Origin of the sequence: Leclercia sp. (assembly GCF_036780805.1) — a bacterium.
Classification (GTDB): Bacteria; Pseudomonadota; Gammaproteobacteria; order Enterobacterales; family Enterobacteriaceae; genus Enterobacter.
Window position 1 is genome coordinate 285,588 of sequence record NZ_DAIQCE010000002.1, and the last position, 57,671, is coordinate 343,258.

Here is a 57,671-nt window from a genome sequence, read left to right on the forward strand (position 1 = left end):
GGATTACGCTGGCACTTCTACATTCGCTCCACGCTACACTGGCATAACGGTGACAAAGTTGAGGCGGCCCAGCTCCAGAGCCAGCTGGCGCTGCTGCTCACCCTACCCGCGCTGCGCAAACTGTTTAACAGCGTGAAGCAGATTGAGGTGACCCACCCGCAGTGCCTGACCTTCGTGTTACATCAACCGGATTACTGGCTGGCGCACCGCCTGGCAAGCTACTGCAGCCGTCTTGCCCACCCCGAACAGCCTCTGACAGGGAGCGGGCCTTTCCGGCTGGCGATCTACGATGCGGATCTGGTCCGGCTGGAAAGCCACGAGCAGTACCATCTGGGGCATCCGCTGCTGAAAGCGATCGAATACTGGATCACCCCTCAGCTTTTTGACCAGGATTTAGGCACCAGCTGCCGCCATCCGGTGCAGATCGCCATTGGCGAACCGGAGGAGCTTGCCAGTCTGCGGCTGGTCAGTAACAGCATCAGCCTCGGGTTTTGCTATCTCACGCTGAAGCAGAGCGGCACGTTAAGCGAAGCGCAGGCCCGCAGGCTGATCGATATCATTCATCACACCTCGCTGCTGCATACGCTGCCGCTGGACGAAAACCTTATCACCCCGACCCAGGAGTTGCTCCCGGGCTGGACAATCCCGCAATGGCCGCAGGCGCATACCACCGCCCTGCCGGAGACGCTGACCCTGATCTATCACCTGCCGGTGGAGTTACACACCATGGCGGAGCAGCTTAAACGCTACCTGGCGCAGGAGGGCTGTCAGCTGACGGTGATTTTCCATGATGCCAAAACCTGGGATGGCTGCACCGCCCTGGCGGAGGCCGATATCATGATGGGCGACAGGCTGATTGGCGAAGCGCCGGAATACACCCTTGAGCAGTGGTTGCGCTGCGATACGCTGTGGCCACACCTGCTCAGTGCCCCGCAGTTCGCGCACCTGATGGCAACCCTGGATGCGGTTCAGGTTCAGCCCGACGCTGCGGCGCGCCACCTGGCGTTGAAAGAGGTCTTCGCGCAATTAATGGAGCGTGCCGTTCTGACGCCGCTGTTCAACTACCAGTATCAAATCAGTGCCCCGCCGGGCGTGAACGGCATCCGCCTGAACCCGCGCGGCTGGTTTGATTTTACCGAGGCCTGGCTGCCCGCGCCAAAAGCGTGAAGAAGCTGGTCGCCGTCACGGGCAGACGTTACCATAGGTTTTTAACCGTATAAGTTGGGAAGATTAATGAAACGTGCCGTTGTCGTGTTCAGTGGAGGCCAGGACTCCACCACCTGTCTGGTTCAGGCTCTGCAGCAATATGATGAAGTCCACTGTGTGACTTTTGACTATGGCCAGCGCCATAGCGAAGAGATTGAGGTCGCGCAGAAACTGGCGGTGAAACTCGGCGCACGGGCGCACAAGGTGCTGGATGTCACTCTGCTGAACGAACTGGCGGTGAGCAGCCTCACCCGCGACAGCATTCCGGTGCCGGACTACGAACCGGATGCCGAAGGGATCCCGAATACCTTCGTGCCGGGACGTAATATCCTCTTCCTGACCCTGACCGCCATCTACGCCTACCAGGTTAAAGCCGAGGCGATCATTACCGGGGTGTGCGAAACGGATTTCTCCGGCTACCCGGACTGCCGCGACGAATTTGTAAAAGCCCTCAACCATGCCGTAAATCTGGGGATGGCCAAAGATATCCGCTTCGAAACGCCGCTGATGTGGCTCGATAAAGCCGAAACCTGGGCGCTGGCCGACTACTGGGGCAAGCTGGATCTGGTGCGTAACGAAACGCTGACCTGCTACAACGGCATTCAGGGCGATGGTTGCGGCCAGTGCGCCGCCTGCAATCTGCGCGCTAACGGCCTGAACCACTATCTGGCGGATAAAACCGGCGTGATGGCGGCCATGAAAAAGAAAACCGGCCTTAACTAATACGGGCTACCGTGCCGGGGGAAGGTTCCGCTTCGCCCGGCATCAAAATGCGGGGTTATTTGATTAACAGCTCCAGCTTCTCACGCAGTTCTCCTTCCAGCGGCAACGCTTTCTGGGTTTTTAAATCGATGCAGACAAAGGTAATTAACGCATCTGCCACCACCTGCCCTTCCGGCTCCAGGGTCACTACCTGACTTAACACGCCGCTTTTACCGTTCAGCTGTTGCAGCTGGCTGGTAACCGTAAGAAGATCGCTGAGTACCGCGGGACGGCGATAGTTAATGTTGATGTTCGCCACCACAAAAGCAATACGCCGTTCGGTCATCCACTTAAAGCTGTCGCTGTTTTCCAGCCCATCCCAGCGCGCCTCTTCGAGAAACTCCAGATAACGTGCGTTATTAACGTGTTGGTAAACATCAAGGTGGTAGCCGCGTACTTTGATTTGAGTCTGCATAGCGCAATAGCCTTCAGATTGTTATTTATAAGATTCAGAGGTCATAACTGGTATGACCTCTTTATCCTGGCAAATTTTTGCCACTGTGCAAGTTATTACAGCGTCAGGAATGCAAGATTCCGCTCCACCAGCGCCCCGCCCATGCCGGGCACCTGTTTCAGGTCATCAAGCGTTTTAAACGGGCCGTACTCTTCACGGTAACTGACGATGGCCTGGGCTTTCTTCAGCCCTACGCCGTTCATCACACGCGCCAGCTCCTCCGCCGGGGCGGAGTTGATGCTGATCCGCCCCTTCTCCGCTTCCGTCGTTTTCGACTGCTGGGGTGAGGTGGTGAGGGGCGGGGCATCGGACTTGCCTTGCGCAACCTGCGTTTTGGCGGCCGGTGTCGCCGCCAGCGCGCAGTGGCTCATCCCGGCAGAGACAAGGGCAAGCGTAATAAAAAGGGTTTTGATTCCATGTTTCATGCTGTGTTCTCCTTGTTTGTTGACAGCTCACTCACCATAAACGGGCTGCTTTTTCGGGACAAACAGCAGATTGCAGAAATGGAAAAGGCCGCGAAAGCGGCCTTTGGGTGTTGCAGTACGTTGCTCAAATTTGCGAGCAGCAACGTAATTACTGCTGGGTGATGATATCGCCCAGCTTGATTTTGGCTTCTTTACGCAGGTTGCTCATCAGTGCTTCGAAGGCAATTTGCGCGTTGTTCTGGGTGATACCCTGAACCATCGCTTTCTTCTGCGCTTCCGGCATGGTGCCCGCTTTCACTTCGTCCAGCGCCAGAACCACCACGTTGCCCTGCATATCGTTGGCGATACCAAAGCTCGGCTTGTCTTTCGCCGGCAGGCTCAGACCGAATGCCGCCTGGCTGATCGGATCCTGACCGGTACGGCTCAGCGTCTTCGCCTCGCCAAAGCTCAGGCCAGCCGCTTTCAGCGCCTCGTCACCTTTGCCAGCTTTCAGCTCGGCCAGCAGCTTCTCAGCGTCCAGCTTCGCCTGCTGCACGGCTTTGTTATGTTTCACCAGGGCAGTGATTTGATCTTTTACTTCGTCCAGCGGCTTAATCGCTTCCGGCTTGTGCTCGCTCACGCGCAGAACAAAGGCGCGATCGCCGTCGACGGTGATGATGTCAGAGTTGCTGCCCGGAGTGCCGTTTTCGCCAACCAGACCGCCACTGAAGATGGCATCCGCAACCGGCTTGAAGTTCAGCTCTTCCGGCAGGTTGTCATGACCAAACCAGCCGGTAGTGACGGCTTTCGCACCCGCAGCCTGCTCAGCGCCCGCCAGCGATTCGTTATCATTGCTGGCCGCATCGCTCACCTTCTGCTGCAACGCATAGAAGCCATCCAGCGCTTTCTCCTGCTTCACTTTCGCGGCGATGTCATCACGAACGTCAGCCAGCGGTTTGGTGGTCGCAGGGGTGATATCATCCAGACGCACCACCAGGAAGCCGACGGAGGATTTGATCACACCAGAAAGTTGGCCTTTCTCTTTCAGACCCGCATTTTTCAGCTCGTCCGGCGTGGTGCCCTCTTCCAGCCAGCCCATATCACCGCCGTTTTTGGCAGAGATGATATCGGTGGATTTCTCTTTCGCGACCGTTGCGAAGTCAGCGCCTTTGTTCAGTTCGTCCAGCGCCGCTTTAGCGTCGGCTTCAGTTTTGGTCTGAATGACGCTGAAACGGTTACGCTGTGGCTGAGTGAACTGATCCTGATGCTGATCGTAGTAAGACTGAATCTCCGTATCGGAGGCGTTTTCCTGCATCGCAGCCGCATCCAGCTTGATGTAGCTCACGCGGAACTGCTCCGGGGCGGTGAAGTTGTTTTTGTTCTGCTCGTAGTAGCTTTTCACCTCTTCGTCGCTCGCCTGCTGCTTAGCAGCCAGGGCGTTAACATCGAAGGTGGCTTCACGCACGACGCGCTGCTGAGAAACCAGCGTTGCCAGTTCATCCGCTTCGCCTTTGAGCATGAAGTCGGTGCCCACTACGGCGTTGATCAACTGCTGAGTGGTCAGCTGGTTACGTAGCGCCTGAGCGTATTGATCCGGCGTCATTCCCATCTGATTCACAATAGCGTTATAGCGGGTGTTATCGAATTTGCCGTTATTCTGGAAAGCCGGGGTGGAGAAAATGGCTTTCTTAACCTGATCGTCGCTGATGCTCAGACCGATTTCACGGGCATACTGATCCAGCAGCGCTTCGTCGATAAGACGGTTCAGCGTCTGCTGACGCAGGTTTTTCATGTACCCTTCATTCGCCGCCAGTTCAGAGAACTGATCGCCCAGCTGTTGCTGCATGCGGTTACGTTCACCGGCGAATGCATTCTCAAACTGCCCACGGCTGATTTCCTGGTCGTTCACTTTTGCGGCGTAGTTTGCACTACCGCCAATCAGGTATCCGCTCACGCCGGTCAAAATGAACGACACGATAATGATACCGAAAATAATCTTGAGCACGAGACTGTTAGCAGCCGTGCGTAAGCTGTCCATCATGGTGTAACCACACTCCGCTGTAGGTGACTGGTGACCTGACGCTGGCGGAAATCCTGACCGCAGCGCGTAAAGACGTATTGTGACAAGAAACCGGGGCGATTGTCAGCCCACAACTCGCATAAACTCACATAAATCAGGCCTGGACAAACAAAAAAGGCACATCAAATGATGCGCCCTTGTACTTTTCAACTTCCCTGACGTAAGAAAGCGATCAGTTTACTGCGTCTTTCAGCGCTTTGCCGGCGCGGAAGCCCGGAACTTTAGCAGCAGCGATGGTGATCTCTTTACCGGTCTGAGGGTTGCGGCCAGTACGGGCAGCACGCTCTTTAACAGCAAAAGTACCAAAACCTACCAGCGCCACGTCGTCCCCAGCCTGCAGAGATTCGGTTACAGAAGCAATCAAAGCATCTAACGCACGTCCAGCCGCAGCTTTGGAGATATCAGCACCCGCAGCAATTTTGTCAATCAGTTGAGATTTATTCACTCTTCTCTTCCTCTCTTTATAATTTATATCGCGCCTGAGTCCTTCAAAACGCGACCGCGCAGCAGTTATATCAGGCCTGCCATGACCTTACAACACCCGTTGTTGATGGCTGGCCCAATCAGCAATCTAAATTAGCTATACAAAAAAAGGCTGGCAAGCCCGAAATCGCTCACCAGCCTTGTTTTTATTGACGCTCTTTGCGCGAGGTCACTATTTTGCGGTCACAACCTGCATTCCGTAAGGCTCGTTCTGCAGTGCAAGGGTCAGAACTTCCTCAATACGTTTCACCGGATGGATATCCAGATCGGCGATAACGTTATCCGGAATCTCTTCCAGATCGCGCTTGTTCTCATACGGGATGAGGACCGTTTTAATGCCGCCACGGTGGGCTGCCAGCAGTTTTTCTTTCAAACCACCAATTGGCAGAACCTGGCCGCGCAGAGTGATTTCACCGGTCATCGCCACATCGGCGCGCACTGGGTTGCCGGTCAGGCAGGACACCAGGGCGCTACACATTGCGATACCCGCGCTCGGGCCATCTTTCGGCGTTGCCCCTTCCGGCACGTGAACGTGAATATCGCGTTTTTCGTAAAAGTCCGGATTGATACCCAGTTTTTCCGCACGCGCGCGCACCACGGTCAGCGCAGCCTGAATGGACTCCTGCATCACTTCACCCAGCGAACCGGTGTAGGTCAGCTTACCTTTACCCGGTACGCAGGCGGTTTCGATGGTCAGCAGATCGCCGCCCACTTCCGTCCATGCAAGACCGGTCACCTGGCCTACGCGGTTTTCGCTGTCCGCACGGCCGTAGTCGTAGCGCTGAACACCGAGGTATTCGTGCAGGTTGTCGCCATTAATTTCAATGTGCTTCAACGTCTTGTCGAGCAGCAGCTGTTTTACCGCCTTACGACACAGCTTGGAGATTTCACGCTCCAGGCTACGCACGCCCGCCTCACGGGTGTAGTAACGAATAATGCCGATAATTGCGCTGTCATCAACGGTCAATTCGCTTTCTTTCAGTGCGTTACGTTCAATCTGCTTCGACAGCAGGTGACGGCGGGCAATGTTCAGTTTTTCGTCTTCGGTGTAGCCAGAAAGACGGATCACTTCCATACGATCCAGCAGCGGTGCCGGGATATTCATGGAGTTGGAGGTCGCCACGAACATCACATCGCTGAGGTCGTAGTCCACTTCCAGGTAGTGATCGCTGAACGCCACGTTCTGCTCAGGATCCAGCACTTCAAGCAGGGCTGAAGCCGGATCGCCGCGCATATCGGACGACATTTTGTCGATCTCATCCAGCAGGAACAGCGGGTTTTTAACCCCCACTTTCGCCATTTTCTGGATCAGTTTGCCCGGCATGGAACCGATATAGGTCCGACGGTGACCGCGGATTTCCGCTTCGTCACGCACGCCACCCAGCGCCATACGGATGTACTTACGTCCGGTGGCTTTGGCAATGGACTGGCCCAGAGAGGTTTTACCTACCCCCGGCGGCCCGACCAGGCACAGAATCGGCCCTTTGAGCTTATTAACACGGCTTTGAACCGCAAGATACTCAAGGATGCGGTCCTTGACGCGCTCCAGACCGTAGTGGTCGGTATCGAGGATCTCCTGGGCCTGACGCAGGTCTTTTTTGACCTTGTTGCGGGCGTTCCACGGAACCTGCACCATCCATTCAATGTAGCCGCGGACAACGGTCGCTTCTGCAGACATCGGAGACATCATTTTCAGCTTCTGCAGTTCAGCTTCAGCTTTCTCTTTTGCCTCTTTCGGCATTTTCGCCGCGTCGATCTTACGCTTCAGCGCTTCGTTTTCGTCCGGTGCGTCATCCATCTCACCGAGTTCTTTCTGAATGGCCTTCATCTGCTCGTTCAGATAGTACTCGCGCTGAGATTTCTCCATCTGCTTTTTCACGCGGTTGCGAATACGCTTCTCAACCTGCAGCAGATCGATTTCAGACTCCATCATCGCCATCAGGTATTCCAGACGCTCATTCACGTCGGACATTTCCAGCACGGACTGTTTGTCAGCCAGCTTCAGCGGCATATGCGCAGCGATGGTGTCAGCCAGACGTGCAGGATCGTCGATGCTGTTCAGCGACGTCAGCACTTCTGGCGGGATTTTTTTGTTCAGCTTGATATAGCCTTCAAACTGACTGATCGCGGTACGAACCAGTACCTCCTGCTCACGCTCATCAAGCTGAGGGGAGTCCAGATATTCGGCTTTTGCTGCGAAGTGTTCGCCATCATCAGATAGCGTGGTAATACGCGCACGCTGCAGCCCCTCGACCAGCACCTTCACGGTGCCATCAGGCAGCTTCAGCATTTGTAAAATAGAGGCCACGGTCCCGACGGTGAAAAGATCGTTTACACCCGGCTCATCCGTTGATGCTTCTTTCTGCGCAACCAGCATGATTTTTTTATCATGATCCATGGCGGCTTCAAGGCAACGGATAGATTTTTCCCGCCCTACAAATAAGGGTATGACCATGTGCGGATAAACCACCACATCGCGCAACGGCAATACGGGGATTTCAATGCGTTCAGAACGCTCAGGATTCATAGAGCTCTCTCTTAGTTTAGTGTCCGCCAGGTAAGCAGGTTGCAGGACTGTGCTTCATGCAACCATTAACATGTAATCCAGTATATGGGGATGATTCCCACACATTCAACGCCATGTTTACGGAAAAATAAAAGGGGGGATTAAATCCCCCCTTTTTGATTAACTGCTTGTATGGCCTGGTGAATTATTCGCCAGATGCCTGCTGGGCTTCCGGCGTGCCGTAAATCAGCAGCGGTTTACTTTGCCCGGCAATAACGGACTCGTCGATAACCACTTTTTCGACCTCTTCCATTGAAGGAAGATCGTACATCGTATCGAGCAGCGCAGCTTCTACAATCGAACGCAGGCCACGCGCACCGGTTTTACGTGCCATCGCTTTCTTGGCAATCGCGTCCAGCGCTTCGTCACGGAATTCCAGCTCAACGCCTTCCAGATTGAACAACGCCTGGTACTGCTTGGTCAGGGCGTTTTTCGGCTCTTTCAGGATCTGAATCAGCGCATCTTCACTCAGTTCTGTCAGAGTAGCGACAACCGGCAGACGACCGATGAACTCAGGGATCAGACCAAATTTGATCAGATCTTCTGGCTCAACCTGGGTCAGCAGTTCGCCCTCTTTCGCTTTTTCAGATTTCGCCTTCACCGTAGCGCCAAAGCCAATACCCGAGCCGGTTTCAACACGGTTAGCAATGACTTTATCCAGGCCGGCAAACGCACCGCCACAGATAAACAGGATTTTGGACGTATCAACCTGCAGGAACTCCTGCTGCGGATGCTTACGGCCTCCCTGCGGCGGAACAGCGGCAACCGTGCCTTCGATCAGTTTCAGCAACGCCTGCTGCACACCTTCACCGGACACGTCACGGGTAATCGACGGGTTATCGGATTTACGCGAGATTTTATCGATCTCATCGATATACACGATACCGCGCTGGGCTTTCTGTACGTCGTAATCGCACTTCTGCAGCAGTTTCTGGATGATGTTTTCCACATCCTCACCCACATAACCGGCTTCGGTCAGGGTGGTGGCATCCGCCATGGTAAACGGAACATCCAGCAGACGCGCCAGCGTTTCTGCCAGCAGGGTTTTACCGGAACCGGTTGGGCCGATCAGCAAAATGTTACTTTTGCCCAGCTCAACGCCGTTACTGTTATCCCCATTACGCAGACGTTTGTAGTGGTTGTATACCGCCACTGCCAGCACCTTTTTCGCCTGTTCCTGGCCGATGACATAGTCATCAAGATGATGACGGATCTCATGCGGCGTAGGTAACGCGCTGCGCTCACGGTGTGGTGCGACTTCTTTAATCTCTTCGCGGATGATGTCGTTACATAAGTCGACACATTCGTCGCAGATATACACGGATGGCCCGGCAATCAGTTTGCGCACTTCATGCTGGCTTTTGCCGCAAAAAGAGCAGTACAACAGTTTGCCCGATCCATCTTTGCGTTTATCTGTCATGAGTCAAAACCTCTTTTTAAGTTCTTTGTGCCGCACATGACGACGCAAATGCCATTCTCAGACGCAGGCTGCTGGTAAGCAAAGTGCCGCCCTACCATAGTATAGCGGCACACCCGCGCCGTGGGCATCAATTACGGTGGGTCAAAATGGAGTCGACTAAGCCGTACTCAACTGCCTCTGGTGCGGACAGGAAGCGATCGCGCTCGGTATCACGCTCGATCTGCTCTAGTGATTGACCCGTATGGTGAGCCATAAGTTCATTCATGCGTCCTTTGACCTTCAGGATTTCACGGGCATGAATTTCAATATCTGTCGCCTGGCCCTGGTAACCACCCAGCGGCTGGTGAATCATTACGCGCGAGTTTGGCAGGCAGAAACGCTTGCCTTTCGCCCCTGCGGTCAGCAGGAATGCGCCCATCGATGCCGCCTGGCCCATACAAATGGTGCTCACATCAGGCTTGATGAACTGCATGGTATCGTAAATGGACATCCCGGCAGTGATCACGCCACCAGGGGAGTTGATGTACAGGTAAATGTCTTTTTCCGGGTTTTCCGCTTCCAGAAACAGCATCTGCGCGACGATCAGGTTCGCCATGTGGTCTTCCACCTGGCCAGTCATGAAGATAACGCGTTCTTTAAGCAGACGGGAGTAGATATCAAAAGAACGTTCACCTCGAGAGGTCTGTTCAATAACCATTGGCACCAGCGCCATATGGGGTGCAAAGTTATCTCGTTCGCCACTGTATGACATTTCCGTCTCCTGGATAAAAAATGAAAATACCTGCTGTACTGATTGTAACCTTGCGGACGGATTATCAGCCAGTCTCTTTAATACTGCTTCCCCACTAATGGGGGCGGCTCAGCCCTATTTCAAGCATAACAATCTTTTGTTTTAACGCTAACACTGAAAAAGCGTTTTATCACGCTTTGGGATTTATAACTGTGATAAAAAAAACCCGCCGCCGGGAGGCAACGGGTTTTTTGCTCAAACTTTAAACGAAGCAGGCAGAATTAAGCCTGTTGGTTCATCAGTTCGTTGAAAGAAGTGGCTTTTTCGGACACTTTCGCTTTGGCCAGAACGGCTTCAACAGCCTGCTCTTCCAGAGCTACGTTGCGCATGTTTTCCATCAGCTCTTTGTTGCTGCCGTAGAAAGCAACCACTTCTGACGGATCTTCATAGGCAGAAGCCATCTCTTCGATCAGACCTTTAACGCGCTCTTCGTCAGCTTTCAGCTCGTGGGTACGAATCACTTCGCCCAGCAGCAGACCAACAACAACGCGGCGTTTAGCCTGCTCTTCGAACAGCTCACGAGGCAGTTCCAGAGCTTGTTTCTCGTTGCCACCGAAACGCTGTGCAGCCTGGCGACGCAGAACGTCGATTTCGCTGTCGATCAGGGCCGCAGGGATTTCGATTTCGTTAGCTTTAACCAGACCGTCGATCGCCTGAGACTTAACGCGGTTACGCACGGCGCCTTTCAGCTCGCGTTCCATGTTTTTACGCACTTCTGCACGCAGGCCTTCAACAGAACCATCTTCAACGCCGAAACGTTTGATGAAATCTGCAGTCAGTTCTGGCAGTTCGCGGTCTTCAACTTTCTTCAGGGTAATGGCGAATTTCGCCGCTTTACCTTTCAGGTTTTCAGCGTGGTATTCTTCCGGGAAGGTCACGTCGATGGTGAACTCTTCGCCTGCGCTGTGGCCTTTGATACCCTCTTCAAAGCCTGGGATCATACGACCCTGGCCCATCGCCAGTACGAAGTCAGACGCTTTGCCGCCTTCGAACTCTTCGCCGTCTACAGAGCCGGAGAAGTCGATGGTGACACGGTCTTCTGCATCCGCAGCGCCGTCTTTATCTTTCCAGGTTGCCTGCTGCTTACGCAGGGTATCCAGCATGCCGTCAACGTCGGCTTCAGTCACTTCAACGATTGGTTTTTCAACTTCGATCGCGTCCAGACCTTTCAGCTCAACTTCCGGGTACACTTCGAACTCTACTGCGTAGGTGAAGTCTTCGCCCAGTTTGTATTCGCCCGGAACATAGGTCGGGGAACCGGCTGGATTGATTTTTTCTTTGATGATCGCGTCAACGAAGTTGCGGCTCATCAGGTCACCCAGCACGTCCTGGCGAACAGAAGCGCCATAACGCTGAGCAACGACATTCATCGGTACTTTGCCCTTGCGGAAGCCGTCAATACGGACTTTCTTTGCTACGTTGACCAGCTCGCTTTTTACAGCGTTTTCGATGCTGTCAGCAGCGATTGTAATCGTTACACGGCGGCCAAGGCCTTGAGTGGTTTCAACTGAAACTTGCATCTTGTTACCTCAAAAAAATCACAGTGCTCGGTCAACTCTGAATTTGCCTCGCAATACCGGGATGCTCTCTTAGCAGATTCACATTCCCTGTCGCCAGAATCATCCCGAAGACATTCATATTAAGACGCGGCATTATAGCGGCATCACTTTAGTGAGTCGAGAACGGTTGGCGCATGTTGCTGCGGCTTTTTTCACACTTTCAGGCTATTTTCGGCCTTAAAATCGCGCCACCGGCTCAAAACCCGGACAAAACAAAACGGCCCGCAGGCCGTTTTGACGTAATCTTTATGCAACATACTGGAAAAGCTCCCGCTGTTGCAAACAGGATTTATTATGCGATTGTCCCGGCTCCCCGGCACGGTGGCGATGCGAAAATCGTATCCTGCAAGCCCTTCCACTCTTTGATCGTATAAGTGTGCAACGCCAGCGCATGGACCGTGGTCGAGAGCTCTTCCGTCAGGGTTCCGTAAATCATACGGTGCCGATTCAGAAAACGCTCACCAGCGAAACGATCGCTGACCAGCACCACTTTAAAGTGGCTCTCAGAGCCTGCCGGTACGTTATGACGATAGCTTTCGTCGACGACTTCAAGGAACACAGGTTCGAACGCCGCCCTTAACTTATCTTCAATCTGTTCACGTATCATCATGAAATTACTCCTCCGACAACGCTGAGATGTCACCCATCCCTTTAAATGTTAGCCGCTTTTACCGCTTGCATAACAAGAAGACAACAAAAATTTAGCTTTCATCTGATTTTCTCATTCAACCATATGAAGTCCTATAAGGGGAGAGCCGTTTTATCGCCCGGATAACGGAAAAGCGTTTCAGATGGTCAGTTTTCAGACAAGGCGATGAATTTACATGCGTTGACCACTTCCCCTCGCCGTTGGCGATGTTATGATGGCGGCAATTTTTTTCTATATATGCTTACGATTCGTTGAGAGCCTGAACATGTTAAAAAAACTCATTTTCCCTTTAGTCGCCCTGTTTATGCTGGCCGGCTGCGCTACCCCACCGACGACCATTGATGTGTCTCCTAAGATCTCGCTGCCGCAGCAGGATCCAAGCCTGATGGGCGTTACCGTCAGCATTAACGGCGCGGATCAGCGCACAGACCAGGCGCTGGCGAAAGTCACCCGTGATAACCAGCTGGTCACGCTGACGGCGTCCCGCGATCTGCGCTTCCTGCTGCAGGAAGTGCTCGAGAAGCAAATGACCGCACGCGGCTACATGGTCGGCCCAAGCGGCGCGGTTGATCTGCAGATTATCGTCAACAACCTGTACGCAGACGTCTCTCAGGGCAACGTGCGCTACAACATCGCGACCAAAGCCGATATCGCCATCATCGCCACCGCGAAGAACGGCAACAAGATGAACAAGAACTACCGTGCAAGCTACTCGGTTGAAGGCGCATTCCAGGCCACCAACACCAATATCGCTAATGCCGTGAACAGCGTGCTGACCGACACCATCGCCGATATGGCGCAGGACACCAGCATTCACGAGTTCATCAAGCAGAACGCACGTTAATTCTGCCTGCTGACCCGACCCCCGGTCGGGTCAGCTAACCTGCCCATGTCCAGTCAATACTTACGTATTTTCCAGCAGCCTAAATCAGCTATCCTGCTGATCCTCGGTTTCGCCTCCGGTTTACCCCTTGCTTTAACATCGGGCACGTTACAGGCGTGGATGACCGTCGAAAATATCGATCTTAAAACCATCGGCTTCTTCTCTTTGGTCGGCCAGGCCTATGTCTTCAAGTTCTTATGGTCGCCGATGATGGACCGCTATACCCCGCCGTTCCTCGGCAGGCGTCGTGGCTGGTTGCTGATGACCCAGGCGATGCTGCTGCTGGCGATTGCCGCGATGGGTTTCCTGGAACCCGCATCGCAGCTGCGCTGGATGGCCGCGCTGGCGGTGGTGATTGCCTTCTGCTCCGCGTCGCAGGATATCGTTTTTGATGCCTGGAAAACGGACGTGCTCTCGGCCGAAGAGCGCGGCACCGGGGCCGCTATCAGCGTGCTGGGCTACCGCCTGGGGATGCTGGTCTCCGGCGGGCTGGCGCTATGGCTGGCAGACCGCTATCTCGGTTGGCAGGGCATGTACTGGCTGATGGCCGCCCTGATGATCCCGTGCATGATCGCAACCTTCCTCGCCCCTGAGCCGAGTGATGTTATTCCTGTACCCCGCTCCCTCGAGCAGGCGGTTGCCGAACCGCTGCGCGACTTCTTTGGCCGCAACAATGCCTGGCTCATTCTGCTGCTGATTGTGTTGTATAAGCTTGGTGATGCCTTTGCCATGAGCCTGACCACGACCTTTTTGATCCGTGGAGTGGGCTTCGATGCCGGCGAAGTGGGAGTGGTGAATAAGACGCTGGGGCTGATTGCCACCATTATCGGCGCGCTGTATGGCGGCGTGCTGATGCAGCGTTTGAGCCTGTTCCGCGCACTGCTGATCTTCGGCATTCTGCAGGGGGTGTCGAATGCGGGTTACTGGCTACTCTCCATCACCGACAAGCATATGCTCAGCATGGCGACGGCGGTGTTCTTTGAAAATCTGTGCGGCGGGATGGGAACGGCTGCGTTTGTCGCCCTGCTGATGACGCTGTGCAACAAATCTTTTTCCGCGACCCAGTTCGCCCTGCTCTCCGCGCTCTCCGCCGTCGGCCGGGTTTACGTCGGTCCTATCGCGGGCTGGTTTGTGGAAGCGCACGGTTGGGCTGAGTTTTATCTCTTCTCCGTCTTTGCGGCTATTCCGGGCCTGCTGTTGTTATTACTCTGTCGTCGCTCGCTGGAATATACCCAGCAGACGGAACACTTTATGGTTCGGACGCGTTTCCCGTTAGCCTATCGCTTCGCGTTAAGAATATTGCTGGTGGGATGTCTGGCCCTGGCGCTGTGGCTTATCCTGGCGATCGTCAATGCCACGACCACCCTTGCATTGCCGTATAGCCTGCTCCTGCTGGACATCGGCGCGCTGCTGGCGCTGACCGGGATCCTCACGGGCGCGCTCCTCGACTACCTGGCGATGCGTGAGAGCCACAGGGTGTAAAACCGGCGCAAAACGTTATTTCCCGTTGTAATCACCCAGGTAAATTATAACGGCAAATAAATTTGGTCAGGGAAAAATAATATTTGTTGTTTCGTGCTTCTTAGAATTCTGGAAATTATTGGAACATGGGAGAGTGTGTATTTTCCGTTAACCGATTCAGCAAACGAAACATTAATTTTACGTTTTTTAGTTGTCTCTTTATTGATAATTATTTGTTAATGATTTGTGTGTTTTTAGCAATGGTTATACCAATTGCCCTTTTTACCCTACCTACCGAGTCTGTTTCGTTATAACGCCCGTCTGGCGGTGCTTACGTCTGAAAAGCGGTTATAATTTGCAACATCTGTGACTTCCCTGGCAGAACCTGGTAACACGTTCCTGACACAGGTCTAATGATGTTTACAGTAATGTAACGTTCCCGTAAAATGCCCCCACACTTTAAACGCCACCAGGTCCCCGTGGAATTGAGGTCGTTAAATGACACTTAGGAAATACAATAAAAGTTTGGGATGGTTGTCGTTATTTGCAGGCACTGTATTACTCAGTGGCTGTGATTCTGCGCTGCTAGACCCCAAAGGACAGATTGGACTGGAGCAACGTTCGCTCATTCTGACGGCTTTCGGCCTGATGATGATCGTCGTGATTCCCGCCATCTTGATGGCTGTTGGTTTCGCCTGGAAGTACCGTGCGAGCAATAAAGATGCGAAGTATAGCCCTAACTGGTCACACTCCAATAAAGTGGAAGCTGTGGTCTGGACGGTGCCGATTCTGATCATCCTGTTCCTTGCCGTGCTGACATGGAAAACCACTCACGCGCTTGAACCTGCAAAACCGCTGGTTCACGATGAGAAACCGATTACGATCGAAGTCGTCTCCATGGACTGGAAATGGTTCTTCATCTACCCGGAACAGGGCATTGCTACCGTGAACGAAATCGCCTTCCCGGCGAACGTCCCGGTGCAGTTCAAAGTAACGTCTAACTCCGTGATGAACTCCTTCTTTATCCCGCGTCTGGGTAGCCAGATTTACGCGATGGCCGGTATGCAGACCAACCTGCACCTGATCGCGAATGAAGCAGGCACCTATGATGGTATCTCCGCCAGCTACAGTGGCCCGGGCTTCTCTGGTATGAAGTTCAAAGCCATTGCCACGCCTGACCGTGCCGCTTTCGACCAGTGGGTTGCTAAAGCGAAACAGTCTACGAACACCATGTCTGACATGGCCGCGTTCGACAAAGTGGCAACACCTAGCGAATACAACAAGGTGGAGTACTTCTCTGACGTGAAACCTGATTTGTTTAAAGACGTTATCAACAAATTTATGGGCCACGGCAAGAGCATGGACATGACCCAACCGGAAGGTGAGCACGCATCACACGAAGGCATGGAAGGCATGGACATGAGCCACGCGGAAACCTCTCACTAAGGGGCCGAGGAAGAAAATGTTCGGAAAATTAACACTGGATGCAGTGCCGTACCATGAGCCAATTATCATGGTCACGATTGCTGCCATTATCATCGGTGGCGCAGCCTTAGTTGGCTTGATCACTTACTTCGGTAAGTGGAGCTATCTGTGGAATGAGTGGCTGACTTCGGTTGACCACAAAAAACTCGGTATCATGTACTGCATCGTCGGTATCGTCATGTTAATTCGTGGCTTTGCCGATGCAATCATGATGCGTAGCCAGCAGGCGCTTGCCTCCGCTGGCGAAGCAGGCTTCCTGCCACCGCACCACTACGACCAGGTCTTTACCGCCCACGGCGTTATCATGATCTTCTTCGTGGCGATGCCGCTGGTTATCGGTCTGATGAACGTGGTTGTGCCGCTGCAAATCGGCGCGCGCGACGTTGCGTTCCCGTTCCTGAACAACCTGAGCTTCTGGTTCACGGTTGTTGGTGTGATTCTGGTTAACCTTTCTCTGGGCGTCGGTGAGTTCGCGCAGACTGGTTGGCTGGCCTATCCGCCGCTTTCGGGAATTGAATACAGTCCTGGCGTAGGTGTTGATTACTGGATTTGGGCGCTACAGCTCTCCGGTGTCGGTACTACCCTGACCGGTATTAACTTCTTCGTGACCATTATCAAGATGCGTGCCCCTGGCATGACCATGTTCAAGATGCCGGTATTTACCTGGGCATCTCTGTGCGCCAACATCCTGATTATCGCGTCATTCCCAATCCTGACTGTCACCGTCGCGCTGCTGACCCTGGATCGCTATCTGGGCACCCATTTCTTCACCAATGATATGGGCGGCAACATGATGATGTACATCAACCTGATTTGGGCATGGGGTCACCCTGAAGTGTACATCCTGGTTCTGCCGGTCTTCGGTGTGTTCTCCGAAATCGCAGCGACCTTCTCGCGTAAGCGTCTGTTTGGTTACACCTCGCTGGTGTGGGCAACCGTGTGTATTACCGTTCTGTCGTTTATCGTTTGGCTGCACCACTTCTTCACCATGGGTGCGGGCGCGAACGTTAACGCCTTCTTCGGTATCACCACCATGATTATCGCAATCCCAACCGGGGTTAAGATCTTCAACTGGCTGTTCACCATGTACCAAGGTCGCATCGTGTTCCACTCAGCAATGCTGTGGACCATCGGCTTCATCGTCACCTTCTCCGTGGGTGGGATGACCGGCGTACTGCTGGCCGTGCCGGGTGCTGACTTCGTTCTGCACAACAGCCTGTTCCTGATTGCGCACTTCCACAACGTTATCATCGGCGGTGTGGTCTTCGGTTGCTTCGCAGGTGTGACTTACTGGTGGCCAAAAGCCTTCGGTTACACCCTGAACGAAAAATGGGGCAAACGCGCGTTCTGGTTCTGGATCATCGGCTTCTTCGTCGCATTTATGCCGCTGTACGTGCTGGGCTTCATGGGTATGACCCGTCGTCTGAGCCAGCAGATCGATCCGCAGTTCCACCCAATGCTGATGGTTGCAGCGGGCGGCGCGGTGCTGATTGCCTGCGGTATTGCGTCTCAGCTGATTCAGTTCTACGTCTCTATTCGCGACCGCGATCAGAACCGTGACCTGACCGGTGACCCATGGGGTGGCCGTACGCTGGAGTGGGCAACCTCTTCTCCACCGCCGTTCTATAACTTTGCCGTTGTGCCGCACATTCATGAGCGTGATGCATTCTGGGAAATGAAAGAAAAAGGCGAAGCGTATAAGCAGCCTGCACAGTACGAAGAGATCCACATGCCGAAAAACAGCGGTGCGGGCATTGTGATTGCCGCCTTCGCGACGGTATTTGGTTTCGCTATGATCTGGCACATCTGGTGGCTTGCGATCGTCGGCTTTGCTGGCATCGTTATCAGCTGGATTGTGAAGAGCTTTGATGAGGACGTGGACTACTACGTACCAGTCCGTGAAGTTGAAAAACTGGAAAACCAGCATTTCGACGAGATTGCTAAAGCGGGGCTGAAAAATGGCAACTGATACTTTAACCCACGCGACTGCCCATGCGCATGATCACGGGCACCACGATACAGGGCCGATGAAAGTCTTCGGCTTCTGGATCTACCTGATGAGCGACTGCATCCTGTTCTGCTGTCTGTTCGCGACCTATGCCGTTCTGGTGAACGGCACAGCGGGCGGCCCGACCGGCAAGGAAATTTTCGAGCTGCCGTTCGTTCTGGTTGAAACCGCACTGCTGCTGTTCAGCTCCATCACCTACGGCATGGCGGCTATCGCCATGTACAAGAACAACAAGAGCCAGGTTGTCTCCTGGCTGGCGTTGACCTGGCTGTTTGGTGCTGGATTTATCGGGATGGAAATCTATGAATTCCACCACCTGATCATGGAAGGTTTCGGTCCGGATCGCAGTGGCTTCCTGTCAGCGTTCTTCGCGCTGGTAGGTACTCACGGTCTGCACGTAACGTCCGGTCTGATCTGGATGGCGGTACTGATGTTCCAGGTATCCCGTCGCGGCCTGACCAGCACTAACCGCACCCGTATTATGTGCCTGAGCCTGTTCTGGCACTTCCTGGATGTGGTCTGGATCTGTGTGTTCTCTGTTGTGTATCTGATGGGGGCGATGTAATGAGTCATTCAAACGATCATGGCGCTTCCCACGGTAGCGTAAAAACCTACATGACAGGTTTCATCCTGTCGATCATCCTGACGGTGATCCCGTTCTGGATGGTGATGAGCGGTACTGCTTCTCACGCGGCAATCCTGGGCACTGTCCTGGTTACCGCGGTAGTGCAGATTCTGGTGCATCTGGTTTGCTTCCTGCACATGAACACCAAATCTGATGAAGGCTGGAACATGACGGCATTCATCTTTACCGTGATTATCATCGCAATCCTGGTAGTCGGCTCCATCTGGATTATGTGGAACCTCAACTACAACATGATGGTTCACTAAGAGCGGCGAGTATGTTTAAGCAATACCTGCAAGTCACAAAACCTGGCATCATCTTTGGCAACCTGATCTCGGTGATCGGAGGGTTCCTGCTGGCCTCTAAAGGCAGCATCGATTACACCCTCTTTATCTACACGCTGGTTGGGGTGTCACTGGTTGTCGCGTCCGGTTGTGTATTTAACAACTACATCGACATGGATATCGACAGGAAGATGGAAAGGACTAAAAATCGGGTGCTGGTAAAAGGCCTGATGTCCCCTGCCGTCTCGCTGGTGTACGCCACCTTGCTGGGTATTGCTGGCTTTATGCTGCTGTGGTTCGGCGCCAACCCTCTGGCCTGCTGGCTGGGGGTGATGGGTTTCGTGGTGTATGTAGGCGTCTACAGCCTGTATATGAAACGTCACTCCGTCTACGGTACGCTGATTGGTTCTCTCTCCGGCGCTGCGCCGCCGGTGATTGGCTACTGCGCGGTCACCAACGAGTTCGACAGCGGTGCGCTGATCCTGCTGGCTATCTTTAGCCTGTGGCAGATGCCGCACTCCTACGCCATTGCGATTTTCCGCTTTAAGGATTATCAGGCAGCGAACATTCCGGTACTGCCGGTAGTGAAAGGCATCTCCGTTGCCAAGAACCATATCACGCTCTACATCATTGCCTTTGCGGTTGCTACGCTGATGCTCTCTCTGGGCGGTTACGCTGGGTACAAATATCTGGTGGTTGCTGCAGCGGTGAGCGTCTGGTGGCTCGGCATGGCACTGCGGGGTTATAAAGTGGAAGACGACAAAGTCTGGGCACGTAAGCTGTTTGTGTTCTCGATTGTTGCTATCACTTCCCTGTCGGTAATGATGTCCGTCGACTTTATGGTGCCTGATTCACATAATCTGCTGACCTACGTCTGGTAAGTTCGCCAGACGGCGTTACTCAACAGCCCGCTACCGTTATGGTCGCGGGCTGTTTTTTTTGACATATCCAAAACTAATTATTAATACCTTACAGATCACTCTCAAATATTAATCAAGCTAAAAAAAGAGCATATAAATCCATTTGCTACTTTTTGCCTGTCTCATTGTTATTCCCCGGTGGTACTCTCTCGCCGTGAGTATTGTGCTCACGCTCTTCTCATTTAATAAGGAAATAAAAGTGAAAGAATTATCAATGAATGAAATCCAGTACATCTCCGGCGGTTTTAATCTGATGGGCGCCGCAACTGGCTTCACCAGTTTTGTCTATAACTCTGCGGTTGGCTTTGGCACCTTCGTAGCCACCTCTGGCACCGCCTTCGCTGACTTCGTAGTAGACAGCGCACTTGCGTTTGGTTCATTCGTGGTCGGCGCTTCCAACTGGCAAACCTTTGTGACTACCGGTTCAAATAACTGGAATGGTTTTGTCGAAACGGCGGGAAATAGCTGGTCATCTTTCGTAAACAATGCTGCCGGTGACTGGAATAACTTCCTGGTAAAAGCCAACGCGTAAAATAGGCTCCGTTGCAGGAACAGGTTATTAAACCTGTTCCTGGTTTATCATTAATTATCGAAAGACGTAAAAACCGATAAGCATCATTATCCCCTCCCCTTTCGCCACGCCTTTTTCTGCTTAATAGCACAGATCATTCATGTAATTTATATTTGTTCACCATCGCTCTGTTTACCCGAACGCCCGCTCGCACTACACTGAACGCGCTTTTTAGACAGAGGTGGTAATGAACGATTATAAAATGACGCCAGGCGAGTTACGCGCCACCTGGGGTTTGGGGACGGTTTTCTCACTGCGTATGCTCGGCATGTTTATGGTCCTGCCCGTTCTGACCACTTACGGCATGGCACTGCAGGGGGCAAGCGAGGCATTAATTGGTCTTGCCATCGGTATTTATGGCCTGGCGCAGGCGGTCTTTCAGATCCCTTTTGGCCTGCTCTCTGACCGCGTCGGCCGCAAGCCGCTGATCGTCGGCGGACTGCTGGTATTTGTCGCCGGTAGCGTGATTGCCGCCCTCTCCCACTCCATCTGGGGCATTATTCTCGGTCGTGCGCTGCAGGGCTCCGGTGCCATTGCCGCCGCCGTGATGGCGCTATTGTCCGATCTGACCCGCGAACAGAACCGCACCAAAGCGATGGCCTTTATTGGCGTCAGTTTCGGCGTGACCTTTGCTATCGCCATGGTTCTCGGGCCAATCATCACCCATGCGCTGGGGCTGCATGCCCTGTTCTGGATGATCGCCGTGTTGGCGACCCTCGGCATTGCGCTGACCATCTGGGTCGTGCCTGACAGCAAAAACCATGTCCTGAACCGCGAATCGGGGATGGTCAAAGGCTGCTTCAGCAAGGTGCTGGTCGAGCCGCGTCTGCTGAAACTCAACTTCGGCATCATGTGCCTGCATATCCTGTTGATGTCCACCTTCGTCGCCCTGCCCGGCCAGCTGGCGGCAGCGGGTTTTCCGGCGGCTGAGCACTGGAAAATCTACCTGGTCACCATGCTCATCTCGTTTGTCTCCGTGGTGCCGTTTATTATCTATGCCGAAGTGAAGCGCCGAATGAAGCGCGTCTTCCTGGCCTGCGTCGCCCTGCTGCTGATCGCCGAAATCGTCCTCTGGGGTTCCGGCCCGCACTTCTGGGAGCTGGTCGCGGGCGTGCAGCTCTTTTTCCTCGCCTTTAACCTGATGGAAGCCCTGCTGCCGTCGTTAATCAGTAAAGAGTCGCCGGCAGGCTATAAAGGAACGGCGATGGGGATCTACTCCACCAGCCAGTTTATCGGCGTGGCTATCGGCGGATCTCTTGGCGGCTGGGTCGATGGCATGTTCGATTCACAAACCGTATTCCTGGCGGGTGCGCTGCTGGCAACGGTCTGGCTGCTGGTGGCCAGCACCATGAAAGAACCGCGTTATGTCAGTAGTCTGAGAGTGGAAATTCCGCAGGATGTTGAGATTAGCGAGGCCTTAAAACAGCGCCTTGAAGCGAAAGAAGGTGTCAGCGAGGTATTACTGGTGCCGGAAGAACGCAGTCTGTATGTCAAAATCGACAGTAAAGTGACTAACCGCTTTGAAGTTGAGCAGGCGCTGAAAGCCTGAAAAAAAGCCCGGCATCTCGCCGGGCTTTTTCTTAATCGCGGAAGTTCTTGAACTGGAACGGCTGGCCGAGATCGCCGCCACGCACCAGCGCCATCACACCCTGTAGATCGTCGCGGGATTTTCCGGTGACACGAATCTCTTCGCCCTGAATCTGAGCCTGTACTTTAAGCTTGCTGTCTTTGATGAGCTTAACGATTTTTTTCTGCATCGCGCTCTCAATACCCTGCTTCAGTTTGGCTTCAACAAACCAGGTTTTGCCGCTGTGCACGAAGGTTTCCGGCACGTCGAGGGAGGTCCCTTCGATGCCGCGCTTCAGCAGCTTGGCGCGCAGAATGTCCAGTAGCTGGGTGACCTGAAAATCGGACTCGCTCAGCACCTTAATGGTCTTATTTGCGTCGTTCAGCTCAAAACTGGCCTCAACGCCACGAAAATCGAAACGCGACTCAACTTCACGGCTGGCGTTGTCCACGCCGTTACGTACTTCCTGGATATCAACTTCGGAAACAATATCGAAAGATGGCATCTTTTCTTCTCCCTTCACTTTTGTTGCGTTGCATAATACCCGCTACGGGGCATAACTCAACAGAAGCTTAGTTGTCGACGCTATACTACATGTTGTAACACCTGGCTTGTTGCAGGTGAGGAGGAACGATGAAAATTACCGTGCTCGGATGTGGGGCACTGGGACAACTTTGGCTCGCCGCACTTCGCAAACAGGGGCATGAAGTTCAGGGCTGGATGCGCGTGCCACAACCCTATTGCAGTGTAAACCTGATTGAAGAAGACGGGAGCATCTTTAACGAATCTCTTATCGCCAACGATCCTGATTTTCTGGCGCAAAGCGATCTGCTGCTGGTTACCCTGAAAGCCTGGCAGGTCTCCGACGCCGTGCGGGCGCTGGCAACCACCCTTCCCCGTACCTCACCGATTATGTTGCTTCACAACGGTATGGGCACTATAGAAGAGCTCAAAAGTGTCCCCCAGCCGCTGCTGATGGCCATTACCACCCATGCGGCTCGCCGCGACGGCAACGTGATTGTTCATGTCGCCAGCGGGATGACGCATATCGGCCCGGCCAGAGCGCAGGAGGGAGACTACAGTTATCTGGCGGATTGCTTTCAGCAGGTGCTGCCGGATGTCGCCTGGCACGATAACATTCGCCCGCAGATGTGGCGCAAGCTGGCGGTAAACTGCGTGATTAATCCGCTGACCGCTCTGCTGGATTGCCCGAACGGTGAGCTTCAAAAGCATCCGCAGACGGTCGCAACGCTGTGTGCCGAGGTCGCTGCCGTGGTGGAGCGCGAAGGCATTCACACCTCGGTGGACGATATTCGCTATTACGTTGAAGAGGTCATTGAGAGCACCGCCCAGAATATCTCTTCGATGTTGCAGGATATCCGCGGACTACGTCATACCGAAATTGACTACATTACCGGTTACCTGCTAAAACGCGCCCGCGCGCACGGTATCAGCGTGCCGGAAAATGTCCGTCTCTATGAACAGGTTAAACGTAAGGAGAGTGAGTATGAGCGCGTCGGCACTGGTATGCCTCGCCCCTGGTAGCGAAGAGACCGAAGCGGTCACCACTATCGATCTGCTGGTTCGCGCCGGGATTAACGTCACGACGGCAAGCGTCGCCAGCGATGGCAATCTGATCATCACCTGCTCGCGTGGGGTGAAAATTGTCGCCGATGCGCCGCTGGTGGAGGTCGCCGACGGTGATTACGACGTCATCGTTTTGCCAGGCGGTATTAAGGGGGCGGAGTGCTTTCGCGACAGCCCGCTGCTGGTCGAGACGGTGAGGCAGTTTCACCACTCCGGGCGCATCGTCGCCGCCATTTGCGCAGCCGCAGCCACGGTGCTGGTGCCGCACAATATCTTCCCGATTGGCAATATGACCGGTTTCCCGACGCTAAAAGATAAGATCCCCGAAGAGCAGTGGGTGGATAAGCGCATGGTCTGGGATCCGCGTGTCAATCTGTTAACCAGCCAGGGGCCGGGCACGTCGATTGATTTTGCGCTGAAGATTATCGAGCTGCTGGTCGGGCGGGCAAAAGCCTATGAAGTGGCCTCATCATTGGTGATGGCGGCAGGGATTTATAACTATTACGAAGCGTAAGGCGTAAAAAAGCCGGGTGGCGGCTACGCCTTACCCGGCCTACAAATAGCACGAACCTGTAGGCCCGGCAAGCGCAGCGCCGCCGGGCATTTTAACTACGGGCGATACACCTTCACATTGGTAAAGCCCTGCTCGCGCAGATAGAGCGCCTGCAGACGGCTCATCACCCCGCGCTCGCACCACAGCAGATAGGTTTTGTTCTTATCCAGATCGCCAAATTTGGTGCTCAGCTTGTAGAACGGCAGCGAGGCCACTTCCACACCTTCCGGCTCAAACGGCTTCGCATCCTGCTCATCCACTGAGCGGATATCCAGCAGCACGTCATCAGGACCAAAACCGTTCACGGTTTCCACTTCAACTACGTCCTGCTCGGTCTGCTGGGCGATCTCGCGGATATCGATGTTAGAGGCTTCAGCCACCACTTTCTCAAGGATGCTGAAATCGAAGTTCTCTTCTTCCGCTTCGATCTTCGCCTTCACCGCTTTTACGGTTGGGCTCTTGGAAATCACGCCGCAGTACTCCGGCATGGTGCGGGCGAAGTCTTCGGTACCGATTTCGCGCGCCAGATCGATAATGTGCTCTTTATCATGGGAGATCAGCGGACGCAGGATCAGCGTATCAGAGACGTTGTCGATAAGACGCAGGTTGGTCAGGGTCTGGCTGGAGACCTGGCCCAGCGCTTCGCCGGTGACCAGCGCCTGCACGCCGTAACGCTCAGCCACTTTCGAGGCCGCACGCACCATCATGCGCTTCAATACCACGCCCATCTGGCCGTCATCGACTTTCTCAAGGATCTCGCCAACTACTGGCTCAAAGTTGATCGCCACAAAACGCACGCGGTGGGAGCTGCCGAAGCGGTTCCACAGATAATGCGCCACCTGACGCACGCCAATTTCGTGTGCCGCACCGCCGAGGTTGAAGAAGCAGTAGTGCACACGGCAGCCGCGACGCATCAGCATATAGCTGGAAACGCCGGAGTCGAAACCGCCGGAGATCAGCGACAGCACATCTTCCTGGGTGCCAATCGGGAAACCGCCGATACCTTCATAGCGGCCTTTCACCAGCAGCAGACGGTCGTTTTCGATTTCGAGATTTACAGTCACTTCCGGGTTGGTCAGGCGCACGCGCGCAGACTCAACGTGCTGATTCAGCCCGCCGCCGACGTAGCGTTCAACTTCAATGGAGCTAAACTCATGCTTACCGCGACGCTTGGCGCGCACGCAGAAGGTTTTGCCTTCGATTTGATCGCGATACTGCGCCAGCGCTTTTTCGAAGATATCGTGCAGAGAAGTGAACGGAACATCTTCCACTTCCAGAATATGGTGGATCCCCGGAATACGGGTTAAGGCATCACGAATGTCCAGGCGCTTGTTTTCATCTTTGGCGCGGACTTCAACGTGATCCCAGTGACGCACGACGGCCAGCGTCTCGTCGTAGTGCTTCAGAACGTTACGAATGTTCCCGGTTAAAATTTTAATAAAGCGCAAACGCACAGATTGGCTTTTGATGGTGATTTCCGGGAACAATTTAATGATAAACTTCATGGCGGCAATGTTTCTTTGGCAAGCGATAAGGCTTGTAATGGAAAAGTACAGCAGCCCACATTTCCAGGGCTGCATCCAGGCGCGGAAGTATACCACCATCGCGTGGCTCCTGTGCACATTGCGCGTTATTTGATAATTACCCTGAGTCCGATACCATATCAGGGATAAAAAACTGAGAGTCAGACATTCACTATGCCGAAGAAAAACGATGCACCCGCCAGTTTCGAAACTGCGCTGAGTGAACTGGAGCAAATCGTTACCCGTCTGGAAAGCGGCGACCTGCCGTTAGAAGAGGCGCTTAATGAATTCGAACGCGGCGTGCAGCTGGCGCGCCAGGGCCAGGTTAAGCTGCAACAGGCGGAACAACGCGTGCAGATCCTGCTCTCCGATAACGAAAACGCTGCCACGACCCCCTTCACACCGGATGCCGAGTAGATGGACTTTTCGAACCAGCTTCAGGCATGCGTCGGGCGTGCTGACGACGCGTTGCGCCGTTTTATCGCGCCGCAGCCTTTTCAGAACACTCCACTGGTTGAGGCCATGCATTATGGCGCACTGTTAGGCGGCAAACGCCTGCGTCCTTTTCTGGTGTATGCCACCGGCGGGATGTTCGGGATCAGTGCCGATACGCTGGATGCGCCAGCGGCTGCGGTCGAGTGTATTCACGCCTACTCGCTGATCCATGACGATCTGCCGGCGATGGACGACGATGACCTGCGTCGCGGCCAGCCGACCTGCCACATTAAGTTTGGCGAAGCGAACGCCATTCTCGCAGGCGATGCCCTGCAAACCCTGGCGTTCTCGATTCTGAGCGATGCCCCGATGGTGGAAGTGGCGGATCGCGACCGTCTGGCAATGGTTTCCGAACTGGCAATGGCCAGCGGCGTTGCCGGTATGTGCGGCGGTCAGGCGTTGGATCTTGAAGCGGAAGGTCGTCAGGTTAATCTGGAACAGCTGGAGCGTATTCATCGCCACAAGACCGGGGCACTGATTCGTGCCGCCGTCCGTCTGGGCGCGCTGAGCGCGGGTGAGCAGGGTCGCAACGCCCTGCCCGTTCTGGATCGCTACGCAGAAAGTATCGGTTTAGCCTTCCAGGTTCAGGATGACATTCTGGATGTCGTGGGCGATACTGCAACATTGGGAAAACGTCAGGGTGCCGATCAGCAGCTTGGCAAAAGTACCTATCCCGCCCTTCTGGGTCTTGAGCAAGCCCAACAAAAAGCCCGGGACCTGATTGCGGATGCCCGCCAGTCGCTTGAACAACTGGCCGCGCAGTCACTGGATACCTCGGCACTGGAAGCGCTAGCGGACTATATAATCCAGCGTGATAAATAACGAAAACACCACGATGAGTCTCTGATGAGTTTTGATATTGCCAAATACCCGACACTGGCGTTGGTTGACTCCACCCAGGAGTTACGTCTGTTGCCGAAAGAGAGTCTGCCGAAGCTGTGCGACGAGCTGCGTCGCTACCTGCTCGACAGCGTAAGCCGCTCCAGCGGCCATTTCGCCTCCGGGCTTGGCACGGTGGAGCTCACCGTGGCGCTGCATTATGTCTATAACACGCCGTTCGATCAGCTGATCTGGGACGTGGGGCATCAGGCTTATCCGCACAAAATTCTCACCGGCCGTCGCGATAAAATTGACACTATTCGTCAGAAAGGCGGCCTGCATCCGTTCCCGTGGCGCGGTGAGAGCGAGTATGACGTGCTGAGCGTCGGCCACTCCTCCACCTCCATTTCTGCCGGGATCGGTATTGCCGTTGCCGCCGAAAAAGAGAACAAGCGGCGCCGCACCGTCTGCGTCATTGGCGATGGAGCGATCACCGCCGGGATGGCCTTTGAGGCGATGAACCACGCGGGCGATATCAAACCCGACATGCTGGTGGTGCTCAATGATAACGAAATGTCGATCTCCGAAAACGTCGGGGCGCTGAACAACCACCTGGCGAACCTGCTTTCGGGCAAGCTCTACTCCAGCCTGCGTGAAGGCGGCAAAAAAGTTTTCTCCGGCGTACCGCCGATTAAAGAGCTGCTGCGCCGCACCGAAGAGCACATCAAAGGCATGGTGGTCCCCGGCACGCTGTTTGAAGAGCTGGGCTTTAACTACATCGGCCCGGTAGACGGGCACGACGTGCTGGGGCTGGTCTCCACGCTGAAAAACATGCGCGACCTGAAAGGCCCGCAGTTCCTGCACATCATGACCAAAAAAGGCCGGGGCTACGAACCGGCGGAAAAAGATCCCATCACCTTCCACGCGGTACCTAAATTCGACCCGACCAGCGGCTGCCTGCCAAAAAGCAGCGGCGGGATGCCGAGCTATTCGAAAATCTTCGGCGACTGGCTGTGCGAAACCGCCGCCAAAGACAGCAAGCTGATGGCCGTAACCCCGGCGATGCGCGAAGGCTCCGGGATGGTGGAGTTTTCCCGCAAATACCCGACGCAATATTTTGATGTCGCTATCGCCGAACAGCATGCGGTGACCTTTGCCGCGGGCCTGGCGATTGGTGGCTACAAGCCGGTGGTGGCGATCTACTCCACCTTCCTGCAGCGCGCCTACGATCAGGTGATCCACGACGTCGCCATTCAGAAACTGCCGGTGCTGTTCGCCATCGATCGGGCGGGCATTGTCGGCGCCGACGGCCAGACGCACCAGGGGGCGTTCGATCTCTCCTTTTTGCGCTGTGTCCCGGACATGGTGGTAATGACCCCGAGCGACGAAAACGAGTGTCGTCAGATGCTGTTCACCGGCTACCACTATCAGGACGGCCCAACCGCCGTACGTTATCCGCGCGGTAACGCCGTAGGCGTCACCCTCGAGCCGCTGGCAAAACTGCCGATTGGTAAAGGCGTCGTCAAACGTCGCGGTGAGAAGCTGGCGATCCTCAACTTCGGTACGCTGATGCCGGAAGCGGCAAAAGTGGCGGAATCCCTCAACGCGACGCTGGTGGATATGCGCTTTGTGAAGCCGCTCGATGAGGCTCTGATTCTGGAGATGGCCTCACGGCACGAGGCGCTGATCACCCTGGAAGAGAATGCCATTATGGGTGGCGCAGGCAGCGGTGTGAACGAGGTGCTGATGGCGAAGCGTAAAGTCGTGCCGGTACTGAACCTCGGCCTGCCGGATCACTTTATCCCGCAGGGTACCCAGGACGAAGCGCGCGCCGACATTGGCCTGGATGCCGCCGGTATCGAAGCCCGCATCACCGCCTGGCTGGCATAATCCCTCCCCTTTCCGCTCCTGCTATGCTTAACGTTACGTTTTAAGTAATCAGCAGGAGTGGAACCATGCAATACAATACATTAGGAAAAACGGATCTTAAGGTTTCCCGTCTTTGTCTGGGCTGCATGACCTTTGGCGAGCCGGATCGCGGTAAGCACGCCTGGACGCTGCCGGAAGAGAGCAGCCGTCCGATCATCAAACACGCCCTCGAAGGCGGCATTAACTTCTTTGATACCGCCAACAGCTACTCCGACGGCAGCAGCGAAGAGATTGTAGGCCGCGCGCTGCGCGACTTCGCCCGCCGTGACGAGGTGGTGGTCGCTACCAAGGTGTACCATCAGGTGGGCGATCTGGCGGAAGGCCTCTCCCGGGCGCAGATCCTGCGCTCCATTGATGACAGCCTGCGACGCCTGAACATGGATCACGTCGATCTGCTGCAGATCCACCGCTGGGATTACAACACCCCGATTGAAGAGACGCTGGAAGCGTTAAACGACGTCGTCAGAGCGGGCAAAGCGCGCTATATCGGCGCCTCGTCAATGCATGCCGCCCAGTTTGCCGAAGCGCTGGCGCTGCAGGAACAGCACGGCTGGACGCCGTTTGTCACCATGCAGGATCACTACAATCTTATCTACCGCGAAGAAGAGCGCGAGATGTTGCCCCTGTGCTATCAGCACGGCGTGGCGGTGATCCCCTGGAGTCCGCTGGCGCGCGGCCGCTTAACCCGTCCGTGGGGAGAGACCACTGCCCGCTCGGTATCGGATGAGTTTGGCAAAACGCTGTATGAAGAAACCGAAGCCAATAACGCGCAGATTGCCGAGCGTTTAACGAGGATTGCCGAGGAGCTTGGCGCGACGCGCGCCCAGGTGGCGCTGGCATGGGTGCTGAGCAAACGGGGCGTTGCCGCACCGATTATCGGCACCTCGCGCGAAGAGCAGCTCGACGAGCTGATTAACGCCGTGGATATCACCCTGACCCCGGAACAGATTGCCGAGCTGGAAACGCCGTACAAGCAGCATCCGGTGGTGGGATTTAAGTAATAAAAAAGCCCGGTGGCGCTGCGCTTACCGGGCTTACGATCGCACCTGTAGGCCGGGTAAGGCGAAGCCGCCACCCGGCAACACATCAAGCGAAGTGATCATACCCTTTCCAGTCGAGCGTCACTGGCGCGCCGTTCTGCACAAACTGCATCCCTTCGCTTTCAGGCATGATCTGGCCGATACAGGTAAATCCGGCCCCCAGATTGGCTAACGCCACATCCAGCGTGCCGCGATTCAGCTCGGGTACGGTAAAGCACAGTTCATAATCTTCACCGCCGGAGAGCGCCCAGCGCAGCGCCTGCTCTGGCTCCACGTGCCTGCGCATCGCGGCTGAGAGCGGGAACAGATCCAGGTCGATCCGCGCACCCACGCCGCTGGCTTTCAGGATATGGCCGAGATCGGAGATCAGGCCATCCGAGAGATCGATGGCTGAACTGGCGCGGTCGCGCAGCGCCTGGCCGTGCAGAATGCGCGGCGTCGGGCGCAAATGGCGTTGCACAAAATACGCCGCATCTTCAGCGTTCTCCACGGCGAAACGCTTCTGCAATAGGGCCAGCCCTGCCGCGCTGTCACCCGGCGTACCGGTGACGTAAATCCAGTCGCCCGGTTTCGCGCCAGAACGCTTCAGCGCGCGCCCCATCGGCACATAGCCGTGGATCGCCAGGGTCATCGATAGCGGACCGGCGGTGGTATCGCCGCCGATCAGCTGCATATCGTAATAGTTAAGCTGTTCAAACAGCGCGTCGCTGAAGGCCTCAAGCCAGCTTTCATCGACCTTTGGCAGGGTCAGGGCCAGCGTTAACCACGCCGGATCGGCCCCCATCGCCGCCAGATCGCTCACGTTCACCGCCAGCGCTTTATACGCCAGATCGGCAGGATCGATATCCGGCAGAAAATGATGACCAGACACTAGGGTGTCGGTGCTGATCGCCAGCGTCTGTTTTTCGGGGATATTGAGAAGTGCACAGTCGTCGCCGATGCCGGTTTCCACATCGAGACGCGAGCTTCTGACTCGGTCAAAATAACGGGCAATCAGGGAAAATTCGCCACATGCCATACGTTATGCCTCAGCAAATAAAATAAAAAAACCGGAGCCCGCACCGCCCAAAGGCGATACGAAACTCCGGCTTGCGGATCACTTTTTACGGGGACGGATCGCAGGTGCAGCTTTATCCAGCACGCCATTCACAAATTTGTGGCTGTCTTCAGCACCGAAGGTTTTCGCCAGTTCGATCGCTTCGTTGATGGCCACTTTGTAAGGCACATCATCACGCTTCGACAGCTCAAACAGTGCGATACGCAGCACCGCTTTTTCAACCTGGCCCAGCTCTTCGAGCAGACGGGACAGGTACGGCTTCATCAGGCCGTCGAGATACGCGCTATTAGTCGCCACTCCCGACAGCAGTTCACGGAAGTACACGACGTCAACGTCTTTGACGTCTTGTTCCGCCAGGAACTGGTATTCAACATCAGCGATGTCGTTCTGGGACAACTGCCAGGAGTAAAGTGCCTGAACGGCACATTCACGGGCGCGGCGACGAGCAGCAGGTTTCACGGAATTCCCCTTACAAAAAAATCAGGCCTTGATGGCTTTCAATACATTGATCATTTCAAGCGCGGTCAGTGCAGCTTCTGCACCTTTGTTACCGGCTTTGGTGCCAGCACGTTCGATGGCTTGTTCAATACTTTCAGTGGTGAGTACGCCGAACGCGACAGGAATTTCTGCATCCTGTGCCACGTGCGCCAGACCGTTGCTTGCACCACCCGCAACATATTCAAAATGCGCGGTGCCGCCACGAATCACAGTACCCAGCGCGATAACCGCATCGTATTTGCCGGTTTTCGCCAGTGCGCCCGCTGCCAGAGGCAGTTCGTAAGCACCCGGAACCCAGACAACGGTAATGTTTTCGTCTTTCACCTGGCCGATACGTTTCAGGGCGTCAATCGCACCATCCAGCAGGCTGTCGTTGATGAAGTTGTTGAAACGCGCAATGGTGATGGCGACGCGAGCGTCCGGGGTAGCAACGGCTGCTTCAATAATGTTCATACTCTTCCTTAACGGGTTCATTTGGTGGCCCCGCAGGGGGGCGGATTTTATCATAATATTTTGCGCACTGCTTCCCTATTTAGGCAAGCCTTACGCGGTGGTCAGATGGAGACAGAGATCCGGTCCAACCGGGCGTATCTCGCTAAAGTTAAATGCGGGCGCATCCGCCAGCTTTTCCAGCCCTGGCAGTACGCACAGGCCGCGCGCGTCGCTGCCTAACAGTTTAGGCGCCAGATAGACAATCAGCTCATCCACCAGCCCGGCCTGCAATAGCGCACCGGCTAGAGTTGGGCCGGCTTCGACCCAGATGCTATTGATCTGATGTTGTTTACCCAGCAGCATCATCAGCACCACTAAATCCACGTGCCCGTTGTGCTCCGGCACCATAATGCTGCGCACGCCTTCCGGCCAGCTGCGCGCATCTTCCTGGGTGCGGGCAAACCAGGTCTCGCCCGGCTGCTGCACAATGCGGTGCTCAGGAGTGACCCGGTTCTGCCGATCAACCACAATCCGAAGCGGCTGGCGTAGATTTTCCTGCGGATAGAGCGCCTGGGTATCAGCGTTCAGCTCATCCCAGCGCACGGTCAGCGCAGGATCGTCGGCCAGCACGGTGGCATGGCTGGTGAGAATAGCATGGCTTTGCGCGCGCAGACGTTGCACATCGCGCCTTGCCTGCGGGGAGGTGATCCACTGGCTTTCGCCGCTGGCCATCGCCGTGCGGCCATCCAGCGAGGCGCCCAGCTTCAGCTGTATATAGGGAAAACCGGTCCGCATCCGCTTGAGGAAGCCTTTATTCAGGCGTTCGGCTTCGCTCATCATCAGGCTGTGGCTGACCTCAATGCCCGCCTGCTGCAGGCGATAGAGACCACGACCGGCCACCTGCGGGTTGGGATCCTGCATGGCCGCTACGACCCGTGAAACACCCGCCGCGATAAGAGCATCGCAGCACGGCGGGGTGCGGCCATGGTGGCTGCAGGGCTCCAGCGTGACGTAGGCCGTGGCACCGCGCGCCTTCTCTCCGGCCATGCGCAGGGCATGGACTTCGGCATGGGGCTCACCTGCACGGTAGTGGAAACCTTCGCCGACAATCTCGCCATCTTTAACGATAACGCAGCCGACATTCGGGTTCGGGTGGGTGGTAAACCGCCCGCGTTGCGCCAGCTTTAGCGCTCGCGCCATGTAAATCTCATCCTGCATGTGCTTAGTCCTGTAGGCGGGCGATCTCTTCACCGAACTCTTTAATGTCTTCGAAGCTGCGGTAAACAGAGGCAAAGCGGATATAGGCCACTTTATCGAGCTTTTTAAGCTGTTCCATCACCAGGTTACCGATCATTTTGCTCGGCACCTCGCGCTCGCCGGTGGCGCGCAGCTGAGTTTTGATGTGGTTAAGCGCCATTTCGACGTCATCTGCGCTGACTGGCCGTTTTTCCAGTGCTTTTAGCATCCCGCTGCGCAGCTTTTCTTCGTTGAAGGGTTCGCGGACGTCGTTACTTTTCACGACGCGGGGCATTACCAGCTCCGCCACTTCAAAGGTGGTGAAGCGTTCGTTACACACCAGGCACTGACGACGGCGGCGCACGGATGAGCCCTCTCCCACGAGTCGGGAGTCGATTACTTTGGTATCCACGGCGAGACAGAATGGGCAATGCATACGGTGTCCTGGCTATCGGGTTGACTGAACTCCATTTTACCCCGAACTGGGCTGACAACAAAGAAGGAGCGTTTTTGAGATAAAGGATCTATACGCAAGGCAGCGTCGTTGACTACCCTTAGCAGAATCCGTTATTTCAGGGAAATAATTGCCATGACAAGACGTTACCTTCATGTTCTGCTGCTGGGAAGCCTTTTTAGCCTCAGCGCCTGCGCACAGCAAAGCGAAGTGCACCAGATGAAGCAGAGCATCAGTTCACTGAACACCACCATGAACAAGCTCAACCAGGAAACCGTCAAGATCACCCAGCAGAATGCGCTGAACGCCAAATCGACCAGCGGCGTCTATCTGCTGACCGGTTCCAACACCCCTGCCCGGCTTAACAGCCAGATTGGTACGCTGAAGATGTCGCTGGTCAACGTCGCGCCAAACGCCGATGGCACCCGGGCGACGCTGCGCATTCAGGGGGAATCAAACGATCCGCTCCCGGCTTTCAGCGCTACCGTTGAGTGGGGCCAGATCCAGGGCACTACCGATAGCTTCCAGGAGCTGAACGTTCAGACCCAGCTGATTAATGCTCCGGCCAGCGTGCTGGCCCCCAGCGATGTCGACATTCCGCTTCAGCTCAATGGCCTGACGCCCGATCGGCTCGGTTTTATCCGCATCCACGATATTCAGCCCGTCGCGCAATAATCCCCCTGCGGAACGTGTTACACGTTCCGCCCTCTTCTGAGCTTCCAATCATTGGCAACAGAAATGTTTGCCATTACAATCCGCTCCGTTAAAAATACGCAAACGTGAACGCAATCGATTACGTATGTGAGAGAACTGTGAAACAACACATATTTTTGTGAGCAAGGATTCCTATAATAGGCTCCCAGAAACACGAAATATTTAGAAACGCAATTCGCGCCTTTTTCACTCCCGTTAGGGATTTCAAATCAGTGGCATTATTATGAAAAAAACATTACTGGCAGCCGGTGCAGCGCTGGCACTCTCCTCTACTTTCGCTGTGCAGGCAGCCGAAAACGATAAACCAGAGTACGTTTCCGACTGGTGGCACCAGAGCGTCAACGTCGTCGGCAGCTACCACACCCGTTTTGGACCACAGATCCGCAACGATACCTACCTGGAATACGAAGCGTTCGCCAAGAAAGACTGGTTTGATTTCTATGGTTACATGGATGCGCCGGTCTTCTTCGGTGGTAACACTGACGCCAAAGGTATCTGGAACCACGGTTCCCCACTGTTCATGGAGATCGAACCGCGCTTCTCCATCGATAAGCTGACCGGCACCAGCCTGGCGTTTGGTCCGTTTAAAGAGTGGTACTTCGCCAACAACTATATCTACGACATGGGCCGCAACAAGTCCGGTCGCCAGAGCACCTGGTACATGGGTCTGGGTACTGACATCGACACCGGTCTGCCGATGAGCCTGTCCATGAACGTGTATGCCAAATACCAGTGGCAGAACTACGGTGCAGCGAACGAAAACGAGTGGGACGGCTACCGTTTCAAAGTGAAATACTTCGTGCCGATCACCCAGCTGTGGGGCGGCAACCTGAGCTACATCGGCTTCACCAACTTTGACTGGGGTTCAGACCTGGGCGACAACGACTTCCGTGACCTGAACGGTAAGAAAGCGCGTACCAACGACTCTATCGCCTCCAGCCACATCCTGGCGCTGAACTACGATCACTGGCACTACTCTGTTGTGGCGCGTTACTGGCACAACGGTGGTCAGTGGAACGACGACGCCAGCCTGAACTTCGGTGACGGTAACTTCAGCGTCCGTTCTACCGGCTGGGGTGGTTACCTGGTTGTGGGTTATAACTTCTAATTTGTGCCTGTATCGCCGGGTGGCAAAATAAAAGCAAAACGGCAACCTTCGGGTTGCCGTTTTTTATGTTTGCGCCCTCTCCCCGTGGGAGAGGGTTGGGGTGAGGGCATCAGGCCGCACCACCCGGCATCTTATTGCTTCACCTTTCTCAAAAAATCCGCCAGCGATCGATCCGCGCTTTCGCTAAAGCGTCTGTCCGTCAGGGTGATATTCAGACACCTGTCGAGCCGGAAGCAGCGATAATCATCCCGCCGTTCACACCATGCCGCCAGCAGCCAGTGCTCGCCCCAGAAGAACAGCCCCAGCGGCTGCACGTCGCGGGAGGACAACTGCCCGCTCTCATCACGATAGTGCAGCCCCAGCACCCGCTGCGCGGAGATCGCCTGATGGATCACATCGAACCCGCTGCGGGAGTGAGGTTGCATGGCGATATCCGGCGCGTAAATCCGGGTCTGCTCGGCCTTACGGCGGCTCTCCTCCGGCAGGATCGCCAGCACCTTCTCCTGCGCCGACTCCAGCTCGCGCGACAGCGACTCTCCGCCCCAGGTTTTGAGCAGGCGGATCGCCACCATCAACGCCTCTGACTCCTTGTTAGTCAGCATCAGCGGTGGCAGGTCAAAGCCCGACATCAGCCGATAGCCGCTCCCCGCCTCCCCTTCCACCGGCACGCCAGAGAGTGACAAATCCCGGATATCGCGATACACCGTGCGTTCAGAAACGCCGAGCCTGTCCGCCAGATGCGCAGCGGTCGTCAGCCGCCTGCCACGCAGGATCTGCACAATCTGAAACAAACGGTCGGCGCGTCGGGTCATCGGTTCTTCGCTTTACAGGTGGATATCAGGCGGGTTGATGAAGTCCAACCCGGTTGCCTTCGCTGTCGGTAAACAGTGCAATAGTGCCAATACCGCGCGGCAGCTCCAGCGGGCCAAACACGCACGCACCGCCGGCTGATGCCACACGATCCAGCGTTGCCGCCAGGTTATCGGTATGCAGGTAAATAATAGCGCCCTGCGTCGAGGGTGTAATGCCGTCAAATTTTGCCAGCGCGCCGCCGGTGGCCGGATCGTCATGCGGGAAAACGGCAAGCTCTGCAACATCCATTTTCTCGCGTCTCAGCGCCACTTGCAGCACCGGCTCGTAAAATTTGATGGCACGATCCATATCCACGACCGGAATTTCAAACCAGTTAATCACACTTTTCATACATCCTCCTGCCTGTTGTTTGGGTTCAGAAGGAGTCTACGACAGGCCTCCTGACAGCATACTGTCAGGAGTGTTTGTCAGGAAAAGACAAAAAAAATCCCGGTCATAAGACCGGGATTTCACTGACGGGTAAACGTCGTATTACGGCAGAATGGACGGCTGATCCGCCCCCTCTTTTTCCACTTTCTGCTGGAGCAGGTGCTCACGCTTCATGCCCAGTTTCAACGCCAGCGCGGACGCGACGTAGATGGACGAGGCTGTACCGATGGAAACACCGATCAGCATGGTCAGCGAGAAGCCTTCCAGAATCGGGCCGCCGAAGAGATACAGCATCAGGATCACCATCAGGGTGGTCCCGGAGGTGATCAAGGTACGGTGCAGCGTCTGGGTCAACGACACGTTAAAGATTTCGTACGGCGTACCGCGACGGATCTTACGGAAGTTTTCACGGATACGGTCCGATACCACGATACTGTCGTTCAGCGAGTAACCAATAACCGACATCAACGAGGCCACGATGGTCAGGTCGATCTCGATATGGAACAGCGACAGAACGCCCATGGTGATCACCACGTCGTGCGCCAGGGCGATAACCACCCCGGCAGCCAGACGCCACTCGAAGCGGAAGCCGACATACGCCAGGATACAGAGCAGCGCCACCAGCAGCGCCATCGCACCGGTCTGGGCCAGATCCGCACCCACGCTCGGGCCCACGAATTCGATACGTTTTACCGTCGCATTCTGGCTGGTCGTTTCGTTAATTACGGTCACGACCTTGCTGCCCAGCTCCTGGCTGCCGTTGGCATCCTTCACCGGCGGCATACGCACCATGATGTCGCGGCTGCTGCCAAAGTTCTGCAGCAGCGGCTCTTCAAAGCCCGCCTTCTCAAGCGACAGACGCATCTGGTCCATATCGACCGGTTTTTCCAGGGTAATCTCAATAACCGTACCACCGGTAAAATCGAGACCCCAGTTAAAGCCCTTCACGCCGATGATGGCGATGGACAGAATCAGCAGAAAACCTGATATGCCAAAGGCCCAGTAGTCCCAGCGCATAAAGTCCCAGACTTTACGGCCGTAGTTCAATTGTTCAACAGTATATTCCTGTGCCACAACGCACTCCTCAGATAGACAGCTTTTTAACGCGCTTGCCGCCGTACAGCAGGTTCACGATGGCACGGGTGCCGACGATAGCGGTAAACATTGACGTTGCCACACCAATACCGGTGGTGATAGCAAAGCCCTTGATCGCGCCGGTACCCACTGCATACAGGATAATAACCTTAATCAGTGTTGTTACGTTCGCATCAAAGATGGAGCTGAAGGCACCACGGTAACCTTCGTCAATCGCCTGTTGGACAGAGCGACCGTTGCTCAACTCTTCTTTAATACGTTCGTTGATCAGTACGTTGGCGTCGACCGCCACCGCAAGGGTCAGAACGATACCCGCAATGCCTGGCATGGTGAGCGTCGCCCCCGGCAGCAGGGACATAATGCCCACAATCAGCACCAGGTTAGCGATCAGCGCACTGGTCGCAATCAGGCCGAACTTCTTATAGAAGAAGATCATAAAGATGATGGAGATAATCAGACCTGCCAGGCAGGCTTCCAGACCCTGAGTGATGTTCTGCATACCCAGAGTTGGACCGATAGTACGCTCTTCAACAATTTGAATTGGCGCAATCAACGCACCGGCACGCAGCAGCAGCGAGAGCTGACGGGCTTCGTTCGGGTTGTTGATACCGGTGATACGGAAGCTGTTACCGAGGCGAGACTGGATGTTGGCGATGTTAATCACCTCTTCCTCTTTCACCAGGATGGAGCGACCGTTAGCATCTTTTTTACCGCTGTCTTTGTACTCCACGAACAGGGTCGCCATCGGTTTACCGATGTTGTCCTTGGTGAAGTTAGACATGATGTTACCACCCGCGCTATCTAGCGAGATGTTAACCTGCGGCTGGTTGTATTCGTCCTGGCTGGAGGTCGAGTCGGTGATATGGTCACCGGTCAGGATCACCCGCTTGTACATCACAACCGGCTGGCCTTCACGGGTCTGTTTCACTTCAGAGTCGCCAGGTACGCGGCCAGAGGTGACAGCGGACTGATCGACGCTGGTATTCACCAGACGGAACTCCAGCGTCGCGGTAGCGCCCAGAATCTCCTTCGCACGCGCGGTATCCTGGATACCCGGCAGTTCAACCACGATACGGTCAGCACCCTGACGCTGTACCAGCGGCTCCGCAACACCAAGCTGGTTAACACGGTTACGCAGGATGTTGATGTTCTGCTGAACCGCGTATTCACGCGCTTCTTTCAGACGCGCATCGGTCATCACCGCGCGCAGCTGGTTGCTGCCCTGAGAAGAGAGAACCAGGTCACGATGACGCTGAGCAAGGTAATCCAGCGCCTGATCGCGGGCGTTGCCGTCGCGGAACGCGATGCTCATCCCGTAATTATCTTCCTTACGCACGGTGGTGTAAGGGATGCCTTTCTCGCGCAGATCGCTACGCAGGCCGTCGATGTTTTGTTCCTGGAGTTTGCCCAGCGCGGTATCCATATCCACTTCCATCAGGAAGTGCACGCCGCCACGCAGGTCGAGACCGAGTTTCATCGGCTCCGCGTTGATAGAAGCTAACCAACGCGGCGTTGCAGGAGCAAGGTTCAACGCCACGACATATTTATCACCCATCACGCCCATCAGCGCTTCACGCGCGCGGAGTTGCGTGTCGGTGGAGTCGAAGCGAGCAAGAATAGCGCCCTCTTCCAGTGCCACAGACTTAGCGGTAATTTTTTCTTCTTGTAAAGTTTTCTGGACCTGGATCAGCGTTTGCTCACTGGCGGCGACGCCGCGCGCGCCAGTGATTTGAACAGCCGGATCCTCACCATACAGGTTGGGAAGCGCATACAGCAGGCCGACGACAATAACGACGACCAGCATGACGTACTTCCACAAAGGATAACGGTTTAACACGGCAGTTCCCTTTGGGAAAAGTTAATTACAGCGCTTTCATGGTGCCTTTCGGCAGAACGGCAGCGACGAAGTCACGTTTGATCACTACTTCAGTAGTATCGTTCAGCGCGATAACGATGTAGCCGTTTTCTGCTACTTTGCTCACACGACCGACCAGACCACCGTTAGTCAGCACTTCATCGCCTTTCGCGATGGAGTCCATCAGCTTTTTGTGCTCTTTGGTGCGCTTCTGCTGTGGACGCAGGATCATGAAATAGAAGATCAGACCGAACACCACCAGCATCAGAATCAGAGACATCGGGCTGCCCTGCGCCGGTGCACCTGTTGCCGCTACCGCATCAGAAATAAAAAAGCTCATTAAATTTCCCTCATTAAATAAATTAATCAACGTTCAAAGGTGGGACATCCCGACCCTGTCGTTGGTAAAAATCGGTCACGAAGCTCTCTAATTTACCCTCTTCGATAGCCTTGCGTAAACCAGCCATTAAGCGCTGGTAATAGCGAAGGTTATGAATCGTGTTGAGTCGCGCGCCCAGTATTTCATTACAACGATCAAGATGATGCAAATAGGCACGAGAATAATTGCGACAGGTATAGCAATCGCACTCGGCATCGAGCGTGCTGGTATCGCTTTTATGCTTCGCATTACGGATTTTTACCACGCCGTCGGTCACGAACAGGTGACCATTACGGGCGTTACGGGTCGGCATAACGCAGTCGAACATATCAATGCCGCGACGTACGCCTTCAACCAGATCTTCTGGCTTACCGACGCCCATCAGGTATCGAGGCTTATCTGTTGGAATTTGCGGGCAAACATGCTCCAGAATACGGTGCATATCTTCCTTCGGCTCACCCACAGCCAGACCGCCGACAGCGTAGCCATCAAAACCTATCTCTACCAGACCTTTAACAGAGATATCACGTAAATCTTCGTAAACGCTTCCCTGAATAATGCCGAACAGCGCATTTTTGTTGCCGAGGCCATCAAAACGGTCGCGGCTGCGCTTCGCCCAACGCAGCGACATCTCCATCGAGCGCTTGGCGTAGTCCCAGTCTGCCGGGTACGGCGTACATTCGTCGAAGATCATCACGATATCGGAGCCGAGATCGTACTGAATCTCCATCGATTTTTCCGGATCGAGGAAGATCGGGTCGCCGTTGATAGGGTTACGGAAATGCACGCCTTTTTCGGTGATCTTACGGATGTCACCGAGGCTGAAGACCTGGAAGCCGCCGGAGTCGGTCAGGATTGGGCCTTTCCACTGCATAAAGTCATGCAGATCGCCGTGCAGCTTCATCACTTCCTGGCCCGGGCGCAGCCACAGGTGGAAGGTGTTGCCGAGGATAATTTGCGCGCCCGTGGCTTCGACTTCTTCCGGCGTCATCCCTTTTACGGTGCCGTAGGTGCCCACAGGCATGAAAGCTGGCGTTTCGACTACGCCACGATCGAACACCAGACGGCCACGGCGAGCGCGACCATCGGTGGTATCAAGTTCAAATTTCATTTTTTCTCCAGCGTCAGAAAAACAGTCCGGCGCGTTAGACCAGTGCCGCGGCGTTATTCCCCGACACGTTCATTCAAAGCTTGCGGATTGTACGTGATAAACATCGCGTCACCGTAGCTAAAAAACCGATATTTTTGTTCTACCGCAGCCTTGTAGGCATTCATGGTGTTTTGATAACCAGCAAATGCTGACACCAGCATGATTAAAGTTGATTCCGGCAGGTGGAAGTTGGTCACCAGCGCATCGATCACCTGATATTGATAACCCGGGTAGATGAAGATTTGGGTGTCGCCAAAGAAAGGTTCGATCAGATCGTTTTTGGCGGCCTGCGCGGCGCTTTCGAGCGAGCGCACCGAGGTGGTACCGACGGCAATCACGCGGCTGCCACGGCCTTTCGCCGCCAGAACCGCATCCACAACCTCCTGCGGCACTTCGGCGTATTCGGAGTGCATGATGTGGTCTTCAATGCTGTCGACACGCACCGGCTGGAAAGTACCCGCGCCGACGTGCAGCGTCACAAAGGCCATCTCAATGCCTTTTGCGCGCAGTTTTTCCAGCAAAGGTTCATCAAAGTGCAGGCCCGCCGTCGGCGCAGCGACCGCGCCAGGCTTCTGGCTGTAGACGGTCTGATACAGCTCGCGGTCAGCCTCTTCATCCGGACGCTCAATGTACGGCGGCAGCGGCATGTGGCCGATGGTGTTCAGAATATCCAGCACCGTGCGCTCATCGTTAAACTCGACTTCAAACAGCGCGTCGTGGCGCGCCACCATGGTAGCGTTGATGCTCTCGTCATCGCCCAGCAGCAGCTCCGCGCCCGGCTTTGGCGCCTTGGAGGCGCGAATATGTGCCAGAATACGTTTATCATCGAGCATTCTTTCGACCAGCACTTCGATTTTGCCGCCGCTGGCTTTGCGGCCAAACAGACGGGCCGGGATGACGCGGGTGTTGTTGAACACCAGCAGGTCGCCCGGGTTGAGCTTGTCGAGCAGATCGGTGAAAGTACCGTGCGTCAGCCCCCCCGTCGGCCCATCCAGCGACAATAAGCGACAGCTACTGCGCTCAGGCATAGGATAGTGGGCAATCAGGGACTCGGGTAAATCAAAGGAGAAATCGGCGACGCGCATGGCATATACTCGTGACTTAAAAACAGGCGGCTTAGTCTAGTGCTCACACCTCTTTGCTGCAACAACTAGCCGACCCCGGATAACGAATCGCATGAATTTTCTCGCTCACCTGCACCTCGCCCATCTCGCTGACAGCTCCCTTTCCGGCAATTTGCTGGCCGATTTTGTGCGCGGCAATCCCGCGGAAGATTATCCCGCCGACGTCGTAGAGGGTATTTTCATGCACCGCCGGATCGACGTCATGACCGACAACCTGCCCGAAGTGCAGGAAGCCAAAGCGTGGTTCCGCCCGGAAACGCGCCGGGTAGCGCCCATTACGCTGGATGTGATGTGGGATCACTTCGTCTCTCGCCACTGGGAACAGCTCTCCCCGGAGATGCCCCTGCCGGCGTTCGTGCGCTATGCCCACGCCCAGGTGTCGATTATCCTCCCGGACTCTCCACCGCGCTTTGTGAATCTGAATAACTACCTATGGTCAGAGCGCTGGCTCGAGCGCTATAGCGAGATGGCGTTCATCCAGCGGGTGCTTAACGGAATGGCCAGCCGCCGCCCGCGTCTCGACGCCCTGCGCGACTCCTGGCAGGATCTGGATGCCCATTACGACGCGCTGGAGACCCGCTTCTGGCAGTTCTATCCGCGGATGATGAAACAGGCAAAATCAAAGCAGCTTTAATAGTGATGTGATTGATAGGTAAAAGCTGGGTTAACGATTGTCAGCGCCTCTTTGTCTTTCGGGCGATCACTCTCTATACTGGCCCGCGTTGCGTTCCAAATAACCTTAGTAATCACAGGAGAATCACATGGTTCTGGTAACTCGTCCGGCTCCGGATTTTACAGCAGCAGCTGTACTGGGCAACGGTGAAATCGTTGAAAACTTCAACTTCAAACAGCACACCAACGGTAAAGCCACCGTTCTGTTCTTCTGGCCAATGGACTTCACCTTCGTTTGCCCTTCTGAGCTGATCGCGTTCGACAAGCGTTACGAAGAGTTCCAGAAGCGTGGCGTGGAAGTGGTTGGCGTCTCCTTCGACTCTGAGTTTGTACACAACGCATGGCGTAACACCCCTGTCGACAACGGCGGCATCGGTCAAGTGAAATACGCGATGGTTGCGGACATCAAACGCGAAATCCAGCAGGCTTACGGTATCGAGCATCCGGACGCGGGCGTTGCCCTGCGTGGCTCCTTCCTGATCGACACTAACGGTATCGTGCGTCACCAGGTGGTGAACGATCTGCCACTGGGTCGTAACATCGACGAAATGCTGCGTATGGTTGATGCGCTGCAGTTCCACGAAGAGCACGGCGAAGTGTGCCCGGCTCAGTGGGAAAAAGGTAAAGAAGGTATGGCCGCTTCTCCAGCAGGCGTTGCTAAATACCTGACCGAGAACGTATCCAGCCTGTAATCGGCACGGTTTACGAAAAAGGCCCGCAGATGCGGGCCTTTTTTATTGGCGGATGTCATGCCCGGTGGCGCTACGCTTACCGGGCCTACGGGTCTGAACGCATATTAATTCCCGAACCACACCGAGGCCGAAATCGCCGGTAACGACAGCACGCCCTCCTGCGCTACCCCTTTGCCCTCTTTCACCTGCCACTGTTTGACGTTCAGCAGCGGCGAATCATCGATGACCACCTCACAGGCATCGCCCCGGTTGATGGCCACCAGCACCCGCTGCTGGTTATAGACGCGCATAAACACCACCACGTTGTCGTGGGCGTAGACCACCTGGCAGCCGCCGTAGCGCAGCGCATGGCTCTGTTTACGCAGTTTGATTAACCGCTGATAGAGCCTGAACAGCGCCGGGTCCTGCTTTTCGGTCTGCCACGGGAAGGTCTTACGGCAGAATGGATCGTTATTGCCGTCCAGCCCCACCTCGTCCCCGTAGTAAATGCATGGCACCCCAGGCCAGGTAAAGAGCCAGGTGACCGCCAGCGGCAGGCGCGCGACGTCTTTGCCGAGCAACGACTTAAAGCGGGCGGTGTCATGGCTGTCGAGCTGGTTAAACATGCGGAGCTGCTGCTGATGGGAGAGGCTGGCGCGGTAGTTATCCATCCATTTCATGCAGGTTTCAGCGTCGATGTGCTGCGGATCGTAGGAGATATCGGTATTGGCGAGGAAACCCCACACCGGGAAGGTGAAGCCGCGATAGTTCATCGCCGAATCTTCCGCGTCGGCCTGCAGCCACTGGCGGGCGTCACCAAAGTGTTCGCCAAAGACAAAGGCATCGGGCCGGGCCTGCTTCGCGGAACGGGTGATCCCGGCCACGTGCTGCAGGTTATTGCGCGCTCCGCCCCCTTCTCCCAGCATATGCACCACATCCAGACGCCAGCCGTCCATATTCCACGGCGCTTTCAGCCAGTGGCGGACGATACTGTCCTCGCCGCCGTAGATCTCGTCCACCAGCGTCGGTGACTGGTAATCCAGCTTCGGTAAGCTGGCATAGCCCAGCCAGTCGAGGGCGCGACCTTCGTCGTCAAAGCTGTACCAGTCCCGCTGGGGCGAGTCCGGGTTATGGCAGGCGCCGCCGGTTCCGCGATTGTGGCGATCGAACCAGGCATGGGAATCGCCGCTGTGGTTAAACACGCCGTCCAGAATTAGCCGTATTCCTTCCCGGTGGGTATTGTCCCGCAGGCGCAGCAGGGCCTCGTCGCCGCCAAACTGCTCATCCACATGGCGATAATCTTCGGTATCGTACTTATGCACGCTGGGCGCGACAAACACCGGGTTGAGGTACAGCGCCGTGACGCCGAGTTTTTTTAGATACGGCAGCTTCTCGCTGATGCCGTCCAGATCGCCGCCGTAAAAGGTTGAGCCCCCAGCCTGGGCGGTGACCGGTTCATCCCACTCATGGAAGATCGTCTCGTGACCGGCGGCATGGTGATAGTAGGTTTTGTCCCGCTCCGGGTTGCGCTGCTGGCTGCGGGCAAAGCGGTCCGGGAAGATCTGATAAAAGACCTGCTCGACCACCCACTCTGGCCCGGCATCCGGGTAATCAACGGCGAACTGCTCCAGCCGGGCGGGAGGAAAACGGCTGAACCCCTGCGGGGTAAACCACAGCTGGCGGTTATGCCAGAGCATTTTAAAGCTGTAGCGGTGCCGCGGCTGCCCTTTTGTGGTGTCGATAGTTGCCCGCCAGGCGGTGACGCCGGGCTGCGGCTGGCTGCGCAGCTTGTGCATGGGCAGCGAGGTCTCTTCGCTATCAAATTCAGCGCGCATCGTGACCCGCTCAGGCAGGTTTTCCCCTGTCAGCCAGAGCGTAATGACGAGTTTATCGTTGTTTTGCTTAACAAATGGGGCAACCGGCAGGTGCCATGCATTCAACATCTCATATCCCCTATCCCAGAAATGAGGTCACCTTGCCACAGGGTAGTTTATGTTCACTCCTCACGCAGAGGATTATTGGGGGAGGAGGCAGGGGGAGGAGAAAAATGCCCGGCGTTTGCCGGGCATTCTGGTTACTGTACTTCTGCTAGCTGGCGCTCGCGGCGGCGTTTAAATATCCAGCCCACCAGCAGCAAGGCAATCCACGCAAAGCCGACATACAGCGAGATACGGGTCTCGGGGTGGTAACCAATCAGGCCGATAATAAAGACCAGGAAGATCAGGCCGCCAACGGTACTTGCCACGCCGCCCGGCACTTTAAACTTCAGCGCTTTTACTTCGTCCGGCGACAGACGACGACGGAAGCCAATCTGCGACATCAGGATCATGATCCACACCCAGACGGTGGCGAAGGTCGCCAGCGAGGCGATCACCAGGAAGACGTTCTCCGGCATGATGTAGTTCAGATAGACCGACAGCAGCAGCGCAACGGTCATCACCAGCACCGTCACCCACGGCGTGCCGCGGCTCGAGGTTTTGGCGAAGGCCTTCGGCGCACTGCCCTGCTCGGCCATGCCGTGCAGCATACGCCCCACGCCGAAGACGTCGGCGTTGATGGCGGAGAGCGAGGCGGTCAGCACCACAAAGTTAAGGATGCTGGCGGCAAAGGTGATACCCAGATGCTGGAAGGTGAGCACGAACGGGCTGCCATTGGTACCGACCAGGTTCCACGGGTAGATGGACATGATCACAAACAGCGTCCCCACGTAGAAAACCAGAATACGCATGGGTACCGAGTTGATGGCGCGCGGGATAGACTTCTCAGGATCTTTCGCTTCACCGGCGGTAATGCCGATGATTTCGATCCCGCCGTAGGCGAACATCACCATCTGCAACGACATCACCATCCCGATCCAGCCGTTACTGAAGAAGCCGCCGTTGCTCCACAGATTGTGGATCCCGGTCGGTTGTCCGCCGTTGCCAATCCCCCAGATGATGATGCCAATACCGGCGGCAATCATGATGATGATGGTGGCGACTTTAAAGAAGGAGAACCAGAACTCCAGCTCGCCAAACACCTTGACGCTCATCAGGTTGATGGCGCAGATGATCAGCACCACGCTGAGGACCCAGACCCAGTGCGGCACCGTCGGGAACCAGACGCCCATATAGATGCCGAATGCCGTCACGTCGGCAATGGCCACAATCAGGATTTCGAAACAGTAGGTCCAGCCGGTGATATACCCGGCGAGCGGGCCTAAGTTTTCCTGAGCATAGCGGGAGAAAGAGCTGGCCGACGGGTTATGAACGGACATCTCCCCCAGCGCACGCATGATGATGTAGGCGGCAACACCGCCGATAAGATATGCCAGCAGAACGCTGGGACCGGCCATTTTGATGGCATCTGCCGAGCCATAAAAAAGACCGGTGCCGATTGCAGAACCCAGCGCCATAAAGCGGATGTGGCGGGCGCTCAATCCACGCTTGAGTTTGTTAGTGCTTTCCATTTGTTGTCATGCCATTCAGACTAAAAAAAACAAAAAACCACGGGGCATTACGCCCCGTGGTTTAACATTCAGCCGTTGATTAGTGCGCGTTCGATGTAACCTGACGCCCTGCAGCACGATCCCAGATAATAGCCAGTACCAGTGCAACAACGGTAGGCATCAGCCACGCCAGACCCTGTTCAGACAGCGGCAGACGCTGTGTCCAGGCGGGCAGCATGGCGCTGATTGCCGATGCCTTAACGCCGTCAAGCATACCAAAAAGCAGACTGATAAACATGGCCGGGGCGATAATTCGTGTGGAATTATTCCACCAGCCGCGGGTGAAGCTCAGCACGACCAGCACGATGCACGGCGGATAGATGGTGGTCAGCACCGGAATAGAGACCTGAATCAGGTGGCTCAGACCCAGATTCGACACCGCCATCGAGAAGCCGCCGAGGATGAACACCAGCGTACGATAAGAGAGCGGAACGTATTGAGCAAAGAACTCCGCACAGGCACAGGTCAGGCCAACCGCCGTCACCAGACAGGCCAGGAAGATCAGGATAGCCAGCATCATGCTGCCCGCGCCGCCAAAGGTGTGCTGCACGTAGGCATGCAGAATCGCCGCACCGTTCGCGCCCTGGTCAACCAGCACGCTGCTGTCGGAACCCAGACGGAACAGCGCAAGATAGAGCAGTGCCAGACCCGCACCCGCCATCAGGCCAGCCCAGACGGTGTAACGGGTCAGCAGACGCGCTTCGGTCACGCCGCGGGAACGCGCAGCGTTAACGATCACGATACCGAATGCCATCGCGCCCAGCGTATCCATGGTCAGGTAGCCGTTCACGAAACCGTTAGAGAAAGCGGCGTTCTGATAGGCCTCGGTGGCGGAGCTTAATGGGCCAGCAGGCCAGATAATCGCCGCTACCGCCAGCACCAGCAGGGCCAGAATCTTCATTGGGGCCAGGAAGTTGCCCACGGTATCCAGCAGCTTGCCAGGATAGAGCGACACCAGGATCACGATAGCGAAGTAGACCAGGCTGTAGATAAACAGCGGCAGCGGGCCATCGCCGGTCAGCGGGGCAATCCCCACTTCAAAGGAGACGGTCGCGGTGCGCGGGGTAGCGAACAGCGGGCCAATCGCCAGGTAGCAGACCACGGCCAGCATCACCCCGGCCACTTTACCAATAGGCGCGCTGAGGCTGTCGACGCCGCCGCCAACTTTGGCCAGCGCCACGACGGTCAGAACCGGCAGGCCCACAGCGGTGATCAGAAAGCCGATCGCCGCGGTCCAGACGTGTTCACCCGCCTGCAGGCCAACCATAGGAGGAAAGATGATGTTGCCTGCGCCAACGAACAGCGCAAATGTCATAAAGCCCAGAGCGATGATGTCACGCGATTTCAATTGATGGGTCATAAAACCTTACTGCCTGTGGATGTGGTGTTGAAAACGTTGAATTTTTCGCTATCCCATGCGGAACAAAACAGCGGAAAAAATGTGCAATGTCAGCGGGAAATGCTCCCCTGCTGCCGTGGTCAGGAATATTTTTTCGATTTACCACGCAAATACAGTCTGTCCGACGATATCAGGAGGGCAATTTAAACGCTTATAACGTTTAAAGGCAATATGGGATCGCAAAACCAGAACAATATGCCAGGTTGAAAGTGAGACCTGAAACATTACACCATTTATCAGAAAAACCCATGGCTAATCATGCGAACAAAAAAGCAACAGGCGTATAAAATTTACCCGCGCTTCGGTTGACTGCAAAGCAAACAGGCCAGCTTTCGCTGGCCTGTGGCAATATCTGATTACAGAGACGCTGTCAGGCGCTGTTACTGGCAATCAAACGTTCCGGGATCACGAAACTGAATCGCGTGCTTTTGCCCGGCGTGCTGACGATATCGAGACGGCTGTCGTGGTGATTGATGGCGTGTTTCACAATAGCCAGCCCCAAACCGCTGCCCCCCGTCTGGCGGGAACGGGCTTTATCCACCCGATAAAAACGCTCGGTCAGGCGGGGAATATGCTCCGGGCCAATACCGGGGCCATCATCTTCCACGCTGAACTCCGCTCCCGTGGGCGCATGCTGCCAGCGCACGGTAATATGGGTGCCCGCCGGGGTGTGATTCACCGCGTTATAGACCAGGTTGGAGATGGCGCTGCGCAGTTCATCATTACTGCCGCGCACCTTAAGGCTGTTATCCACCTCAAAGGTGATCTGGTGCTGCTGCTGGCTTAAGGTTTGCGCCTCACGCTCCAGCATTCGCAGCATCATCGGCACGTCGATGGTTTCATTGAGCGCCAGGGTTGGCGCGGCCTCAATGCGGGAGAGCGTCAGCAGCTGCTTCACCAGCCCTTCCATCCGCTGCGTCTGCTCGCGCATGGTCTGGAGCGCTTTTTCCCGCGGCGCGCCCTCGAGCGTCTGCTCCTGCATCATCTCCAGATAGCCCTGCAATACCGTCAGCGGAGTGCGTAACTCGTGGCTGACGTTGGCGAAGAAGTTGCGCCGCGCCCCTTCCAGCTGGTGCATTTGCGTTACATCGCGCGCCACCATCAGCCACTGTTTGTCGCTGTAGGGCATCACGCGGATCTCCAGATGGCGACCGGTGTTCAGCACCAGATTGTGCGGGCGGGTGAAATCGCGTTTTTTCAGGTACTGCGCGAACTCGGGATAGCGCAGCAGGTTGAGGATATTCTGTCCATTATCGTCCGGCCAGCGCAGGCCCAGCAGCTGTTGCGCCAGCCCGTTGCACCAGAACATCGCTCCCTCTTCGGTGGTAAGCACCACCGCATCGGGCAGAGACTCCGCGCCGCTGCGAAAACGTTTGATCAGGCTGCCCAGCTCGCGTCGGCGTTTTTTATTACGCATCTGCATCTGGTGCAGGCCATACAGCAGCGGTTCCCAACTGCCGCTTCCCGGCGGAGGGGTCATGCTTCTGTCTACCCACAGCCACCATGAAAGGCGGAGCAGATTCCAGAAGTGCCAGACCAGCAGTCCGGTGACTGCTGCCAGCAAAAACCAGGGGAGATAACCAAAAACGGCCCCGAGGATCAGGGCCGGGATACAGCAAAGGACCAGTTCAAAACAGAGCCTTTTCCATGACAGCCGTTCCAGCACGCGTCACACTCCTGTCATTGTTCAGAAACGGGTAGAGAAACGATAACCCGTGCCGCGGACGGTCTGTACCATGCGATCGTGACCGCTGGTTTCCAGGGCCTTACGCAGACGACGAATATGCACATCCACCGTCCGGTCTTCAACATAGACGTTAGTGCCCCAGACATTATTGAGCAACTGCTCGCGGCTGTAGACGCGTTCCGGGTGGGTCATGAAGAAGTGCAGCAGTTTGAATTCGGTAGGCCCCATATCGAGGGGATTTTCACCGGTCATCACGCGGTGCGAGGTAGGATCCAGGCTCAGGCCCTGCATCTCAATCACCTCTTCCACCGCCATCGGGGAAATACGGCGCATCACCGCCTTGATACGCGCCACCAGCTCTTTCGGTGAGAAGGGTTTGGTGATGTAGTCATCCGCCCCGGTCTCCAGACCGCGGACGCGATCTTCCTCTTCGCCGCGGGCCGTCAACATCATCACCGGGATATCGCGGGTTAAGGCTTCACGTTTGATATGTTTGATGAATTGCAGACCGGAGCCGCCGGGCAACATCCAGTCGAGCAGGATCAGATCGGGCCAGGGTTCGTTGAGCTGATTCACCGCGCTGTCGTAATCTTCGGCTTCTACCGGTTGAAAGCCATTTTGTTCGAGCACGAAACAGACCATTTCACGAATGGGTGCTTCATCTTCTACGACCAGAATACGTCTCGCCATACTTAGCCCTGTCTTATTTAGGTTACATGTTTGTAATACGGCGTCATTATGCGTCAGATTTATGACAGATTTATGAAAAACCTGCCCACCCATCAAGGCAAGCCGTTGTTTTCTGGCCGCCCTGATTGTAGCGGTTATCTTCCTTCCCCTGAATGTTTATAATCCCGCTTACTTTTTTTTGCCACGGATCTGTTATGCGCATACTTCACACCTCGGACTGGCATCTGGGACAGAACTTCTACAGTAAAAGCCGCGCCGCCGAACATGAAGCGTTCCTCAACTGGCTGCTTGAGATGGCGCAATCCCACCAGGTTGACGCTATCCTGGTGGCCGGGGATATCTTCGACACCGGATCGCCGCCCAGCTATGCGCGAGAGCTGTATAACCGTTTCGTGGTCAACCTGCAGAAGACCGGATGTCATCTGGTGATTGTGGCCGGCAATCATGATTCCGTGGCCACACTGAATGAATCCCGTGAAATTCTTGCATTTCTTAACACCACCGTGGTCGCCAGCGCCGGTCACGGGCCACAAATTCTGCGCAAACGCGACGGGACGCCCGGGGCGGTGCTCTGCCCGATCCCATTCTTACGCCCTCGCGACGTGATGAAAAGCCAGGCGGGCCTCTCGGGGATCGAGAAACAGCAGCAGCTGTTAGCGGCCATCACCCACTATTATGCCGATCAGTATACTGCCGCCTGCCAGCTTCGCGGCGACAGCGTCCTGCCGATTATTGCCACCGGACACCTCACCACCGTCGGTGCCAGTAAAAGTGACGCGGTACGTGACATCTATATCGGGACGCTGGATGCCTTCCCGGCGCAGCATTTCCCGGCGGCCGACTATATTGCGCTGGGCCACATCCACCGCGCACAGAAGATTGGCGGCTGCGACCACATTCGCTACTGCGGCTCCCCCATTCCCCTCAGCTTTGATGAAACCGGCAAAAGCAAATGCGTACATCTGGTGAGTTTTGACCAGGGTAAGCTCAGCGCCGTCGACGCCCTGGAGGTGCCCATCACCCAACCGCTGGCGGTGCTGAAGGGCGATCTGGCGGCCATCGCCGCCCAGCTGGAGCAGTGGCGTGGCGTGGAGCAGACGCCTCCCGTCTGGCTGGATATCGAAATTGCCACCGAGGAGTACCTGCACGACATGCAGCGTAAAATTCAGCACCTGACGGAAGACCTGCCGGTGGAAGTGCTGCTGGTGCGGCGCAGTCGCGAGCTGCGCGAGAAGCTCCTCGCCAACAGCCTGCGTGAAACCCTCAGCGAGCTGCGGGTGGAGGAAGTTTTTGAGCGCCGCCTGGCGCAGGAGACCCTTGATGATGCGCAGCGGGCCCGGTTAAACGAGCTGTTCAGCCATGCCCTGCACGCCCTGGATAACGAGGAGGATAACGCGTGAAAATTCTCAGCCTGCGTCTGAAAAACCTCAACTCGCTCAAGGGCGAATGGAAAATCGACTTTACCGCCGAGCCTTTCCTCAGCAACGGCCTGTTTGCCATCACCGGCCCGACCGGCGCCGGGAAAACCACCCTGCTGGACGCCATCTGCCTCGCGCTGTACCACGAGACGCCGCGCCTCAACACCGTATCGCAATCGCAAAACGATCTGATGACCCGCGACACCGCCGAATGTCTGGCGGAGGTAGAGTTTGAGGTTAAAGGGGTCGCCTACCGCGCTTTCTGGAGCCAGAACCGGGCGCGCAATCAGCCGGACGGCAACCTGCAGGTGCCGCGCGTGGAGCTGGCCCGGTGTGAGGACGGCAAAATCCTCGCGGATAAAGTAAAAGATAAACTGGAGCTTGTCGCCTCGCTGACCGGGCTGGACTATGACCGCTTTACCCGCTCGATGCTGCTCTCCCAGGGGCAATTTGCCGCCTTCCTCAACGCCAGGCCGAAAGAGCGCGCCGAGCTGCTGGAGGAGCTGACCGGCACGGAAATCTACGGTCAGATCTCGGCGATGGTGTTTGAAAAACACAAAGCGGCCCGCAGCGAGCTGGAGCGGCGTGAAGCCCAGGCCGCCGGGGTGGTGTTACTCAGTGACGAGCAGCAACAGCAGCTCCAGCAAGGTTTGCAGGTACTTACTGACGAAGAACAACAGCTGTTGGTCCAACAGCAGGCACAGCAGACAGAGTTGCACTGGCTGACCCGCCACGACGAGCTGTTGCGCGAGCAGCAGCGATCGATGGCCGCTCAGCAGCAGGCGCAGCAGGCCCTGACCGACGCCACCCCCGAGCTGGAAAAGCTGCACCTGGCTCAGCCCGCCGCTCTGCTGCGTCCGCAGTGGGAGCGGCAGCAGGAGCAGATCGCCCGCCTGGCGCAAACGGAACAGCAGATGCTGGATGTGAATACTCGCTTACAGTCCAGCAAGGCGCTTAGAGCGCGGATCCGCAACGGGGCGCTGCGCGTGCAGGATCAATTGCAGACCGAATTCACCGTCCTTACGCAGTGGCTGGCCGACCACGACCGCTTCCGCCAGTGGGGTCAGGAGATGGCAGGCTGGCGCGCGCACTTTACCCAGCTGCATCGCGATAAAACGCAGCTCGCGTCGCTGACCCGGCGTATCACGGAATTACGGCAGAAGCTGGCGGGTTTGCCGGAAAACACCCTGACGCTGACGCTGGAACAAGTCACCGCCGAAATGGCGCGGCAATCCCAGGCTCGCGCGGCGCGTCAGCGGCTGACCACCCTGCACGCCCGCTATCAGCCCCTGCAAAAGCGCCTCAGCCAGAATAATGAGAGCGTGCAAAAGGCGCAGGGCGAGCTGACAAAGCTCAACGAAACGCTGACCCTGCGCCGCCAGCAGTACAAAGAGAAAAACCAGCACTATCTCGATCTGAAGGTCTTGTGTGAGCAGGAAGAGAAGATCAAAAAGCTCGAGAGCTACCGGGCCGAACTGGAAGCCGGAAAACCCTGCCTGCTCTGCGGTTCGACTGAGCATCCAGCCATCGCGCAGTACCAGGCCTTAGCGCTTACGGAAAACCAGCGCCGCCGGGACGCGATGGAAAAAGAGGTTTCCGCCCTCAAAGAGGAAGGTCTGCTGGTGCTGGGCCAGGTAAACGCTCTCACTACCCAGCTACAGCGCGAAACAGACGAAGCGCAAACGCTGACCCGGGAGGCGCAGGCGCTCACCGAAGAGTGGCAGCAGGTTTGCGCCTCCCTGTCGGTGACGTTGAATATTCAGGAGGATATTGCCCCCTGGCTGACCCAGCAGGAACAGTACGAACAGCAGCTCTACCAGCTTAGCCAGCGCCTGGCGCTGCAAAGCCAGCTGAACGACGAGGAAGCCCAGGAGCAAAGCTATCAGCAGCAGCTGGCGGCAAACCGCACCGCGATGGCGCACTCTCTTCAGGCATTATCGCTGGCGATGCCTGATGACGGCGCGGAGCCGGCATGGCTTGCCAAACGTGAACAGGAGTCGCAGCGCTGGCAGGCGCAGCAGTCTCAGCACAGCGCCCTGCGGGAACGCATCGCGGCCCTGACGCCGCTGCTGGAGACCCTTCCGGCCACGAAATCGACCGAAGCAGAAAGCGTTATCCCGGAAAACTGGCGCGACATCCATACCGAGTGCGTCTCTCTGCACAGCCAGCTTTCCACCCTGCAGCAGCAGTTCAAACTGGAAAGCGAACGCCTCCAGCACGCCCGGACGCAGTTTGCCGCCGCGCTGGCCGCCAGCGTCTTTAGCGATCAAGAGGCGTTTCTTGCAGCCCTGCTGGATGACGCGATGCTTCACCGCCTGGAGCAGCAGAAACAAACTCTTGAGAATCAGATCCAGCAGGCCACGGCGCTGCTCCAGCAGGCTGGCCAACGGCTGAACGAACATCTGGAACAGCGCCCTGCGGACCTGACCGCGGACGTGCCGCTTTTACAGGCGCAGCTCCAGCAGCTCGCGCAGCAGCTGCGTGAAAACACCACCCGCCAGGGGGAGATCCGCCAGCAGCTCAGGCAGGACAGCGATAACCGCCTGCACCAGCAGGCGCTGATGCAGGAAATTGCGGTCGCGGCCCGGCTGGCGGATGACTGGGGCTATCTCAACGCGCTGATCGGTTCTAAAGAGGGGGATCGCTTCCGTAAGTTTGCCCAGGGCTTAACCCTCGACAATCTGGTGTGGCTCGCCAACCAGCAGCTGACCCGCCTGCATGGCCGCTACCTCCTGCAACGTAAGGTCAGCGACGCGCTGGAGCTGGAGGTGGTGGACACCTGGCAGGCGGACGCCGTGCGTGATACCCGCACCCTCTCCGGCGGCGAAAGCTTCCTCGTGAGCCTGGCCCTGGCGCTGGCGCTCTCCGACCTGGTGAGCCATAAAACGCAGATTGACTCGCTGTTCCTCGATGAGGGCTTCGGCACTCTGGACAGCGAGACGCTGGATACCGCCCTGGATGCCCTGGATGCGCTGAATGCCAGCGGCAAAACCATTGGCGTGATCAGTCACGTCGAGGCGATGAAAGAGCGCATTCCGGTGCAGATCAAAGTGAAGAAAATTAACGGGCTGGGGTACAGCAGGCTGGATAAGGTGTTTGCGGTGGAGTGACGCTATCCTGGTGCGGTCTGTTCCCCCCTCACCCCGGCCCTCTCCCTCAAGGGAGAGGGGGGATCAATTCCCTCTCCCCGTGGGAGAGGGTTAGGGTGAGGGCATCAGACCGCACCAGTGGATGCATCAGTGTGGCCACAGCCACGCCGCGCCGCGCACGCCGCTGGAGTCGCCGTGCACCGCTTTGCGGATCGGGGTTTCGCATTCGCCGCCAAACACCCACTGCTTCACCAGCTGCGGAACGGTAGTGTACAGACGGTCGACGTTGCTCATCCCGCCGCCCAGCACGATCACATCCGGGTCAAGAATATTCACCACGTGCGCCAGCGATTTGGCCAGCCGCATTTCGTAGCGGCTGAAGGCCAGCTCCGCCACGGCGTCCTGCTCTTCTACCAGGCGCATGATCTCATTGCCTTTCAGCGGATGCCCGCTCAGACGACGGTAATCGGTGGCGAAACCGGTGCCGGAAATAAAGGTCTCGATACAGCCCTGTTTTCCGCAGTAGCACGGCACTTCGGCGCGATACTTGAGTTCGTCCTCGTCCATCCACGGCAGCGGGTTGTGACCCCATTCGCCTGCGGTGCCGTTGCCGCCAATATGAGCCCGGCCATTAAAGGCCACGCCTGCCCCGCAGCCGGTGCCGATGATCACCGCAAATACCGTCTGCGCGCCCGCCGCTGCGCCGTCGATCGCCTCCGACACCGCCAGACAGTTGGCGTCGTTCGCCAGCCGGACTTCCCGGTTCAGACGCTGGCTTAAATCGCGATCAAAGGGCTGGCCGTTAAGCCAGGTGGAGTTGGCATTTTTCACCACTCCGGTATAGGGCGAAATCGACCCCGGAATGCCCATGCCCACCGTGCCCGTCTGGCCGGTGGCTTTTTCGGCCATCTCCACCAGGCTGGCGATGGTTTCGATGGTCTGTCGGTAGTCATCGCGCGGGGTTGGCAGGCGATGGCGGAACAGCTGTTCCCCCTGCTCGCCGAGGGCAATGACTTCTGTTTTGGTGCCGCCGAGATCAATACCAATTCGCACAGGACGTTCCTCATTTTTTTGATTATCAACAGAGTAGAAGCCCGCTACCCGATTAGCAATGCAAGCGATGCGACAATTCGCTATCATGCCCGCTGAATTAAACGACAAGACCGTGGAAATTATCATGCTGTGGTTCAAAAATTTGATGGTTTACCGTCTCAGCCGCGATATCGAGCTGCGCGCCGACGAGATGGAAAAACAGTTAGACCTTTACGCATTTACCCCGTGTGGCAGCCAGGATATGGCGAAAACCGGATGGGTTCCGCCTATGGGATCACAGAGCGATGCGCTGACCCACACCACCAATGGTCAAATCATTATCTGCGCGCGTAAGGAAGAGAAGATCCTGCCGACGCCGGTGGTGAAGCAGGCGCTGGAAGCCAAAATTTTCAAGCTCGAAGCCGAACAGGGCCGTAAGCTGAAAAAAACGGAAAAAGATTCGCTGAAAGATGAAGTTCTGCACTCGTTGCTGCCGCGCGCCTTTAGCCGCTTCAGCCAGACAATGATGTGGATCGACACGGTTAACGGCCTGATTATGGTCGACTGCGCCAGCGCCAAAAAAGCAGAAGATACGCTGGCGTTGCTGCGTAAAAGCCTCGGTTCGCTGCCGGTGGTGCCGCTGACGATGGAAAACCCGATCGAGCTGACTCTCACCGAGTGGGTGCGCGCCAACAACGTCCCGCAGGGCTTCCAGCTGCTGGACGAAGCCGAGCTGAAAGCCATTCTCGAAGACGGCGGCGTGATCCGCGCCAAGAAGCAGGAGCTGGTCAGCGACGAGATCGCGGTACACATCGAAGCCGGCAAGCTGGTGACCAAGCTGGCGCTCGACTGGCAGCAGCGTATTCAGTTCATGATGTGTGACGATGGCTCTATCAAGCGCCTGAAGTTCTCTGATGAGCTGCGCGATCAGAACGACGATATCGACCGGGACGACTATGCCCAGCGTTTTGATGCTGACTTCATTCTGATGACGGGTGAGCTGGCGGCGTTGATTCAGAGCGTAGTGGAAGGATTGGGCGGCGAAGCGCAGCGTTAATG

53 protein-coding genes (1 of these 53 only partly in view) are annotated in these 57,671 nt (G+C 55.9%); 24 read left to right on the forward strand and 29 right to left on the reverse strand.

Annotated elements, in window-relative coordinates:
* Both V7Q49_RS10655 and queC read left to right on the forward strand, forming a co-directional pair.
* On the forward strand, positions 1-1,167 hold the 3' portion of the coding sequence (locus V7Q49_RS10655) for an SgrR family transcriptional regulator (RefSeq protein WP_333851009.1). Its footprint begins 534 nt before the window's first position; 1,167 of the gene's 1,701 nt are visible here — the last part of the coding sequence; its start codon lies beyond the left edge, outside the window; the stop codon is at positions 1,165-1,167.
* A gap of 66 nt (positions 1,168-1,233) precedes the next feature.
* Positions 1,234-1,929: a 7-cyano-7-deazaguanine synthase QueC gene (gene queC, locus V7Q49_RS10660; protein ID WP_333851011.1), complete on the forward strand. Its 696-nt coding sequence runs from the start codon at positions 1,234-1,236 to the stop codon at positions 1,927-1,929.
* 55 nt (positions 1,930-1,984) lie between these two features.
* Here the strand turns inward: queC and V7Q49_RS10665 are convergent, their stop codons facing one another.
* The 9 genes from V7Q49_RS10665 to bolA form a co-directional block, all read right to left on the reverse strand.
* Positions 1,985-2,383 carry a YbgC/FadM family acyl-CoA thioesterase gene (locus V7Q49_RS10665; RefSeq protein WP_333851013.1) on the reverse strand — a complete coding sequence of 133 codons (399 nt, stop codon included), beginning with the start codon at positions 2,381-2,383 and terminating at the stop codon, positions 1,985-1,987.
* 95 nt (positions 2,384-2,478) lie between these two features.
* A complete protein-coding gene (locus tag V7Q49_RS10670; protein WP_333851015.1) occupies positions 2,479-2,847 on the reverse strand; it encodes a helix-hairpin-helix domain-containing protein in 369 nt (122 codons plus the stop codon).
* A 148-nt stretch (positions 2,848-2,995) separates the two neighbouring features.
* Positions 2,996-4,867: a peptidylprolyl isomerase gene (gene ppiD, locus V7Q49_RS10675; RefSeq protein WP_333851017.1), complete on the reverse strand. Its 1,872-nt coding sequence runs from the start codon at positions 4,865-4,867 to the stop codon at positions 2,996-2,998.
* A 211-nt stretch (positions 4,868-5,078) separates the two neighbouring features.
* Positions 5,079-5,351 carry a nucleoid-associated protein HU-beta gene (gene hupB / locus V7Q49_RS10680; protein ID WP_002444653.1) on the reverse strand — a complete coding sequence of 91 codons (273 nt, stop codon included), beginning with the start codon at positions 5,349-5,351 and terminating at the stop codon, positions 5,079-5,081.
* Between the two features lie 210 nt (positions 5,352-5,561).
* A complete protein-coding gene (gene lon, locus V7Q49_RS10685) occupies positions 5,562-7,916 on the reverse strand; it encodes an endopeptidase La (RefSeq protein WP_333851022.1) in 2,355 nt (784 codons plus the stop codon).
* Positions 7,917-8,100: 184 nt separating this feature from the next.
* A complete protein-coding gene (gene clpX / locus V7Q49_RS10690) occupies positions 8,101-9,375 on the reverse strand; it encodes an ATP-dependent protease ATP-binding subunit ClpX (RefSeq protein ID WP_032616836.1) in 1,275 nt (424 codons plus the stop codon).
* Positions 9,376-9,502: 127 nt separating this feature from the next.
* Positions 9,503-10,126 (reverse strand): ATP-dependent Clp endopeptidase proteolytic subunit ClpP, encoded by a 624-nt coding sequence (clpP, locus tag V7Q49_RS10695; RefSeq protein ID WP_032616835.1) that lies wholly within the window; start codon positions 10,124-10,126, stop codon positions 9,503-9,505.
* Between the two features lie 260 nt (positions 10,127-10,386).
* Positions 10,387-11,685 carry a trigger factor gene (gene tig, locus V7Q49_RS10700; RefSeq protein ID WP_333851026.1) on the reverse strand — a complete coding sequence of 433 codons (1,299 nt, stop codon included), beginning with the start codon at positions 11,683-11,685 and terminating at the stop codon, positions 10,387-10,389.
* Positions 11,686-12,016: 331 nt separating this feature from the next.
* Positions 12,017-12,334, reverse strand: coding sequence for a transcriptional regulator BolA (gene bolA / locus V7Q49_RS10705; protein WP_039032378.1), 318 nt, complete (start codon positions 12,332-12,334; stop codon positions 12,017-12,019).
* 304 nt (positions 12,335-12,638) lie between these two features.
* On the opposite strand from bolA, the gene V7Q49_RS10710 reads away from it, so the two are divergent.
* From V7Q49_RS10710 to V7Q49_RS10750, 9 genes are all read left to right on the forward strand, one after another.
* Complete coding sequence (locus tag V7Q49_RS10710) at positions 12,639-13,217, forward strand: lipoprotein (protein ID WP_333851028.1); 579 nt, start codon at positions 12,639-12,641, stop codon at positions 13,215-13,217.
* Positions 13,218-13,262: 45 nt separating this feature from the next.
* A complete protein-coding gene (gene ampG, locus V7Q49_RS10715; protein WP_333851030.1) occupies positions 13,263-14,738 on the forward strand; it encodes a muropeptide MFS transporter AmpG in 1,476 nt (491 codons plus the stop codon).
* A 477-nt stretch (positions 14,739-15,215) separates the two neighbouring features.
* Positions 15,216-16,163: a cytochrome o ubiquinol oxidase subunit II gene (cyoA, locus tag V7Q49_RS10720; RefSeq protein ID WP_333851032.1), complete on the forward strand. Its 948-nt coding sequence runs from the start codon at positions 15,216-15,218 to the stop codon at positions 16,161-16,163.
* 16 nt (positions 16,164-16,179) lie between these two features.
* Positions 16,180-18,171, forward strand: a complete 1,992-nt coding sequence (gene cyoB / locus V7Q49_RS10725; RefSeq protein WP_333851035.1) for a cytochrome o ubiquinol oxidase subunit I — start codon at positions 16,180-16,182, stop codon at positions 18,169-18,171.
* On the forward strand, positions 18,161-18,775 hold the full coding sequence (locus V7Q49_RS10730) for a cytochrome o ubiquinol oxidase subunit III (RefSeq protein WP_333851037.1): 615 nt from the start codon (positions 18,161-18,163) through the stop codon (positions 18,773-18,775). The genes cyoB and V7Q49_RS10730 overlap by 11 nt, the downstream gene beginning before the upstream one ends.
* A complete protein-coding gene (locus tag V7Q49_RS10735; protein ID WP_032616827.1) occupies positions 18,775-19,101 on the forward strand; it encodes a cytochrome o ubiquinol oxidase subunit IV in 327 nt (108 codons plus the stop codon). Before V7Q49_RS10730 ends, V7Q49_RS10735 begins: the two co-directional genes overlap by 1 nt.
* Positions 19,102-19,112: 11 nt before the next feature.
* Positions 19,113-20,000: a heme o synthase gene (cyoE, locus tag V7Q49_RS10740; RefSeq protein WP_333851040.1), complete on the forward strand. Its 888-nt coding sequence runs from the start codon at positions 19,113-19,115 to the stop codon at positions 19,998-20,000.
* A 238-nt stretch (positions 20,001-20,238) separates the two neighbouring features.
* Complete coding sequence (locus tag V7Q49_RS10745) at positions 20,239-20,571, forward strand: hypothetical protein (RefSeq protein ID WP_333851042.1); 333 nt, start codon at positions 20,239-20,241, stop codon at positions 20,569-20,571.
* A 226-nt stretch (positions 20,572-20,797) separates the two neighbouring features.
* Complete coding sequence (locus tag V7Q49_RS10750) at positions 20,798-22,159, forward strand: MFS transporter (RefSeq protein WP_333851044.1); 1,362 nt, start codon at positions 20,798-20,800, stop codon at positions 22,157-22,159.
* 31 nt (positions 22,160-22,190) lie between these two features.
* On the opposite strand, the gene V7Q49_RS10755 is transcribed toward V7Q49_RS10750, so the two are convergent.
* The gene (locus V7Q49_RS10755) at positions 22,191-22,682 is read right to left on the reverse strand and encodes a YajQ family cyclic di-GMP-binding protein (RefSeq protein ID WP_333851047.1); all 492 of its coding nucleotides are present in this window, start codon (positions 22,680-22,682) and stop codon (positions 22,191-22,193) included.
* A gap of 128 nt (positions 22,683-22,810) precedes the next feature.
* On the opposite strand from V7Q49_RS10755, the gene panE reads away from it, so the two are divergent.
* Together panE and yajL are read left to right on the forward strand one after the other, a co-directional pair.
* A complete protein-coding gene (panE, locus tag V7Q49_RS10760) occupies positions 22,811-23,722 on the forward strand; it encodes a 2-dehydropantoate 2-reductase (protein ID WP_333851049.1) in 912 nt (303 codons plus the stop codon).
* Positions 23,685-24,278, forward strand: a complete 594-nt coding sequence (yajL, locus tag V7Q49_RS10765) for a protein deglycase YajL (RefSeq protein ID WP_333851051.1) — start codon at positions 23,685-23,687, stop codon at positions 24,276-24,278. The genes panE and yajL overlap by 38 nt, the downstream gene beginning before the upstream one ends.
* Before the next feature lie 95 nt (positions 24,279-24,373).
* Here yajL and thiI read toward each other — a convergent pair whose 3' ends face one another.
* On the reverse strand, positions 24,374-25,822 hold the full coding sequence (thiI, locus tag V7Q49_RS10770) for a tRNA uracil 4-sulfurtransferase ThiI (protein WP_333851053.1): 1,449 nt from the start codon (positions 25,820-25,822) through the stop codon (positions 24,374-24,376).
* Between the two features lie 192 nt (positions 25,823-26,014).
* On the opposite strand from thiI, the gene xseB reads away from it, so the two are divergent.
* The 4 genes from xseB (at position 26,015) to V7Q49_RS10790 (ending at position 30,084) form a co-directional block, all read left to right on the forward strand.
* Positions 26,015-26,257: an exodeoxyribonuclease VII small subunit gene (gene xseB / locus V7Q49_RS10775; protein ID WP_103824033.1), complete on the forward strand. Its 243-nt coding sequence runs from the start codon at positions 26,015-26,017 to the stop codon at positions 26,255-26,257.
* Entirely contained in the window at positions 26,258-27,157 is a 900-nt protein-coding gene (gene ispA, locus V7Q49_RS10780; protein ID WP_059308615.1) for a (2E,6E)-farnesyl diphosphate synthase, read from the forward strand.
* A gap of 24 nt (positions 27,158-27,181) precedes the next feature.
* Positions 27,182-29,044 carry a 1-deoxy-D-xylulose-5-phosphate synthase gene (gene dxs / locus V7Q49_RS10785; protein ID WP_333851056.1) on the forward strand — a complete coding sequence of 621 codons (1,863 nt, stop codon included), beginning with the start codon at positions 27,182-27,184 and terminating at the stop codon, positions 29,042-29,044.
* Positions 29,045-29,109: 65 nt separating this feature from the next.
* Positions 29,110-30,084, forward strand: coding sequence for an aldo/keto reductase (locus tag V7Q49_RS10790; protein WP_333851058.1), 975 nt, complete (start codon positions 29,110-29,112; stop codon positions 30,082-30,084).
* An 85-nt stretch (positions 30,085-30,169) separates the two neighbouring features.
* Here the strand turns inward: V7Q49_RS10790 and thiL are convergent, their stop codons facing one another.
* The 5 genes from thiL to nrdR form a co-directional block, all read right to left on the reverse strand.
* On the reverse strand, positions 30,170-31,141 hold the full coding sequence (thiL, locus tag V7Q49_RS10795) for a thiamine-phosphate kinase (RefSeq protein ID WP_333851061.1): 972 nt from the start codon (positions 31,139-31,141) through the stop codon (positions 30,170-30,172).
* Between the two features lie 78 nt (positions 31,142-31,219).
* Complete coding sequence (nusB, locus tag V7Q49_RS10800; RefSeq protein ID WP_032616814.1) at positions 31,220-31,639, reverse strand: transcription antitermination factor NusB; 420 nt, start codon at positions 31,637-31,639, stop codon at positions 31,220-31,222.
* A gap of 21 nt (positions 31,640-31,660) precedes the next feature.
* Positions 31,661-32,131, reverse strand: coding sequence for a 6,7-dimethyl-8-ribityllumazine synthase (ribH, locus tag V7Q49_RS10805; protein WP_039032362.1), 471 nt, complete (start codon positions 32,129-32,131; stop codon positions 31,661-31,663).
* A gap of 90 nt (positions 32,132-32,221) precedes the next feature.
* Complete coding sequence (ribD, locus tag V7Q49_RS10810) at positions 32,222-33,328, reverse strand: bifunctional diaminohydroxyphosphoribosylaminopyrimidine deaminase/5-amino-6-(5-phosphoribosylamino)uracil reductase RibD (RefSeq protein ID WP_333851064.1); 1,107 nt, start codon at positions 33,326-33,328, stop codon at positions 32,222-32,224.
* A 4-nt stretch (positions 33,329-33,332) separates the two neighbouring features.
* Complete coding sequence (gene nrdR, locus V7Q49_RS10815; RefSeq protein WP_032616812.1) at positions 33,333-33,782, reverse strand: transcriptional regulator NrdR; 450 nt, start codon at positions 33,780-33,782, stop codon at positions 33,333-33,335.
* Between the two features lie 153 nt (positions 33,783-33,935).
* On the opposite strand from nrdR, the gene V7Q49_RS10820 reads away from it, so the two are divergent.
* Together V7Q49_RS10820 and V7Q49_RS10825 are read left to right on the forward strand one after the other, a co-directional pair.
* On the forward strand, positions 33,936-34,475 hold the full coding sequence (locus V7Q49_RS10820; RefSeq protein WP_333851067.1) for a DUF3251 domain-containing protein: 540 nt from the start codon (positions 33,936-33,938) through the stop codon (positions 34,473-34,475).
* A 262-nt stretch (positions 34,476-34,737) separates the two neighbouring features.
* Positions 34,738-35,622 (forward strand): nucleoside-specific channel-forming protein Tsx, encoded by an 885-nt coding sequence (locus V7Q49_RS10825; RefSeq protein WP_333851069.1) that lies wholly within the window; start codon positions 34,738-34,740, stop codon positions 35,620-35,622.
* 131 nt (positions 35,623-35,753) lie between these two features.
* On the opposite strand, the gene V7Q49_RS10830 is transcribed toward V7Q49_RS10825, so the two are convergent.
* The 7 genes from V7Q49_RS10830 to queA all read right to left on the reverse strand — a co-directional run bounded on the left by V7Q49_RS10830 (position 35,754) and on the right by queA (position 42,428).
* Complete coding sequence (locus tag V7Q49_RS10830; protein ID WP_142488416.1) at positions 35,754-36,434, reverse strand: helix-turn-helix transcriptional regulator; 681 nt, start codon at positions 36,432-36,434, stop codon at positions 35,754-35,756.
* A gap of 25 nt (positions 36,435-36,459) precedes the next feature.
* On the reverse strand, positions 36,460-36,825 hold the full coding sequence (locus V7Q49_RS10835; protein ID WP_333851072.1) for a VOC family protein: 366 nt from the start codon (positions 36,823-36,825) through the stop codon (positions 36,460-36,462).
* A gap of 141 nt (positions 36,826-36,966) precedes the next feature.
* Complete coding sequence (gene secF / locus V7Q49_RS10840; RefSeq protein WP_333851074.1) at positions 36,967-37,938, reverse strand: protein translocase subunit SecF; 972 nt, start codon at positions 37,936-37,938, stop codon at positions 36,967-36,969.
* A 10-nt stretch (positions 37,939-37,948) separates the two neighbouring features.
* Complete coding sequence (secD, locus tag V7Q49_RS10845; RefSeq protein ID WP_333851076.1) at positions 37,949-39,796, reverse strand: protein translocase subunit SecD; 1,848 nt, start codon at positions 39,794-39,796, stop codon at positions 37,949-37,951.
* Between the two features lie 25 nt (positions 39,797-39,821).
* A complete protein-coding gene (yajC, locus tag V7Q49_RS10850; protein ID WP_142488412.1) occupies positions 39,822-40,154 on the reverse strand; it encodes a preprotein translocase subunit YajC in 333 nt (110 codons plus the stop codon).
* A 22-nt stretch (positions 40,155-40,176) separates the two neighbouring features.
* Positions 40,177-41,304 carry a tRNA guanosine(34) transglycosylase Tgt gene (tgt, locus tag V7Q49_RS10855; protein WP_106992120.1) on the reverse strand — a complete coding sequence of 376 codons (1,128 nt, stop codon included), beginning with the start codon at positions 41,302-41,304 and terminating at the stop codon, positions 40,177-40,179.
* Between the two features lie 53 nt (positions 41,305-41,357).
* Positions 41,358-42,428 carry a tRNA preQ1(34) S-adenosylmethionine ribosyltransferase-isomerase QueA gene (gene queA / locus V7Q49_RS10860; protein ID WP_333851079.1) on the reverse strand — a complete coding sequence of 357 codons (1,071 nt, stop codon included), beginning with the start codon at positions 42,426-42,428 and terminating at the stop codon, positions 41,358-41,360.
* 91 nt (positions 42,429-42,519) lie between these two features.
* Between queA and acpH the strand changes: the two genes are divergently transcribed.
* Positions 42,520-43,101, forward strand: coding sequence for an ACP phosphodiesterase (acpH, locus tag V7Q49_RS10865; RefSeq protein WP_333851081.1), 582 nt, complete (start codon positions 42,520-42,522; stop codon positions 43,099-43,101).
* Between the two features lie 127 nt (positions 43,102-43,228).
* Positions 43,229-43,831 carry a peroxiredoxin C gene (locus V7Q49_RS10870; RefSeq protein ID WP_333851083.1) on the forward strand — a complete coding sequence of 201 codons (603 nt, stop codon included), beginning with the start codon at positions 43,229-43,231 and terminating at the stop codon, positions 43,829-43,831.
* Between the two features lie 104 nt (positions 43,832-43,935).
* Here V7Q49_RS10870 and malZ read toward each other — a convergent pair whose 3' ends face one another.
* The 5 genes from malZ to phoB all read right to left on the reverse strand — a co-directional run bounded on the left by malZ (position 43,936) and on the right by phoB (position 51,073).
* The gene (gene malZ / locus V7Q49_RS10875) at positions 43,936-45,753 is read right to left on the reverse strand and encodes a maltodextrin glucosidase (RefSeq protein ID WP_333851085.1); all 1,818 of its coding nucleotides are present in this window, start codon (positions 45,751-45,753) and stop codon (positions 43,936-43,938) included.
* A gap of 131 nt (positions 45,754-45,884) precedes the next feature.
* On the reverse strand, positions 45,885-47,258 hold the full coding sequence (gene proY / locus V7Q49_RS10880) for a proline-specific permease ProY (RefSeq protein WP_333851087.1): 1,374 nt from the start codon (positions 47,256-47,258) through the stop codon (positions 45,885-45,887).
* Positions 47,259-47,337: 79 nt separating this feature from the next.
* Entirely contained in the window at positions 47,338-48,657 is a 1,320-nt protein-coding gene (gene brnQ, locus V7Q49_RS10885) for a branched-chain amino acid transporter carrier protein BrnQ (RefSeq protein ID WP_333851088.1), read from the reverse strand.
* 409 nt (positions 48,658-49,066) lie between these two features.
* Positions 49,067-50,362 (reverse strand): phosphate regulon sensor histidine kinase PhoR, encoded by a 1,296-nt coding sequence (phoR, locus tag V7Q49_RS10890; RefSeq protein WP_333851089.1) that lies wholly within the window; start codon positions 50,360-50,362, stop codon positions 49,067-49,069.
* 21 nt (positions 50,363-50,383) lie between these two features.
* Complete coding sequence (gene phoB / locus V7Q49_RS10895) at positions 50,384-51,073, reverse strand: phosphate response regulator transcription factor PhoB (RefSeq protein WP_032616792.1); 690 nt, start codon at positions 51,071-51,073, stop codon at positions 50,384-50,386.
* 194 nt (positions 51,074-51,267) lie between these two features.
* Here phoB and sbcD point away from each other — a divergent pair, with 194 nt between their 5' ends.
* Positions 51,268-52,473 (forward strand): exonuclease subunit SbcD, encoded by a 1,206-nt coding sequence (sbcD, locus tag V7Q49_RS10900; protein WP_333851091.1) that lies wholly within the window; start codon positions 51,268-51,270, stop codon positions 52,471-52,473.
* Positions 52,470-55,601 carry an exonuclease subunit SbcC gene (sbcC, locus tag V7Q49_RS10905; RefSeq protein ID WP_333851093.1) on the forward strand — a complete coding sequence of 1,044 codons (3,132 nt, stop codon included), beginning with the start codon at positions 52,470-52,472 and terminating at the stop codon, positions 55,599-55,601. The genes sbcD and sbcC overlap by 4 nt, the downstream gene beginning before the upstream one ends.
* Before the next feature lie 126 nt (positions 55,602-55,727).
* Here the strand turns inward: sbcC and mak are convergent, their stop codons facing one another.
* Positions 55,728-56,633 carry a fructokinase gene (mak, locus tag V7Q49_RS10910; RefSeq protein WP_333851095.1) on the reverse strand — a complete coding sequence of 302 codons (906 nt, stop codon included), beginning with the start codon at positions 56,631-56,633 and terminating at the stop codon, positions 55,728-55,730.
* Between the two features lie 124 nt (positions 56,634-56,757).
* Here mak and rdgC point away from each other — a divergent pair, with 124 nt between their 5' ends.
* Complete coding sequence (rdgC, locus tag V7Q49_RS10915) at positions 56,758-57,669, forward strand: recombination-associated protein RdgC (RefSeq protein ID WP_156263070.1); 912 nt, start codon at positions 56,758-56,760, stop codon at positions 57,667-57,669.
* The last annotated feature ends 2 nt before the right edge of the window (positions 57,670-57,671 follow it).

Excerpts from the sequence above, each read along its gene's own strand:
- queC (WP_333851011.1), top strand. The coding sequence starts at position 1,234 with ATGAAACGTGCCGTTGTCGTGTTCAGTGGAGGCCAGGACTCCACCACC.
- V7Q49_RS10710 (WP_333851028.1), top strand. The coding sequence starts at position 12,639 with ATGTTAAAAAAACTCATTTTCCCTTTAGTCGCCCTGTTTATGCTGGCC.
- brnQ (WP_333851088.1), bottom strand. The coding sequence starts at position 48,657 with ATGACCCATCAATTGAAATCGCGTGACATCATCGCTCTGGGCTTTATG.
- V7Q49_RS10820 (WP_333851067.1), top strand. The coding sequence starts at position 33,936 with ATGACAAGACGTTACCTTCATGTTCTGCTGCTGGGAAGCCTTTTTAGC.
- V7Q49_RS10835 (WP_333851072.1), bottom strand. The coding sequence starts at position 36,825 with ATGAAAAGTGTGATTAACTGGTTTGAAATTCCGGTCGTGGATATGGAT.
- lon (WP_333851022.1), bottom strand. The coding sequence starts at position 7,916 with ATGAATCCTGAGCGTTCTGAACGCATTGAAATCCCCGTATTGCCGTTG.
- cyoB (WP_333851035.1), top strand. The coding sequence starts at position 16,180 with ATGTTCGGAAAATTAACACTGGATGCAGTGCCGTACCATGAGCCAATT.
- V7Q49_RS10735 (WP_032616827.1), top strand. The coding sequence starts at position 18,775 with ATGAGTCATTCAAACGATCATGGCGCTTCCCACGGTAGCGTAAAAACC.
- ampG (WP_333851030.1), top strand. The coding sequence starts at position 13,263 with ATGTCCAGTCAATACTTACGTATTTTCCAGCAGCCTAAATCAGCTATC.
- V7Q49_RS10755 (WP_333851047.1), bottom strand. The coding sequence starts at position 22,682 with ATGCCATCTTTCGATATTGTTTCCGAAGTTGATATCCAGGAAGTACGT.
- rdgC (WP_156263070.1), top strand. The coding sequence starts at position 56,758 with ATGCTGTGGTTCAAAAATTTGATGGTTTACCGTCTCAGCCGCGATATC.
- V7Q49_RS10870 (WP_333851083.1), top strand. The coding sequence starts at position 43,229 with ATGGTTCTGGTAACTCGTCCGGCTCCGGATTTTACAGCAGCAGCTGTA.
- xseB (WP_103824033.1), top strand. The coding sequence starts at position 26,015 with ATGCCGAAGAAAAACGATGCACCCGCCAGTTTCGAAACTGCGCTGAGT.
- malZ (WP_333851085.1), bottom strand. The coding sequence starts at position 45,753 with ATGTTGAATGCATGGCACCTGCCGGTTGCCCCATTTGTTAAGCAAAAC.
- dxs (WP_333851056.1), top strand. The coding sequence starts at position 27,182 with ATGAGTTTTGATATTGCCAAATACCCGACACTGGCGTTGGTTGACTCC.
- V7Q49_RS10790 (WP_333851058.1), top strand. The coding sequence starts at position 29,110 with ATGCAATACAATACATTAGGAAAAACGGATCTTAAGGTTTCCCGTCTT.
- bolA (WP_039032378.1), bottom strand. The coding sequence starts at position 12,334 with ATGATGATACGTGAACAGATTGAAGATAAGTTAAGGGCGGCGTTCGAA.
- thiL (WP_333851061.1), bottom strand. The coding sequence starts at position 31,141 with ATGGCATGTGGCGAATTTTCCCTGATTGCCCGTTATTTTGACCGAGTC.
- V7Q49_RS10665 (WP_333851013.1), bottom strand. The coding sequence starts at position 2,383 with ATGCAGACTCAAATCAAAGTACGCGGCTACCACCTTGATGTTTACCAA.
- tig (WP_333851026.1), bottom strand. The coding sequence starts at position 11,685 with ATGCAAGTTTCAGTTGAAACCACTCAAGGCCTTGGCCGCCGTGTAACG.
- cyoA (WP_333851032.1), top strand. The coding sequence starts at position 15,216 with ATGACACTTAGGAAATACAATAAAAGTTTGGGATGGTTGTCGTTATTT.
- V7Q49_RS10830 (WP_142488416.1), bottom strand. The coding sequence starts at position 36,434 with ATGACCCGACGCGCCGACCGTTTGTTTCAGATTGTGCAGATCCTGCGT.
- yajC (WP_142488412.1), bottom strand. The coding sequence starts at position 40,154 with ATGAGCTTTTTTATTTCTGATGCGGTAGCGGCAACAGGTGCACCGGCG.
- proY (WP_333851087.1), bottom strand. The coding sequence starts at position 47,258 with ATGGAAAGCACTAACAAACTCAAGCGTGGATTGAGCGCCCGCCACATC.
- yajL (WP_333851051.1), top strand. The coding sequence starts at position 23,685 with ATGAGCGCGTCGGCACTGGTATGCCTCGCCCCTGGTAGCGAAGAGACC.
- sbcD (WP_333851091.1), top strand. The coding sequence starts at position 51,268 with ATGCGCATACTTCACACCTCGGACTGGCATCTGGGACAGAACTTCTAC.
- phoB (WP_032616792.1), bottom strand. The coding sequence starts at position 51,073 with ATGGCGAGACGTATTCTGGTCGTAGAAGATGAAGCACCCATTCGTGAA.
- clpP (WP_032616835.1), bottom strand. The coding sequence starts at position 10,126 with ATGTCATACAGTGGCGAACGAGATAACTTTGCACCCCATATGGCGCTG.
- panE (WP_333851049.1), top strand. The coding sequence starts at position 22,811 with ATGAAAATTACCGTGCTCGGATGTGGGGCACTGGGACAACTTTGGCTC.
- ribD (WP_333851064.1), bottom strand. The coding sequence starts at position 33,328 with ATGCAGGATGAGATTTACATGGCGCGAGCGCTAAAGCTGGCGCAACGC.
- V7Q49_RS10670 (WP_333851015.1), bottom strand. The coding sequence starts at position 2,847 with ATGAAACATGGAATCAAAACCCTTTTTATTACGCTTGCCCTTGTCTCT.
- ribH (WP_039032362.1), bottom strand. The coding sequence starts at position 32,131 with ATGAACATTATTGAAGCAGCCGTTGCTACCCCGGACGCTCGCGTCGCC.
- cyoE (WP_333851040.1), top strand. The coding sequence starts at position 19,113 with ATGTTTAAGCAATACCTGCAAGTCACAAAACCTGGCATCATCTTTGGC.
- ppiD (WP_333851017.1), bottom strand. The coding sequence starts at position 4,867 with ATGATGGACAGCTTACGCACGGCTGCTAACAGTCTCGTGCTCAAGATT.
- queA (WP_333851079.1), bottom strand. The coding sequence starts at position 42,428 with ATGCGCGTCGCCGATTTCTCCTTTGATTTACCCGAGTCCCTGATTGCC.
- nrdR (WP_032616812.1), bottom strand. The coding sequence starts at position 33,782 with ATGCATTGCCCATTCTGTCTCGCCGTGGATACCAAAGTAATCGACTCC.
- clpX (WP_032616836.1), bottom strand. The coding sequence starts at position 9,375 with ATGACAGATAAACGCAAAGATGGATCGGGCAAACTGTTGTACTGCTCT.
- V7Q49_RS10750 (WP_333851044.1), top strand. The coding sequence starts at position 20,798 with ATGAACGATTATAAAATGACGCCAGGCGAGTTACGCGCCACCTGGGGT.
- tgt (WP_106992120.1), bottom strand. The coding sequence starts at position 41,304 with ATGAAATTTGAACTTGATACCACCGATGGTCGCGCTCGCCGTGGCCGT.
- thiI (WP_333851053.1), bottom strand. The coding sequence starts at position 25,822 with ATGAAGTTTATCATTAAATTGTTCCCGGAAATCACCATCAAAAGCCAA.
- V7Q49_RS10825 (WP_333851069.1), top strand. The coding sequence starts at position 34,738 with ATGAAAAAAACATTACTGGCAGCCGGTGCAGCGCTGGCACTCTCCTCT.
- V7Q49_RS10730 (WP_333851037.1), top strand. The coding sequence starts at position 18,161 with ATGGCAACTGATACTTTAACCCACGCGACTGCCCATGCGCATGATCAC.
- acpH (WP_333851081.1), top strand. The coding sequence starts at position 42,520 with ATGAATTTTCTCGCTCACCTGCACCTCGCCCATCTCGCTGACAGCTCC.
- ispA (WP_059308615.1), top strand. The coding sequence starts at position 26,258 with ATGGACTTTTCGAACCAGCTTCAGGCATGCGTCGGGCGTGCTGACGAC.